The 56,118-nt window shown below is 57.9% G+C and carries 59 protein-coding genes (2 of these 59 running past the window's edge); 29 read left to right on the top strand and 30 right to left on the bottom strand.

From position 1 onward, the window contains the following. Window positions 1-542, top strand: partial view of an ornithine cyclodeaminase family protein gene (locus tag B2A78_RS00530; RefSeq protein WP_077727943.1) — the 3' portion only. The gene continues 412 nt to the left of window position 1, outside the view; 542 of the gene's 954 nt are visible here — the last part of the coding sequence; the start codon falls outside the window, past its left edge; its stop codon occupies window positions 540-542. A 228-nt stretch (window positions 543-770) separates the two neighbouring features. Here B2A78_RS00530 and B2A78_RS00525 read toward each other — a convergent pair whose 3' ends face one another. Together B2A78_RS00525 and B2A78_RS00520 are read right to left on the bottom strand one after the other, a co-directional pair. After that, a complete protein-coding gene (locus B2A78_RS00525) occupies window positions 771-1,169 on the bottom strand; it encodes a Dabb family protein (protein ID WP_240502354.1) in 399 nt (132 codons plus the stop codon). 17 nt (window positions 1,170-1,186) lie between these two features. Next, window positions 1,187-1,381, bottom strand: coding sequence for a hypothetical protein (locus tag B2A78_RS00520; RefSeq protein WP_077727942.1), 195 nt, complete (start codon window positions 1,379-1,381; stop codon window positions 1,187-1,189). A 32-nt stretch (window positions 1,382-1,413) separates the two neighbouring features. On the opposite strand from B2A78_RS00520, the gene B2A78_RS00515 reads away from it, so the two are divergent. Then, window positions 1,414-1,950, top strand: coding sequence for a CPBP family glutamic-type intramembrane protease (locus B2A78_RS00515; protein ID WP_077727941.1), 537 nt, complete (start codon window positions 1,414-1,416; stop codon window positions 1,948-1,950). Between the two features lie 109 nt (window positions 1,951-2,059). Here the strand turns inward: B2A78_RS00515 and B2A78_RS00510 are convergent, their stop codons facing one another. Next, a complete protein-coding gene (locus tag B2A78_RS00510) occupies window positions 2,060-3,202 on the bottom strand; it encodes a Rieske 2Fe-2S domain-containing protein (protein WP_077727940.1) in 1,143 nt (380 codons plus the stop codon). Window positions 3,203-3,254: 52 nt separating this feature from the next. Next, window positions 3,255-4,313 (bottom strand): NAD-dependent epimerase/dehydratase family protein, encoded by a 1,059-nt coding sequence (locus tag B2A78_RS00505; protein WP_168175310.1) that lies wholly within the window; start codon window positions 4,311-4,313, stop codon window positions 3,255-3,257. 464 nt (window positions 4,314-4,777) lie between these two features. Between B2A78_RS00505 and B2A78_RS00500 the strand changes: the two genes are divergently transcribed. After that, complete coding sequence (locus B2A78_RS00500) at window positions 4,778-6,016, top strand: hypothetical protein (RefSeq protein WP_077727938.1); 1,239 nt, start codon at window positions 4,778-4,780, stop codon at window positions 6,014-6,016. 208 nt (window positions 6,017-6,224) lie between these two features. Here the strand turns inward: B2A78_RS00500 and B2A78_RS00495 are convergent, their stop codons facing one another. The 4 genes from B2A78_RS00495 to B2A78_RS00480 form a co-directional block, all read right to left on the bottom strand. Continuing rightward, a complete protein-coding gene (locus B2A78_RS00495; protein ID WP_077727937.1) occupies window positions 6,225-6,731 on the bottom strand; it encodes a cupredoxin family protein in 507 nt (168 codons plus the stop codon). Between the two features lie 338 nt (window positions 6,732-7,069). Further along, complete coding sequence (locus B2A78_RS00490) at window positions 7,070-7,585, bottom strand: WbuC family cupin fold metalloprotein (RefSeq protein ID WP_205780630.1); 516 nt, start codon at window positions 7,583-7,585, stop codon at window positions 7,070-7,072. Next, a complete protein-coding gene (locus B2A78_RS00485) occupies window positions 7,563-8,477 on the bottom strand; it encodes a M90 family metallopeptidase (protein ID WP_077727936.1) in 915 nt (304 codons plus the stop codon). The genes B2A78_RS00490 and B2A78_RS00485 overlap by 23 nt, the downstream gene beginning before the upstream one ends. Then, window positions 8,474-9,373 (bottom strand): isoaspartyl peptidase/L-asparaginase, encoded by a 900-nt coding sequence (locus B2A78_RS00480; RefSeq protein ID WP_077727935.1) that lies wholly within the window; start codon window positions 9,371-9,373, stop codon window positions 8,474-8,476. Before B2A78_RS00480 ends, B2A78_RS00485 begins: the two co-directional genes overlap by 4 nt. Before the next feature lie 270 nt (window positions 9,374-9,643). Between B2A78_RS00480 and B2A78_RS00475 the strand changes: the two genes are divergently transcribed. Further along, a complete protein-coding gene (locus tag B2A78_RS00475) occupies window positions 9,644-9,823 on the top strand; it encodes a hypothetical protein (protein ID WP_077727934.1) in 180 nt (59 codons plus the stop codon). A gap of 40 nt (window positions 9,824-9,863) precedes the next feature. On the opposite strand, the gene B2A78_RS00470 is transcribed toward B2A78_RS00475, so the two are convergent. From B2A78_RS00470 to B2A78_RS00460, 3 genes are all read right to left on the bottom strand, one after another. Beyond that, window positions 9,864-10,418 carry a DUF488 domain-containing protein gene (locus B2A78_RS00470; protein WP_168175309.1) on the bottom strand — a complete coding sequence of 185 codons (555 nt, stop codon included), beginning with the start codon at window positions 10,416-10,418 and terminating at the stop codon, window positions 9,864-9,866. Window positions 10,419-10,657: 239 nt separating this feature from the next. Then, window positions 10,658-12,082, bottom strand: coding sequence for a hypothetical protein (locus B2A78_RS00465; RefSeq protein ID WP_077727932.1), 1,425 nt, complete (start codon window positions 12,080-12,082; stop codon window positions 10,658-10,660). Window positions 12,083-12,139: 57 nt separating this feature from the next. Continuing rightward, window positions 12,140-13,300: a lipocalin-like domain-containing protein gene (locus tag B2A78_RS00460; RefSeq protein ID WP_077727931.1), complete on the bottom strand. Its 1,161-nt coding sequence runs from the start codon at window positions 13,298-13,300 to the stop codon at window positions 12,140-12,142. 56 nt (window positions 13,301-13,356) lie between these two features. Here B2A78_RS00460 and B2A78_RS00455 point away from each other — a divergent pair, with 56 nt between their 5' ends. Further along, window positions 13,357-14,721: a YihY/virulence factor BrkB family protein gene (locus B2A78_RS00455; protein WP_077727930.1), complete on the top strand. Its 1,365-nt coding sequence runs from the start codon at window positions 13,357-13,359 to the stop codon at window positions 14,719-14,721. A gap of 259 nt (window positions 14,722-14,980) precedes the next feature. Further along, window positions 14,981-15,523: a CAP domain-containing protein gene (locus B2A78_RS00450; protein WP_168175308.1), complete on the top strand. Its 543-nt coding sequence runs from the start codon at window positions 14,981-14,983 to the stop codon at window positions 15,521-15,523. Between the two features lie 290 nt (window positions 15,524-15,813). Here the strand turns inward: B2A78_RS00450 and gnd are convergent, their stop codons facing one another. The 6 genes from gnd to B2A78_RS00420 form a co-directional block, all read right to left on the bottom strand. Then, window positions 15,814-16,827: a phosphogluconate dehydrogenase (NAD(+)-dependent, decarboxylating) gene (gnd, locus tag B2A78_RS00445; protein ID WP_077727928.1), complete on the bottom strand. Its 1,014-nt coding sequence runs from the start codon at window positions 16,825-16,827 to the stop codon at window positions 15,814-15,816. Between the two features lie 103 nt (window positions 16,828-16,930). Then, window positions 16,931-17,746 (bottom strand): bifunctional DNA-formamidopyrimidine glycosylase/DNA-(apurinic or apyrimidinic site) lyase, encoded by an 816-nt coding sequence (gene mutM / locus B2A78_RS00440; protein ID WP_077727927.1) that lies wholly within the window; start codon window positions 17,744-17,746, stop codon window positions 16,931-16,933. A gap of 40 nt (window positions 17,747-17,786) precedes the next feature. Next, window positions 17,787-18,752, bottom strand: coding sequence for a DUF4340 domain-containing protein (locus B2A78_RS00435; protein ID WP_077727926.1), 966 nt, complete (start codon window positions 18,750-18,752; stop codon window positions 17,787-17,789). Continuing rightward, complete coding sequence (locus tag B2A78_RS00430; RefSeq protein ID WP_077727925.1) at window positions 18,752-20,236, bottom strand: DUF4350 domain-containing protein; 1,485 nt, start codon at window positions 20,234-20,236, stop codon at window positions 18,752-18,754. The genes B2A78_RS00435 and B2A78_RS00430 overlap by 1 nt, the downstream gene beginning before the upstream one ends. Continuing rightward, window positions 20,233-20,979: an ABC transporter permease subunit gene (locus B2A78_RS00425; RefSeq protein ID WP_077727924.1), complete on the bottom strand. Its 747-nt coding sequence runs from the start codon at window positions 20,977-20,979 to the stop codon at window positions 20,233-20,235. The genes B2A78_RS00430 and B2A78_RS00425 overlap by 4 nt, the downstream gene beginning before the upstream one ends. Next, window positions 20,976-21,920, bottom strand: a complete 945-nt coding sequence (locus tag B2A78_RS00420) for an ATP-binding cassette domain-containing protein (protein WP_077727923.1) — start codon at window positions 21,918-21,920, stop codon at window positions 20,976-20,978. Before B2A78_RS00420 ends, B2A78_RS00425 begins: the two co-directional genes overlap by 4 nt. A gap of 425 nt (window positions 21,921-22,345) precedes the next feature. Between B2A78_RS00420 and B2A78_RS00415 the strand changes: the two genes are divergently transcribed. The 8 genes from B2A78_RS00415 (at window position 22,346) to B2A78_RS00380 (ending at window position 31,146) form a co-directional block, all read left to right on the top strand. After that, window positions 22,346-23,485, top strand: coding sequence for a histidine kinase (locus tag B2A78_RS00415; RefSeq protein WP_168175307.1), 1,140 nt, complete (start codon window positions 22,346-22,348; stop codon window positions 23,483-23,485). Next, window positions 23,460-24,221: a LytTR family DNA-binding domain-containing protein gene (locus B2A78_RS00410; RefSeq protein WP_077727921.1), complete on the top strand. Its 762-nt coding sequence runs from the start codon at window positions 23,460-23,462 to the stop codon at window positions 24,219-24,221. Before B2A78_RS00415 ends, B2A78_RS00410 begins: the two co-directional genes overlap by 26 nt. A gap of 38 nt (window positions 24,222-24,259) precedes the next feature. Beyond that, window positions 24,260-25,183 carry a hydroxymethylbilane synthase gene (gene hemC / locus B2A78_RS00405; protein WP_077727920.1) on the top strand — a complete coding sequence of 308 codons (924 nt, stop codon included), beginning with the start codon at window positions 24,260-24,262 and terminating at the stop codon, window positions 25,181-25,183. Continuing rightward, window positions 25,176-26,000, top strand: coding sequence for a uroporphyrinogen-III synthase (locus B2A78_RS00400; RefSeq protein WP_205780629.1), 825 nt, complete (start codon window positions 25,176-25,178; stop codon window positions 25,998-26,000). Before hemC ends, B2A78_RS00400 begins: the two co-directional genes overlap by 8 nt. A gap of 69 nt (window positions 26,001-26,069) precedes the next feature. Further along, window positions 26,070-27,299: a uroporphyrinogen-III C-methyltransferase gene (locus B2A78_RS00395; RefSeq protein WP_133717001.1), complete on the top strand. Its 1,230-nt coding sequence runs from the start codon at window positions 26,070-26,072 to the stop codon at window positions 27,297-27,299. Further along, entirely contained in the window at window positions 27,296-28,579 is a 1,284-nt protein-coding gene (locus tag B2A78_RS00390) for a heme biosynthesis HemY N-terminal domain-containing protein (protein WP_077727917.1), read from the top strand. The genes B2A78_RS00395 and B2A78_RS00390 overlap by 4 nt, the downstream gene beginning before the upstream one ends. A gap of 446 nt (window positions 28,580-29,025) precedes the next feature. Next, a complete protein-coding gene (locus B2A78_RS00385) occupies window positions 29,026-29,820 on the top strand; it encodes an FRG domain-containing protein (RefSeq protein ID WP_077727916.1) in 795 nt (264 codons plus the stop codon). A 90-nt stretch (window positions 29,821-29,910) separates the two neighbouring features. Beyond that, the gene (locus B2A78_RS00380) at window positions 29,911-31,146 is read left to right on the top strand and encodes an ABC transporter ATP-binding protein (RefSeq protein WP_077727915.1); all 1,236 of its coding nucleotides are present in this window, start codon (window positions 29,911-29,913) and stop codon (window positions 31,144-31,146) included. Between the two features lie 180 nt (window positions 31,147-31,326). Here the strand turns inward: B2A78_RS00380 and B2A78_RS00375 are convergent, their stop codons facing one another. The 3 genes from B2A78_RS00375 to B2A78_RS00365 form a co-directional block, all read right to left on the bottom strand. Next, entirely contained in the window at window positions 31,327-32,154 is an 828-nt protein-coding gene (locus B2A78_RS00375; protein ID WP_240502353.1) for an endonuclease/exonuclease/phosphatase family protein, read from the bottom strand. A 65-nt stretch (window positions 32,155-32,219) separates the two neighbouring features. Next, window positions 32,220-32,867 (bottom strand): thiol:disulfide interchange protein DsbA/DsbL, encoded by a 648-nt coding sequence (locus B2A78_RS00370; RefSeq protein ID WP_077727913.1) that lies wholly within the window; start codon window positions 32,865-32,867, stop codon window positions 32,220-32,222. Window positions 32,868-33,024: 157 nt separating this feature from the next. Continuing rightward, window positions 33,025-33,627: a c-type cytochrome gene (locus tag B2A78_RS00365; RefSeq protein WP_077728115.1), complete on the bottom strand. Its 603-nt coding sequence runs from the start codon at window positions 33,625-33,627 to the stop codon at window positions 33,025-33,027. A 124-nt stretch (window positions 33,628-33,751) separates the two neighbouring features. Between B2A78_RS00365 and yihA the strand changes: the two genes are divergently transcribed. Continuing rightward, a complete protein-coding gene (yihA, locus tag B2A78_RS00360) occupies window positions 33,752-34,378 on the top strand; it encodes a ribosome biogenesis GTP-binding protein YihA/YsxC (RefSeq protein WP_077727912.1) in 627 nt (208 codons plus the stop codon). Window positions 34,379-34,593: 215 nt separating this feature from the next. Here the strand turns inward: yihA and polX are convergent, their stop codons facing one another. Together polX and rtcA are read right to left on the bottom strand one after the other, a co-directional pair. After that, window positions 34,594-36,318, bottom strand: coding sequence for a DNA polymerase/3'-5' exonuclease PolX (gene polX / locus B2A78_RS00355; RefSeq protein ID WP_077727911.1), 1,725 nt, complete (start codon window positions 36,316-36,318; stop codon window positions 34,594-34,596). Between the two features lie 9 nt (window positions 36,319-36,327). Beyond that, entirely contained in the window at window positions 36,328-37,401 is a 1,074-nt protein-coding gene (rtcA, locus tag B2A78_RS00350) for an RNA 3'-terminal phosphate cyclase (protein ID WP_077727910.1), read from the bottom strand. A 385-nt stretch (window positions 37,402-37,786) separates the two neighbouring features. Between rtcA and B2A78_RS00345 the strand changes: the two genes are divergently transcribed. The 3 genes from B2A78_RS00345 (at window position 37,787) to B2A78_RS00335 (ending at window position 39,592) form a co-directional block, all read left to right on the top strand. Further along, window positions 37,787-38,134: a hypothetical protein gene (locus B2A78_RS00345; RefSeq protein ID WP_240502352.1), complete on the top strand. Its 348-nt coding sequence runs from the start codon at window positions 37,787-37,789 to the stop codon at window positions 38,132-38,134. A gap of 215 nt (window positions 38,135-38,349) precedes the next feature. Then, window positions 38,350-39,051 carry a TVP38/TMEM64 family protein gene (locus B2A78_RS00340; RefSeq protein WP_077727909.1) on the top strand — a complete coding sequence of 234 codons (702 nt, stop codon included), beginning with the start codon at window positions 38,350-38,352 and terminating at the stop codon, window positions 39,049-39,051. 118 nt (window positions 39,052-39,169) lie between these two features. Then, on the top strand, window positions 39,170-39,592 hold the full coding sequence (locus B2A78_RS00335; RefSeq protein ID WP_077727908.1) for a hypothetical protein: 423 nt from the start codon (window positions 39,170-39,172) through the stop codon (window positions 39,590-39,592). Window positions 39,593-39,597: 5 nt separating this feature from the next. On the opposite strand, the gene B2A78_RS00330 is transcribed toward B2A78_RS00335, so the two are convergent. From B2A78_RS00330 to B2A78_RS00315, 4 genes are all read right to left on the bottom strand, one after another. Then, window positions 39,598-40,611 (bottom strand): FAD:protein FMN transferase, encoded by a 1,014-nt coding sequence (locus B2A78_RS00330; protein ID WP_077728113.1) that lies wholly within the window; start codon window positions 40,609-40,611, stop codon window positions 39,598-39,600. A 32-nt stretch (window positions 40,612-40,643) separates the two neighbouring features. Continuing rightward, window positions 40,644-42,419 carry an SLC13 family permease gene (locus B2A78_RS00325; protein WP_077727907.1) on the bottom strand — a complete coding sequence of 592 codons (1,776 nt, stop codon included), beginning with the start codon at window positions 42,417-42,419 and terminating at the stop codon, window positions 40,644-40,646. Window positions 42,420-42,527: 108 nt separating this feature from the next. Further along, a complete protein-coding gene (locus B2A78_RS00320; RefSeq protein WP_168175306.1) occupies window positions 42,528-45,335 on the bottom strand; it encodes a class I adenylate cyclase in 2,808 nt (935 codons plus the stop codon). After that, window positions 45,332-46,102, bottom strand: a complete 771-nt coding sequence (locus B2A78_RS00315) for a GGDEF domain-containing protein (protein ID WP_077727905.1) — start codon at window positions 46,100-46,102, stop codon at window positions 45,332-45,334. Before B2A78_RS00315 ends, B2A78_RS00320 begins: the two co-directional genes overlap by 4 nt. 131 nt (window positions 46,103-46,233) lie before the next feature. On the opposite strand from B2A78_RS00315, the gene B2A78_RS00310 reads away from it, so the two are divergent. Together B2A78_RS00310 and B2A78_RS00305 are read left to right on the top strand one after the other, a co-directional pair. Next, window positions 46,234-46,620, top strand: coding sequence for a DUF504 domain-containing protein (locus B2A78_RS00310; RefSeq protein ID WP_240502351.1), 387 nt, complete (start codon window positions 46,234-46,236; stop codon window positions 46,618-46,620). Window positions 46,621-46,635: 15 nt separating this feature from the next. Then, window positions 46,636-47,028, top strand: coding sequence for a DoxX family protein (locus tag B2A78_RS00305; protein WP_346425827.1), 393 nt, complete (start codon window positions 46,636-46,638; stop codon window positions 47,026-47,028). 21 nt (window positions 47,029-47,049) lie between these two features. Here the strand turns inward: B2A78_RS00305 and B2A78_RS00300 are convergent, their stop codons facing one another. The 4 genes from B2A78_RS00300 to B2A78_RS00285 form a co-directional block, all read right to left on the bottom strand. Next, window positions 47,050-47,523 carry a DUF2231 domain-containing protein gene (locus B2A78_RS00300; RefSeq protein ID WP_077727902.1) on the bottom strand — a complete coding sequence of 158 codons (474 nt, stop codon included), beginning with the start codon at window positions 47,521-47,523 and terminating at the stop codon, window positions 47,050-47,052. Window positions 47,524-47,637: 114 nt separating this feature from the next. Next, window positions 47,638-47,904 carry a hypothetical protein gene (locus B2A78_RS00295; RefSeq protein ID WP_205780628.1) on the bottom strand — a complete coding sequence of 89 codons (267 nt, stop codon included), beginning with the start codon at window positions 47,902-47,904 and terminating at the stop codon, window positions 47,638-47,640. 22 nt (window positions 47,905-47,926) lie between these two features. Then, window positions 47,927-48,538: an NAD(P)H:quinone oxidoreductase gene (wrbA, locus tag B2A78_RS00290; protein ID WP_077727900.1), complete on the bottom strand. Its 612-nt coding sequence runs from the start codon at window positions 48,536-48,538 to the stop codon at window positions 47,927-47,929. 87 nt (window positions 48,539-48,625) lie between these two features. Then, window positions 48,626-49,624, bottom strand: a complete 999-nt coding sequence (locus tag B2A78_RS00285; RefSeq protein ID WP_077727899.1) for an MBL fold metallo-hydrolase — start codon at window positions 49,622-49,624, stop codon at window positions 48,626-48,628. 90 nt (window positions 49,625-49,714) lie between these two features. On the opposite strand from B2A78_RS00285, the gene B2A78_RS00280 reads away from it, so the two are divergent. The 9 genes from B2A78_RS00280 to B2A78_RS00240 all read left to right on the top strand — a co-directional run. Then, entirely contained in the window at window positions 49,715-50,281 is a 567-nt protein-coding gene (locus B2A78_RS00280; protein WP_077727898.1) for a YigZ family protein, read from the top strand. A 20-nt stretch (window positions 50,282-50,301) separates the two neighbouring features. Beyond that, window positions 50,302-50,703, top strand: a complete 402-nt coding sequence (locus tag B2A78_RS00275; protein WP_168175305.1) for a CoA-binding protein — start codon at window positions 50,302-50,304, stop codon at window positions 50,701-50,703. A gap of 166 nt (window positions 50,704-50,869) precedes the next feature. Then, on the top strand, window positions 50,870-51,295 hold the full coding sequence (locus B2A78_RS00270; RefSeq protein WP_077727896.1) for a hypothetical protein: 426 nt from the start codon (window positions 50,870-50,872) through the stop codon (window positions 51,293-51,295). 156 nt (window positions 51,296-51,451) lie between these two features. Then, a complete protein-coding gene (gene smbP / locus B2A78_RS00265; protein ID WP_077727895.1) occupies window positions 51,452-51,961 on the top strand; it encodes a small metal-binding protein SmbP in 510 nt (169 codons plus the stop codon). Between the two features lie 159 nt (window positions 51,962-52,120). Then, complete coding sequence (gene smbP / locus B2A78_RS00260) at window positions 52,121-52,459, top strand: small metal-binding protein SmbP (protein ID WP_205780627.1); 339 nt, start codon at window positions 52,121-52,123, stop codon at window positions 52,457-52,459. A gap of 736 nt (window positions 52,460-53,195) precedes the next feature. Next, entirely contained in the window at window positions 53,196-53,537 is a 342-nt protein-coding gene (locus B2A78_RS00255; RefSeq protein ID WP_240502350.1) for a hypothetical protein, read from the top strand. Beyond that, entirely contained in the window at window positions 53,537-55,192 is a 1,656-nt protein-coding gene (locus tag B2A78_RS00250) for a GAF domain-containing protein (RefSeq protein WP_077727893.1), read from the top strand. The genes B2A78_RS00255 and B2A78_RS00250 overlap by 1 nt, the downstream gene beginning before the upstream one ends. Beyond that, window positions 55,189-55,809 (top strand): response regulator transcription factor, encoded by a 621-nt coding sequence (locus tag B2A78_RS00245; protein ID WP_077727892.1) that lies wholly within the window; start codon window positions 55,189-55,191, stop codon window positions 55,807-55,809. The genes B2A78_RS00250 and B2A78_RS00245 overlap by 4 nt, the downstream gene beginning before the upstream one ends. Before the next feature lie 87 nt (window positions 55,810-55,896). Then, window positions 55,897-56,118, top strand: partial view of a PAS domain S-box protein gene (locus B2A78_RS00240; RefSeq protein WP_077728111.1) — the start only. The gene runs 1,263 nt beyond the window's last position; the window shows 222 of its 1,485 coding nt (coding positions 1-222); it begins with the start codon at window positions 55,897-55,899; the stop codon falls past the right edge of the window.

Below are 56,118 nucleotides of genomic sequence, written 5' to 3'. Positions count from 1 at the left end.
CTCATCTGATTCAAGCGCATCTGGCCGTCCGCCCGTCGATCGAGTCGGTATGGATCTGGAACCGCACGCCGCGCCGTGCGGTAAGATTAGCGGATTCCCTGGCTGGCCTACGGACTTCGATACACCCCACGACGGACCTGGAACAAGCGGTACGCGACGCCGATATCGTCTCCTGCGCGACCATGGCCACCGCTCCGCTCATCCTGGGCGAATGGCTCAAGCCCGGAACCCACCTGGACTTGGTCGGCGCGTTTACTCCGGATATGCGGGAGGCGGACGACACTGCCATCCGGCGAGCCAAGATATTCGTCGACTCCCGCGAGACCACTGTCGCCCATATCGGCGAACTCTGCATCCCCATCCGGAACGGCGTGATATCCGTGACGGATATCTTGGCCGATCACTTCGAGCTATGCCGCGGCATCCATCCCGGCAGACTGTCTCCCGCCGACATCACCCTATTCAAAAACGGCGGCGGCGGCCATCTGGATTTAATGACGGCGCGATTCATCCTGGATCGCGCTGATCGCAAGAATCCCTGACGCACTTGAGTCCTGCCTCCATCTTTAATGGAGAATCAACAGCCTCGGAGCCCTGTCTGGTTGCACAACTTGATAGGCATCCTCAGGCAGCACACCGCAATCCGGCCGTACCCGAAGTCGATGTCCTGCACTTCCCGTCACTAACAACTCTTCGAAGACGCTCGCTGCCCGTTCGCCAGGCCAGCCGGTCATGCGCGAGCGGGAATCGTGCTCGATGCTTAGGAAGCCTCATGGGGCCTCGATGAAATCATACACGATGACCTTGTCCACCAAGGGTTTCATTCTTTCGTTAATCACCTTATCGTGGTCCGGATGTCGCGAGTATTCGTCGAGCGCCTGTGCATTCTCGAACGTGGCCACGATAGCCACATCGTACGAGCTGTCGACAACATCCCGCTTGCCGGGCAGAGCGGCTCCCACATGGTAGCTCGACACCATCGGCAGCTTCGAAAGCGATTTGGTCGCCTCGATGTACTGCTGGCGCGCCGCTGAGCTCCCATGATCCTTGAGCCAGACGATCACGACATGATGTATGCGTCCTGCGGTCGACGGCACGACCTCGGCCGAACCGGAAGCCGCAAATGTCAGAACACACACTAAGAGGGCGAAGACTGTCATTCGTTTCATGCGATTCCCCATCTTTTTCAGTTGAGGTCGAGCAGGACCGGCTGCTCAACGCAGAGTCCTGCAGATTTGCACGGCAAGAGTATCAAGACCGATGTTCCGAAGGGCGTGTTGCCGAACATCGCAGCGATAGTAGCATGGTCCCTGATCGGCATCACGATCGCCACGGCGTCGATGATGAGCGCGGCAACCGTCGCCGCTAAGCAGGCCCGCACAGGGTATCATCGAGGAATAAGGCCCGAGAGCGATGTTGAACGTGCGTTTGCGAAGCATAAGACTGGCATTCAAGACCTTCCCCGAGCGCCGGACTTGGCGCGGATGCCTTGGGTTATTCGGCGTATACGCGCTGTGCGCTCTGCTGATCGGATGGGCGACGGGATTTTGTCGTTTGGAGTTGATGAAGGCATCCGCCTGGGTAATCGCCTCAACGCCCGTCGTTTTGCTCGTGACGCCGAGTCTTGTAGAGGAAGTCTTATATCGTGCCGTCTTACTGCCGCATCCGGTTGAAGCGGCTTCTCCGAGAACAAAACTCGTTTGGTCCTCGGTCAGTCTCGTTGCCTTTGTGGCCTCCCATCCAGTCAATGGTTTGGTGTCACGAAGAGCGGTGTTTCTCGACCCGGTTTTTTTGGTGCTGGCGACACTGCTCGGCATCGTATGCACCCTCACCTACCTGAGATCGGGATCGATTTGGGTACCGATGCTGTTTCATTGGCTTACGGGGGTCGTGTGGATCATGTTTCTGGGCGGTTGGCAGAAGCTGATGATCCCCGGAGTTTGGGAGTAACGGAACCGTTATGGAACGCGCTCTGACCGATCTCAGATTCCCCGAATATTGCACGAGAACCGAGCGATGAAGCCACCGGCCATACAAAGGCCCAAGCGCGATTTCGGCGTCAATCGCCGGATATCGGAATCTCTCGATGGCCCGGTTTGCCGCCTCGGGCCGAGACCGCCGCTCGGGCGAGATAATCCTCCCACTTCCGCGCCGTCAACTGCTGAAACATCGGCACGACGGGGTTGAGCTCGATGGGAGGTGCGTCCCAATGCTGCTCATAGCCCTGTTGCTCCGCTTCCAGGGCAATTCCGTCCTCCAGCAGTATGGGCTTGAACACCAGAGGTTTGGCGACGTTCAGCACCATCTGGGTCAGCCACTTCGGCGTTTTCACGGAAAGCAGCGGAATCTTGACGCTGTCGAAATAGAACAGGAAAAACACGCGAGTGGTCCGTTCGTCGATAGGCAGCAGGAACGACCAGTTCTTGATGCTGTCGCCGGTGTTAGTCCATTGGTAGGGATACTCGTAGCACAGTTCGATGGACCGGGTGTTGACCCGGTTACGATCGACGAAAATCCCCGAAAACCGCCCAGCGGCCATGTGGGCGTCGTAGGTCAGGTAAACCCGGTCCTCGTCGGCTTCGTGATGGGTGAGCTTGGCGTCGACGAAGGGACGGTATTTCCGATGCAGGAACGCGTGGGCGAAGTCGCAGATATTGTCGATCACCATGGAATGGTGGGTACGCCAGATGAAATCCACGGCAAAATTGGCCCATGGACGGTCTCCGGTAAGTTCCGGAATTTCGGGGATCTTTCGCTCTCCGGCCAGGGCCGGATCGCCCGGAAACAGCCAGATCAGGCCGTAGCGGACGCTTACCGGGTAGGTGCGCAACCGGTTCTTGATGAGCGGTCTGCCGAAGCTGTCATGGGAATAATCGATCAGCCAGCCGTCCCGGTTGAACGTCCAGCCGTGATAGGCGCAGCGCAGATGGCAGCCATCCACAACTCCGTGAGTGAGCTTGAGCTGGCGGTGCGGACAGCGGTTCTGAACGGCCGCGAGCCCGCCGTCCTTGCCGCGGAACAGGGCAATGGACCTCTTCCAGAACACGACTTCCTTCACCTCCCCTTTCTTGACCGCGCTGTCGTATTCCACCGCGTACCAGCGGTCCGGATCGAGGCCGGCGGCACGGGCCTTTTGCCGGGAGTTTTTGGCTTCCGCGAAATCAGGCGGCGATTGCCGGGATGTGTCTTGCGCATTCCTCATCGTCAGTACTCTCCATATGACCAAGGGTGGATAACGGGGACCAATAGCCGTTTCACTTAGGTGGGGTGATGACACCGCGGCGCACGAAATCCTCGTAGGCTTCCCGAATCGCTTCGGCCAGGCTGGTGGGCCGATAGCCCAATTCCTGTCCGGCCTTCTCGTGATCCGCCCGGCGCCGCATCGAGAGCAGGCGCACCGCGGCAGGCGTGAATCGCCGAGGCGAGTTGGGAAAGATCCGGAACCAGGTCTTGTCGGCCACTTCCGCCAGCGCGGCCATGACGGGTGCGGGCAAGCGCAGTCCAGGGGACGGTCGCCCGGTCACCTGCCCGTAGAGAGCCATCAGGTCGTCCACACTGGCGTAAGCGGTGCTGATGATGTACTTCTGCCCGGAACGGCCTTTCCGCATGGCGAGCACATGGCCCTCGGCGATATCGCGGGTGGAGACGAATTCGAAGCCGCCGGGGATATAGGCCTTGAGCCGGCCATGGGCGTAGTCGATGAGCACGCGTCCCATGCGCGACGGCTTGTAATCATGCGGACCGACGATGGCGCAGGAGGTGGCGACGACCACGTTGAGGCCGTCCGCGTGGGCGCGCAAGGCCTCGTGTTCCGCCAGATGCTTGGTGAAACCGTAGGGCAGATGGCGATCGAAGGGATAGAACGGCATGCCTTCGTGGCTGGGGCGGTCCGGTTCGTACCCGGTGGCGCTGAGCGATCCGGAGACCACGACCTTGTCGACGCTGTGGCGGACGGCGGCTTGCAGAATGTGCCGCGTGCCCAGGACGTTGGTATCGAAGACTTCCCGCTTATGGGCACCATTCCCGGCTATGGTCGAGACCAGCGCCGCGCAGTGATAGACGCGGGAACAGCCGCGCACAGCCGCGTCGACCGCCTCGGAATCCCGCAAATCGCCATAGGCTCGGTCGACGTCGAGTCCCGCCAAGGCCCCGTTGTCGCGGCCCTGCCGAATCAGGACACGGACTTCGTCTCCGTCGGCCAGCAGGCGGCGTACGAGATTGGCGCCGAGATGGCCGGTCGCTCCGGTGACTAGCACTTTTCCCGAGTTCACGTTGGTTCCCTTCTCTGTGGTGTCGAGACCGGATGGTAACACGCTTCTATCCAAGGAAGCGTCTTGCATCTATACGGGGACATGGAGTTCCGATTTACCTCGGTCCGGAGTCCGTCGATGGCCCCCATAGCGGAAATTTGCTGATTTTGCCCTTCACGAAGTGGCTCGTCGGTTCCGTTACCGTAACCGGGGCGAGCGTCTCGTCCGCGATACGCCACGGACAGATATTTCAGGATTCGAAACACCCAAACCCGGAACGTCCCAGATTCGGGTGAACCCGTGCGACGGCAAGTTGTCGTTAGAAATTAGATCGGGTCGAAAATTCACCTCCGCTCAAGATGAGTAACCTCGGTTCTCAAAAGGAAAAATGACCAGCCTCCGTTCAGGAGAACGCCATGCGCCATAGATTTCCCCCCACCACGTTCGGTGTCGCCTTGTTTCTAACGTTATCTGCCTTTTCTCCCACTGGAGTCTCTGCACCCGACAAATCGAATCACGAGGTTTGGATGATCGACCAATCGGGTTTCCCGCCTAGCACCATTCCCGATGACGACATCGGCGGCAAGCTGTACATATTCGATGGCAGAAAGTTGTCCCGGAATGCGGCGTCCAAGGCAAAACCGGAGGTCTTCGAACTAGCGAAATTGGCACAGCGGCTGGACGACACGGCAACACCGCGTCGACCGCACTACATCACCTTCAATGCGTCCCACACGCATGCCATCATCTCGTTTGTGGCCACCGGACATGTTCTCATCATCGAGGCGGCAACACGAAAGCCGGTTTTCCTGGTCGATGTAGGCAAGCAAGCTCACGCAGCCGTCCCTTCGCCGGATGAGACCTATATTCTGGTCGCTAACCAGAACGGCAAACTCGTACAGAGAATCAACACCGATTACGCAGCCAACACCTTTACCCTCGACCATAGCGCCACTCTGAATCTTGCCGATGGGACGACGCCGAGCGGAGCCCTCAAACAGTTCGGCTCCGCCGATGAGGACGGTGTTCGGCCGGACAACGCCCCCATCCTGGCACTGCCGGACTCCACCAGTAACTTGGCGTTTGTCACGCTTCGCGGTGGCGGTCTGTTTGTCATCGATCCGCGCGCCACGCCGATGGCTATCGCCGGTGAGTATACGACCTCGACCATCGAACCCGCCGGTCTCCTGGCGGCCCAGACGGGGAACAAGATGTACTTCAATTCGGGCGGCGGCGGTGGAGCCGAACTAGGGTTCCAATCCGTACTTTATGCTCTGCCGGTGAGCGCGTTCTCGCCTTCGCCAAATCCGTATCCGAAGCCAGACACCCCTGCGCCGACGGTGGTCTTCGATCACGGACAACAAGACGTGGATTCGCATGGGCTGCTTGTCACCCGGCAGGAACGTTACCTTTGGGTAGCCGACCGCGCCGCCAACAAGATCATCGTGGTCGATACCGAAACTGACGACGTAGTGAACGAGATAAAACTGGCTGGCGTCGTATCGCGGGACCCGGCACCGGACATTCTCGGAATATCGCCGAGCGGCGATCGGGTGTACGCGACGCTGCGCGGACCGTTCCCGCTCACCGGCAACAATCCGGAGCTCAATAACGCTCTGGGACAGACGCCCGGCATAGGGGTGATCGAGGTCAAACGAGGCGGCAAAAGCGGAATGCTGAAGCTAGTCGCCCCCGTCTCGAACGTCGACGATACTGACGATGAGGAGCGCGCCGACCCGCACGGAATTGCCGTGCGGAGTCGCTGAGGACCGAATGCGTAGCGAGTACGCCGGCTGGACTAAAGCGTCACAAGAGCGCGGGGGGAACGCACCCGCCGGTCGATTCAGCACCGCACCAAAACCCCGTCGCGCCGCCGACAGCGGTCGGCTTATCGTAGGCTCGCGCACGGGCAGATAGAGCGCGTTGCGTTGTGATAACTGGTTGCGTGGTCATTGCTGGCGCTCTCCCGAGGCTCTAGCGGACGGTAACTTCGGCGATCATCCCTGCCTGGTAGTGTCCCGGAACATGGCAGCCGATCTCGAATCGGCCGGGTCGATCGAACCGCCAAACCAACTCTTTCGTTTGGCCCGGCTCTACGGTCACGGAATTCGGGCTGTCATGGGGCGTGTCGGGAGCGGCATGCATCTCCCCGGCGTGCGATTCCTGCTCCGCAACCGTACCGATGGTTGCCTCGTGCGTCAGTCGGCCGATGTTATTAACGATCAGGCGCAATGTTTCTCCGCGATTTATCGTAAGCGACGAGGGATCGTATTTCATGCTGTCCAGGGTTTTGATTTCGATCGTGCGCGTGACTTCGTCGGGTTTGCCGGGTTGACCGGCGGCCGATTGTTCAGAACCGGAGTGCTCTTCCGGCAGATGTTGATCTTTCGATACCGGCGATTCGAGGTCCTGCGCCTGCACTACGAGGGCAGACATGACTAAAGTAGCAAGAATGGCGGCGCGGTAGATCGAACGTGACATCACGATATTCTCCTTATCGAAATTCGAAGACGTTTTGTGGCGTGCCCTCAAACTACGACATAGATCTTGAGTGGCGCAAAAAAGTCCGGAGACCGCTTCTATTTCTTATCGGTGCCGAGCTACTAGAGCATTTTCTGATTCGGTGTAAGGGAGCCCCATATGTAGGTCGGCAATCCTTTGCCGACGTACCGGCTCGGCAAAGGGCTTTGTCGGAAGGGCAGCTCTGGCGCTCCCAGAGATGCCGTTTGCGATTGGGAAGGGATTGCCGACCTACGTTCTTCCCGCCCTACACGAATCCGTACACCGGGATGAAAAACGCTCTAATCCTCTCCGTATCTTCATTGCGCTTTCGCCGATTCCTGGAACCCCAGGCGCTCGCCAGGCTTGGCGACTTCATACCAGGCCACGACCCGCTCCGCGTCCGGATCGCCTTCCTCCGGAGCCCAAGCAGCGAAATCTTTGTCCTCGACGGGGCGGTAAGGGCCCGGTTTGACCTCGAACATGACCGTCTCGGGTGCCAGAACGACCACGGCATGCCAGGTGTACGGCGGAATTTCCACCGCCATATCGCCTCCCGCGGCGCTCAGGTCGATGCGCTCCAGGACGGTTCCTTTTTCGTCGAAGGTAATGATGGAAAATGCGCCGCGCACCGCCAGCATCAGTTCCCATCCGTCCGGGCGCGCGTGGCGGTGAGGGCGGACGTAGGTTCCGGGCTCCATGGCGTTGAACAGGCGCTGGATCGGGTCCTCCAGATCGCGGTGAATGTTCAGATTTTTCCGGAGCCTGGGAGAGGCTGCGGCCTCGCCCATCAGCCGGAGGAGCTGTTTGTCGCTAATCGTTTTCAAAACGTCCATGGTCGTCTCCTGATACGGCGTCGGCAAGCGCTTCGCGCAGCGGGTTATGGCCGGTTTGCCGGCTTTCGCGCGGCGCTTGTGCATCGCGAGTCTGAAATGGGTCTGCCGGTAATGATGAACGAAATCGCGCGGCCGGGTCTTGTCTGTAGAATTGCGCAAGGAGGTCGTAGATTTCCGGATATTCCATGCGCACCAAGTCTGGCGCTTCGAAAAAGTATTCGCTGAGCACCGCAAAAAATTCTCCGGGCGCCTCGGCCGCGTAAGGATCTATGGGAGTCTTCTCCTCCTGGTCCACGCGATCGTTGAAATCTTCGAACGCGGCCGTGAACGCGTCAGTCCAAACCCGCCGCGCCATCCCGCGATGCAAGTTCGGGAAACCGTCGGCTGCGCCATTGAGCATGTCCAGCTTATGAGCCATTTCGTGGATGACGACGTTATAGCCTTCGCAATGTCCGGAACCCTGCACGTCCGCCCACGACAATATGACCGGCCCGCGCTCCCAGGATTCACCGGTCAACACATCTTCCCATTCGTGCATGACGCCGATAGCGTCGAATTCCGAGCGAGGGCGTATGAATCCGCCGGGATAAACCACCACCGTACGCCATCCGTCGTAGCAGTCGAAGTCCAGGTTGAGAATAGGGAGACAGGCCAGCGCGGCGATTCGGGTGCGCACCCGGTCGTCCAGAATCATCCCGCCCGCCGGTTCGAAAATCTTTTCGTGAACGAAAAGGGTGGACAGTTGACGCAGACGCTCCCGTTCTTCGTTATTCAAGAGATCGAAAATTCGAAGCCCCGCGAGCGACCAAAGCCAGGTCGATTCGGATATCAGCCCCCGCTGAAGCAACTTGCGGCGCCGCCGCCGGCGGAGTAGACGAAAGGGCGAGATCATGGCCGACCCAGGACAGCACTCGGACGGTCCGCGCTCATCGCGGCGCAGAGCATGGTTTCGGTCGTCCAGCACATGCTCCACGCCCCGCTGTGGTCCACGGCGATCCAACCGTATTCGCGCTTCCGCTCGACGGCTTCGCGATAGGTCGCTTCCGAGGCTTGCACGATGTTGCGGCCATCCCGAACACGCGTTTCGAGACGCACCGCAACGCCGTCATCGACGATTTGTTCTCCGATGCCGGTGCAACTGACGGCGGCGTAGCCGGAGGCATAATTGCCCGCCACCGTCGCCGAATCGGATATTCGTTCCGGAAAATTGAACCGGCCGCCGCCGGTGGACGTGGCGGCCGCCAGACGGCCCCGCTGGTCCAGGACCACCGCGCCCACCGTTCCGGCGCCGACCGAGGGCCCGGTCTGCCGCTCCAGATACTCCGCCCAGCGCCGCGCCCGCTCCGGGGGAACCGGGTTTTGCGGCGGCATGCCGAGTTCCCGGGCCAGAAGCTGGGCTCCCAAGGGACCGAGCACCGATTCCGCCCGGTTCTGGAGCGCCCGGGCAAGTTTGATGGGATGGACCAAGTGAGTCGCAAGCATGACGCCCGAGAATTTCAGGCGCTCGCCGTCCATGAGCGAGGCCGAGAGACGCGCAAGTCCGTCGCTTTGCAAGGCCGAGCCGTAGCCGGCGTTGAACAGAGCCGATTCCTCCAAGCGCTTGACGGTTTCCGTCACGGCATCGACGGCGGATTGGCCTCGGCAAATCTCGGCCCATGCCGACGCTGCCAAATCGCCGATAAAAGTCCAGCGTTTCTCGCTTAGTCGGGGATCGGATTCCGGGGAGCCGGCGCCGCCGTGGATCAGGAGAACCGGCGGGCGGGCAATCTCAGCAAAGCGTTTTTCCATGCGGCTTACTGCATATTGATGTTCGATTCGGCGCGATGACGTTTGTCGGTATCATCCCGTGCAGGAATAACCCTGCGGGCAATTTGTCTAAGATGCGAACTTCGACATATCTTGTCAAAAAAGGGCTTTTCCGGTTCGCGGTCAAAGGATGGGGCAAGGCCGTTTCAACACGATAAAGATCGGCTTCGGGTTCTATGGAGACTCCCCTTCCCCAGATGTCCTGCTTACCGAAAACGACTTGCGTTTCATACATTCTGTGAGGAACCTCCTATGTACAACTATTTTGCCCTTTCTTTGGTCGCCCTGGTCGGCATCGTCGTGTTCGACGACGATCCGACCGGCGTCTCGCTACAGGAGTGGATACTCTACGCGGTGCTGCTCTATGCGGCGTTTTCGTTCTTTCGGCGCTATCTGGCGCAGATCCGGCAGCAGATTCGACGGGGCGGATAAGCGCTCTTGCCCATTTATGCGCCTCGGCCGCCAGGTGTACTCACGTAACATCCGGCGCGAACAACTCCAGGTTTTGCTGAATTCGATCATAGATCAGTCGCGAGCCGACGATTCGTGCGGCGGAATGCAGGTCGTGCCTACAGCTTTCGTTCGGCACGATAAGATGTTCGACAATATGTCCGCGCACCGTCAGGTAATCGGAAATCAGAGAGCGGTGGCAGCACGACGGATCTTTCTCGGCACACATGAACGCCGTCCGGCAGATTCGTGCCAGCCTTAGTATTTGTTCCACGGCTTCGCGGAAATCCGGCGTCTCCATATAGGCGGCATACGACCGGAATCCCGGATTCAAGACCCTGTGTTTTACATCGTCCGGTGTCGCCGATCGCCATCCGCCCAGATTGTCGCCTTCCCATTGATACTGAATGCCGGCCTGCGTTAAAGCCCGTTCCAGCGTAGGACGGTTGAATTGTCTAAAACGCGCGGAACCGGGCCTGCTGCGTACGTCGACCAGACACCCGATGCCATGCCTCTTGAGCATATCGATCAGTTCGTCAGAGCTTCTGTTGCTGTGGCCGATGGAATAGAGTTTCATGGCTTCACTTCCTTCTTGCTGATTGTTTTTTCCCATTTCCCGAACCGGCACACCCCGCCGGCAGTCCGCCGATGATTCGGGCGGACGTTCGAGTTCGTATGTAATGCACTTTTTGGACTCGAAAAACAATCAGAAGCATCCCGACATTCTGACCTATATCTCGAAATAAGCCGTTGCAGGCGGGCAATCCTTTGCCGACGAGACTTCGGCAGTTTCAGCCATAAGCAAGTTTCGGGCTTCTATAGTGTCTTCAAGTATTCGAGCACGGCCTTGCGTTCTTCCGGGCTCAAGCCGTCGCCGAAAACATGGCCGGCATTGGAGTGGCCGGGCAAGGTCGTATCGTAGATTTTTTTCCGTTCCCGCAGGTCGTCCGTACCGGCTTTCCCCTGCCCCAGCGCCGTGTAGCGCCAGCCTAGGCCGACCGGATCGTAATCGGCCGCGGACGACTCGTACGACCGCGTCCAATACTTCGGCCGTTTCGAACTGTCGAGCAAGGCTTCGATGGTCGGCACCGATCCGTTGTGGAGGTAAGGAGCGGTAATCCAGATTCCGTCCAAAGGCGGAGCGAAATAACCCGGCGCCGGGGCGGCGCGAGCCGTTTCGCCGTAATAGGAGCCGTTGAACCATGCGATGAACCGGTCCGATGCGCCGCCGACAGCGTGTTGCGCCAACACTGGATCGGTGCCGATTTCGTCGAGTCTCAGCACCAGATTGGGATAAATCGGCTGTTCGCCATAGGTACCGTGGCAGCCGGAGCATGTTCGCTCGAATACGGCGCGCCCCTGTTCGGCCAGCTTGCCGTCGAGACCGAAAGGCCACGGCGGCGGTTTGAGCGATGCGAAATAAGCCAGAATATCCGGCGCGTAGGCATCGATATTTCGCACGGTATCGACGTCATCGGCGCAGAATATGGCGCCCACCATCATGGCCCGTGCGAGATCACCGCGGCCCTCGGCGTTGTAGAACAAGGCGTTCTTCTTTGCCATGCGCCACCAGGGCGGAATGCTGACCGGCGCGACCGATTTCGGCGGCGGCTCGATCAGCGGTTCCGGCGACCATGCCAGCGTTTCCGGATTCCGGTGAGCGATCAGCGCGAACGTCATATTGATGGCCGGATTCGCGCCCATCGTGTCGGTGATCATGTAAGGGGCAATGGCACGGATTCGGTCCGCCCAGCGCCGCCATTCCGCCGCTTCGGCCTCGTCCTCCACGTATGCGCCGACGCCTTCTGCGGCAGCCGTACGGTCCTCGGTGAAATCGAGATTTTCGTTGCCTAGGCCGATGACCAGCTTTCCGGCGAAGAAACCGGCATGACAGGACAGGCAATTGTTCACCACGAGCTCCACGCCGCGAGGCGTCGTATACCCAGTCTGATAATAGGGCAACTCGGCATTCCGGCCGGGTCTTCCCGGAATCAAGGTCATCGGGTCGGGCGGGGAGGCCGTCTGCTTGTAAGCCGAATAAGGCATGCCGCAGGTGATGTACGGCGCGTTGAGCAATGCCTCGTAACCTTTGTTCGGATCGCCTGGGCGCTGCTGTTCGGCGGGAACGGGGCCGGCGGGCGAATAGCTGACGGCGTTCGTCCGTTCCCTCGATTCGCAGGCCGCCAGCAAGAAAGCCGTAAAGACGATCGAAGCGACGGACGATGTTTTGGCATTCGGCATATTCGACTCACAAGCTGGTTTTTTTAGCGGAACAATTCTTATTTTGGAATCGAGCCGTCAATAGCCGGCCAATTCGACGAAACCCCGCCCCGAAAGCGCTTTACCGCGAGGGCCGGCTCCGGACACCGAGACCGCGCCGGACCAGGCGCGAACGGACCGGACGATTTCCTGATCTTCGACTAAGGGAGAAAGGCGCAGTTCGACTTCGAGCTTCGGCAGCCTCACGATCCAGCCTACCGGATAAAGAACTCCCGAGGGATTAGACCAGTAAGTGGCCGGTTCGAGCCGAACGTCGTTTCCGGAAATCGGAACAGCGCGGCCATCGGATTCGATCAAGAGCCCGCTCGACACTGGCGGCGCGCTGCCGTCCTTGCGCCTCAGCTGGAAAAGCAGGAGCTCACGGCCATTGTCGAGCTGCAATTGATAGCGGTTCAGGACCAGTTGTCCGCCCGGCGGGGCTAGTTTTCCCCAACTGCGGCTGAGCCAGGCCTCGCCGGTTACCTTATGTCGATGCTCGCCCAACCGAATCGTTCCGGATATCGCCATACGGCTAAGCAAATATGCGCGAAGACGGCCTCCGGCAGCAGCCGGGAAGCTTTGCCCAGCCGGCACGACAGCGGGCTTTCGGGCCTCCAATCGGAGGTTGAGTTGCGTCCCGTCGGTGTCGGCCTGCAAGGCGAAAGACGTGGTTTCTCCCAGCGGCACCCTTAGCTTCCAGTCGTCCAGCCAGACCAGCCCGGAGACGGGATCATACCCGCTCATGCCCAGTGCCGCTCTTGCAAAACGCTCGGATGCCCGATAATGGCCGTTGCTCGCGTCGAGAAATGCAAACAGCCCCCGATACACGTCGCGGGTGGCCCAGGCCGATGGCCTTTCTGGCTGTTCCGGTTGAAGACCGAGCCGCGTAAAGCTCAGTAGAAAACCGTAACGGTGACCGTCCGGCGTGTTCATTTGGCCGGTGAACTCCCAGATTTCCGTGGGGACATCCGGATGAATCCCGTGATCGAACGGAAAAGACAAGGACCGGTCGGAACGGTCCCCCGGAAACCTGTCCGCAATTTTTCGCAGCGTTTTCGAGAAAGACGAAAAAGGCATCGCGTCGCCGGACGAATCTCGCTCCGGGGGCTGCCGGAGTGTCGACGACGGTACGAGCGACAGCATGACTGCGAGCAGAACGGCGGCTATCCGCACGATAATATTGCCGCGGCCAGTTGCCATATCACTGTTTCCGGCTGCTCCAAACTGTCTAATGCCTAATAAAGATCGTGGTCAGCATGCAAATCAAGCTTTTCAACCCCATCAAGCAGTCGCGCCAAAAACTCGACTCTTTCCACCGGCTCCGCGGCTTGGCGGCTTTGGTGTCCGCCTGGATCAAAGCGCTAGTCGGAGCCGTTCGTAGCGAAGGCTTGGATTATCGCGCCACGAGTCTCGCCTACACCACGCTTTTGGCCATCGTGCCGGGTCTCGCCCTGTGCTTTTCGCTCCTGAAGGCCTTTGGCATCAACAATCAGCTCGAACCGTTCTTGCTGCAAATGCTCGCTCCTTTGGGCGATAAGGCGGGCGATTTGACGAAAGCTATTCTCGGCTTCGTGACCAAGGTCAACGTGGGCGTGCTCGGCTTCGTCGGTTTGGCGGTGCTCATCTACACCATTATTTCGGTGCTGGAAAAAATAGAAGCCGCATTCAATCACATCTGGCGAGTCACACAGGCCCGCAGCTTCGCCCGCCGGGCCAGCGACTACCTCAGCGTGATTCTGCTCGGTCCGGTGCTGATTTTTTCGGCCATCGGTCTCACGGCCTCGATGCCCCATGCCAGCGCCGTCCGACGACTGATCGCCCAAGAACCTTTCGGCACCCTGTTCTATCTGGGCGGCAAGCTCCTCCCTTATTTGATGATCATCGTGGCGTTCGCGTTCGTCTACATTTACATTCCGAACACGCGGGTACCTTGGCGAGCCGCGTTATTCGGCGGTACCGTGGGCGGCGTGGTATGGAAGCTGGCGGGCCTGCTGTTCGCCAAGTTCGTGGTCGGCTCGACCAGTTACCACGCAATTTATTCGAGCCTGGTCATCGTCATTTTGTTCATGATCTGGCTCGATCTCAGCTGGCTGATCCTCTTGCTGGGCGGGCAAGCCGCCTTTTATTTCCAGCATCCCCATTACGTGCTGGGAAAAAGCCGTTTCTTTCAGCTCAGCAACCGCTTGAAAGAGAGGGTCGGACTCGCCGTCATGTACTTGGTCGGCGAACGTTTCGTTCATGCGGATAAGCCCTGGACCATCGACGAGTTGGCGGAGCGTCTGTCGCTGCCGTGGGAAACGGTGAAAGACAGCCTGGACATACTGCAGGCCGGCGGGTTGGTCGTGGAAGCGGGAAAAGGCGATGAAAGCTTCATTCCGGCCCGCGATATCGCCGGAATTACCGTCTGGGACATTCTGACGGCCATGCGCACGAAACGCGAGGATACCGCCCTTTCGTCCCATGCTGCTTTCACGTTGCCGGAACTCGCGAAAATCGCAGAGGATTTGGAAAATGCCTCGGCGACGACCGCTTCGGCCCGCCGTTCGCTGCGGGATCTCATCCTGGCTCAATCGCCGTCGACGCAGGGAGATTCAGAGCAGCTTCGTTCTTCGTGCTCTTAGCAATGCTGTGATGTAGAGCATTTTCTCGTTTGATGTAACGCTCAGAGCGTCACGCCCTCCCGCACCGAATCGGCGCTCGGATAGCAGCCGACGGTCGTGACGCAAGGCATCACGGGGAGTAAGACGCGATAATTCCGTCACTGATCGGAACATCCGTGATTGCCCTCTGTCACAAGCCAGATATCACCGATGAATCGTGCCCAGCAACGACCAAGTCGCGGTACGGTTGGTAATCATCCTTCACGTAATGGAGTACGTCATGTGCCGTTTTCGCAACCCGCCTTTCATCATTTCCGCCTTAATCCTGTGGAGCGGCGCAGGCCTCGCTGCTCAGCCCGCCGATGCCGTGGCCACGATCACCGCCCACAATCAGGTGCGCTCCGCCGACGGGGTGCCGCCGCTCGTCTGGTCGGACGAGCTCGCCACCATCGCCACCGACTACGCCGCCACGCTGGAGCAGCAGGGCTGTCCGCGCGAACTGCCCCACAGCCCTGCCAGTGATCAGGGAGAACTGGGTGAAAACCTCTACTGGGCCGGCCCGGTGATGTGGTCCGATGGCCGCACCGAACCGCAGCAGCTTACCCCGGCTCAGGTTGTCAATTCGTGGGCAGCCGAAAAGGCCAATTACAACTACGAGACCAACAGCTGCGCCCCCGGCAGGATGTGCGGCCACTATACCCAGTTGGTGTGGGCCGCAACCACCGAAGTCGGCTGCGGCTATGCAGTCTGCACCAACAACGCCCAAGTGTGGGTCTGCAACTACCGCCCCGCCGGCAATGTTACCGGCCAGAGTCCTTACTGATCTCCCAGGCGCACACGCACCGCGCGATTGAACGTATTTCTCGCCTCCTACTTTGCGAAGGAGGCGAGACATGGTTGCGGCGTGCCGCCCGGATCGCCTGCGGTCCCACCCGCCACACTACATTGAGCCGTCGAGCGGCTCACCAAGGAGCCAGAGCATCTTCAGGATCGGTTTAGCGGTCCAGGGGATAGTAGGTCGGGAATCCTGTCCCAATCGCAAACGGACCTTTAGTCGGTCCCTTCCAATCGCAAACGGCCTGGCCAATCCGCCAAGTCGCGCTGTCGCTCGCATCACGATTTTTCCTGATGTCCTCCGAATTGCCAGCGCAAGGCGGACAGGAACTTGTCGGCAAACTCGCTGCGTCCGCGGGACGAGAACCGCTGAAACAGCGCGGCGCTCAACACGGGAGCGGGGACGCCTTCGTCGATGGCGGCGAACGCCGTCCACCGCCCCTCGCCGGAATCGGACACATGTCCCGAGAATCTCTCCAAATCCGGTGATTGCAGCAAGGCCGATGCCGCCAGATCGAGCATCCAGGACCGAACCACGCTGCCTCTCCGCCACAATTCGGCGATCTCGGGCAGATCGAAATCGAAACGGTAATACTCGGGATTGCGCAAGGGCGCGGTTTCGGCATCATGGGATTGGCGTTCGAAGCCGATTCCGGCGTTCTTCAGAATATTGAAGCCTTCGGCATAAGCGGCCATGAGACCGTATTCGATGCCGTTGTGAACCATTTTGACGAAGTGGCCGGCTCCATTGGGACCGCAATGCAGATACCCCTGCTCGGCGCTGGCCAACCCGGTGTTTTCGCGTTCCGGAATACGCGGGGCCGCATCCTGGGGCGGTGCCAAAGCCCGAAAAATCGGATGCAGTTTTCGAACGGGCTCCTCGTCGCCGCCGATCATCAGACAGTAACCCCGCTCCAGGCCCCATACGCCGCCGCTGACGCCAACATCGAGGTAATGGACGCCGCGCGGCTTCAAGCGTAGCGCTCTATTCATGCTGTCGCGATAGTGAGAATTGCCGCCGTCGACCAGGATGTCTCCGCTTTCGAGCAAGGGCGAAAGCTTGTCTATCAAATCGTCGACGAAGCCCGCCGGAATCATTAGCCAGACGACGCGCGGCTTGAGCAGTTTGTCCGCCAAATCCCGCAGGCTGTCGGCGGCTATGGCACCCTCCGAAGCCAACATCTCAACGGGTTTTCGCGAGTTGTCCCAAACCACGCAGGAATGATTGCCCCGCATCAGCCGGCGCACCATGTTGGCACCCATTCGCCCCAGACCGATCATACCGATTTGCATGGGCTGTCTCCTTTCCATTCGAGAGATATCGGTACGTATGCGCTACGAAATCTTCCTTGCGCGGAAGAACGAGCGCACGGTTCTCAATGCACGATCGCGTATCTCAATGTTGACAGTTCGGACACCAATAAGTTGAGCGCTGCCCTAGCCGCTGCGTTCGGATAAGCTCGCCGCATCGGCGGCATAGTTCGCCGGTCCGTCCGTAAATTTGCAGGGTTTGCTGGAAATACCCCGGACTTCCGGTTTCGTTGACGAAATCGCGTAGCGTGGTTCCGCCTTGTTCTATCGCTTCGGAAAGGACCTCCCGTATCGATACGACCAGTTTTTCGTAGCGAGGCAGAGCTATGCGGCCGGCCGGTCGGCGCGGATCGATGCCGGCCCGGAACAAGGCTTCGTTGGCGTAGATGTTGCCCACACCCACCACGATGCGGCTGTCCATGATGAAGGATTTGACGGACACGCTGCGGCCCCGTGCTTTTCCATGAAGATAGGGCGCATCGAAGTATTCACTTAAGGGTTCCGGCCCGAGTTCGGCCAGGAGGGGATGAGTCGAAGGATCGTCTTCCGTCCAGACGACGCAGCCGAAACGGCGCGGATCGTGGAAGCGGAGACAGGTTCCGTTGGCGAGGATGAAGTCGAGATGGTCGTGCTTTCTGGGCGGGCTGTCCGGGGCGAGGATGCGGAGGCTTCCGGACATGCCCAAATGAACGATCAGCGTTCCGCGGTTTGTGCCGATCAGGATGTATTTGCCTCGGCGCTCGACCGTCCGAATGGTCTGACAATCGAGCTTTTCCGGCAGATCCGGCGGAACCGGCCAGCGTAGCCGAGGCTGGCGAACGACTATCGCCTGAACGGTCTGCCCGGTTAGATGAGGCGAAATGCCGCGCCGCGTGGTTTCGACTTCCGGCAGTTCGGGCATGGCGGCGTTATCGGGCAGCGTCCGACAGCTTGAAGAAGCGTCAGTCCGCCGCCTCTTCCCCTTCTTCGCCCGGCTCTGCCGATTCTGCCGGTTCTTGCTGTTCTTCCGCGTCCGCTGGAGATTCTTCCTCGGTCTCCTCGTCTTCGGCTGGGGACAGTTTCGGCTCCTCGGGCTTGAGTTCCGGTTTTTGCAGGCTGAGCAGCTGTTTTGCGGCGTTTCCGGTCACTTCGTACTGAAGCCCCAGATCCGGTCGGACAAGAAGGAGATCCGGCTCCCGCTGCATGATGAAGAACTCGACCGGATTGCCCTCGGCCAGGGTAATTCGGATTACATCGCCTTGAGCGGGCTGTTCCACCCGCTTCACATCGATGGCTCTCGCCGTATTCCAGGCGTTGAGGAGATCCGAAATGCTTTGATTGGGTTCGGCCGACGGCTCCAGAATCCATTTGCCGTCCTGCCCCAAGGTAGCTTTCAAGCCCGGTATGAAAATCTCTTTGATTTTCGCGTCTTCGGGCAGGAGCTTCTTGTCCACGTAATCCGTGGCGGATGCGGTGAGGTGATGAAAGAAATCGTCGTTGACCAGGTGCAGGGTATCCCCGATTTGCACGTAACGCCGCATGTTGATGGGATCCGAGCCGCCGAACTTCATCGTGGTCGCATCCAGAATCAACGTGGCTTTCGGCTTGTCGAGCTCGAATTTGGGGAGGTCCTCGGCACTTACCGGGTACTGCGCTTCGCTGTTGGCCTCGGCGATGCCGATCAGCTGCCGGACGCGAATGTCGTTGGCCGGGGCATAAAACGGCTTGGTCAAGCGCCAGTGCCCGTTTTGCTTTTCGAAGGTGATGGCGTCCTTATTCTGCAAGGTGATGGCGGTAAGCGCATTTTCGTCGATAGCCGCGAGAGGCGTAGTCTCGGGCTTTTCCTTGCCGGGCTCGAAAAATGCAACGGCGGCAAGGACGGCTATGACGATCAATAGCGCTAGATTCAGGATCAGTCTCGATTTCATTAACGTCTCCGGCGTTTAAACCAAATGGCAGCTCCCGTGCCGATCAGCCCGGCGGGCAAGGCGATCAGGAAACCGATGGCGATCACGCCGGAAGCGACGGGCGACAGTTCCAGCTTCCGGTCCGGCGCCGTCTTGGCTGGAATATTGATCAAAGCCTCGTTTTGGCTCAGCCAATGAACGATGTTGAGGCCGAGATCCAGATTGCCGCCGTTGCCGAGAAAGGCATTCGACAGGAAGTCGCCGTCGCCGATCACGACGATTCGCTGTTCGGACGGCTTTTCACCAGCATCCTTGGCCGCCCCGGCTTCCGGTTGTCCGGCTTGTTCCGCCTTCGATCCTTCGTTCGGCTTAGCTTCAGACGGCTTTGCTTCGGACTTGCTTGCCGAAGCGGCCGGCTCCGTCTTATCCGTCGGTTTTATCTCGCGGGTCAAGGTGTAACCGATCTGGAGCGGGCCTTTGCGCTCGCCTTTGTCCGCGTCGAACTGGATTTTTCCTTCGATCGCTCCGGTCTCGGTCCAGGAGCGAGCCAGAGTGCTGAGCAGAGGTTCCCGCTGGAAATCTCCGTCTGCGCTTTTGTCCAGCGCCGCCGTGGCCGGGAATAGCGTCATCGTCTGAAAATTGAACGTGATCGGATGCGCCGGATATTCCGCGACAAGGGCGAAAGTGGGGTCGTCTATGCCGAAGAGCTGGGTGGATGCATCCACCACGGTTCCGGGCAGGAACTTGATTCCCAGCTGCTGGGCGAGCGGATCCAAACCATGCAGTTCGCCGGGGTCGGTCAGCCACAACAGATTTCCGCCGTTTTTCACATAGTTCTGGACCAGCGTAATTTCACCGGGAAGGAAGTTCGCTCGCGGCCCCGCCAGGACAAGCACGTTGGTGTTGTCCGGAATGTCGGGCGTCACCGCCAGATTCACCATCGACACCGTGATGCCTTTCCGCTCCAGTTCTTCGCCGAACTGGCCCAGATCATGGTTGGCCTGGCCTTGCGGCGACCGTTCCCCATGACCCTCGAGGAAGACCACGTGCCGTTCCTTGGCCACGGCCAAGCGCTGCAAGGCATTGGTCAAGGTGGCCTCTTCGGCGTTTTGAATTTTTTCGGTGCGGCCCTGGTAATCCACCATCATTTCGCCGTCCATGGTGATACCCAGTTCCCTGACTTTATCGGGCTGAGTATCCGGATTGACGAAATTCAGCGTCAGATCGTTCTTGTAACGGCTGTAGCGTCCGACCTGATCGCGAATCTGGTTTCGCAGCTGGGCGTTTTCCCGAGCGTACGCGGTAATCGTTACCGGTTCTTTCATCAGGTCCAAGACCTTGCGGCTGGCCTCGGAGAGAGTGTGGCGGCCGCCCGCGGTCCAGTCGAACTGGGCCGTGTAGCGCGTGCTCAGCCAGGCCACAAGGCCGACGACGGCCAGAAACAGCAAGGTGAAGAGAAGGTTTTGCAGGCGTAGTTCGAGGTGCGTCTTGCGGTTGATCTTCATTTTTGCAGGCGATCGTTATCCAGACGATGGACGCTCAGAACGAGAAACGTGAGCGTAAAGAGCAGGAAGTAAATCAGATCGGTCGTCGATACCAGACCTTTCAGCAAACTCTCGTAATGGCGCAGGATCGAGAGATATTCGAGCACGCCGCCCGCCGAGTTGCCGGTCCAGTCGATGATCCACAGCAGCAGCAATGCCCCGAACGTGCTGACGGCGGCGATGGTCGGCTGGCTGGCGAGCGCCGACATGTATAGCCCCACGGCGGCAAACCCGGCCAGCAGCAACACGAGGGCGATGATGCAGGCCGCCAGCTTGCCCATGTCCAGTCCGCCCCCGACCAGCAGCGACAGCGGCATCAGACCGATCATCGCGACCATGATGAGCAGGAAGGCGAACACGCCGAGATACTTCCCGAGAATGATCTCGGTCATCGACACCGGAGCGGTAAACAGAAGGCTCAGCGTGCGGTTGCGGCGCTCCTCGCTGATCAGCCGCATCGTCAGGAGCGGCGTCACCAATAGGAGAATGACGCCGGCATTGCCGAACAGCGGGACGGCGATCAGGTCGGTGACTCCGGGCGCATCCTCCATGCCGGCGATGCGGGCTTGCAGCATCACGTAGTAGTCGAGCTGCGCCAGAAACATGTAGCCCAGAATGATCTGGATCACGCCCAGGATCGACCAGGCCAAAGGCGAAAGAAACAGCGTGCGGAGCTCTCGCCCCGCGATGACTAAGGCCATCATGCGGCTTGCTCCTCCATAACGGGAGTGTGTTGGGTGATGTCTATGAAGATTTCTTCCATGCTGCGCCGTTCGGGGGTCAGTTCCAGCAGTCCCCAACCCAGCGATACCGCAGCTTCGGAGATCCGTTCGGCCGGGTTTTTGTCCTTGTCGTGAAAGATTCGATAGCGCCGCTCGCCGAGGTCGTCGATCTTTTGAACGCCGTCGATGGCATAAAGCTTCATGAGATCGGCCCCTAAACGGGTTTCCAGCACCACGCTGGACGCGCGCATCTGCTGTTCCAGGCCCTCGATGCTGTCGCTGAGCACCAGCTTGCCCTTGTGAATGATTTGCACGCGGGTGCAGGATTCCTGGACTTCGGGAAGGATGTGCGTCGAGAGAATAATCCCGTGCTGCTTGCCGAGCTCGCCGATCAGTTCGCGAATCTCCCGGATCTGGATCGGGTCCAGCCCCACGGTCGGCTCATCGAGAATGATGACCGACGGGGAATGGAGAATGGCTTGGGCGATACCGACCCGCTGCTGATAACCCTTCGACAGATTCCCGATCAATCGCTCGCCGACGTCAGTCAAGCCGCAGCGTTCTTTGGCGCTATCGACCGCTGTCGGGATTTTTTCCCGGGGAATCTGATGCAGTTTCCCGCAGTAGTCCAGGTATTCGTCCACCGTCAGCTCCCGATAAACCGGTGGTATTTCGGGCAAATAGCCCAGTTCCCGCTTGGCCTCCTTGGGATTGTCCAGTATGTCGATCCCGTTGATGAGGATCTGCCCGGAGGTAGGCGCGAGATTGCCGCAGATCATCTGCATGGTGGACGACTTGCCCGCCCCGTTGGGGCCGAGAAATCCCAGAATTTCGCCCTTTTCCAGGCTGAACGTAACGTTGTTGACGGCGCAGTGATCGCCGTAATAGCGATAAAGTTGTTCGACTTGAATGAGTTGAGTCATAGCGCGCGTAAGATACAAAAATTTTTCCGAAAGGCAAGATACGGGCCACTTGGGCACCAGGTGCCGCACGCCCGTAAAAAATAGCGGAACCCAATAACGGTACCACAGAGCAGTCCTCGCCGTCCTGATCGTGTTATTTGGAAGCGGCGAGTGCGCCGACTGGACTGAGTGTATCCAAAAGCAAGGCGAGCCTGTGCGCCATCGTTTCGGACGCAGCACGCAAGCCTATCGCAAATGCCGTTCAGGACGCTTGCGACCGCCCCTCTCGACCGCTTCGAGCCACTTATCCAGCAAATTCCGATGTTTTCCTCCAGCAAGCTTTTCCCGGACCTCTACACTCTTATGGAGCAACGAACTCCACAGCCTGACTTTTTGAACATTCGTCGGACAATTGATCATTGATGCAGCGGCGGAAAACCGAGCAAGTGAAGTCTATACGGCCTAAGGACAGTTCCGGCCGACGGGAAGCATCGCCGACCATCCGCGGTACCGGGGCCGCAACCAGCCGGGCGGCCGAGTCCTTTCTTCCCGATTTTTGCAGCCTCTCGACCGCCCTGATGCTAGTCGTTTCGGCCGAATTACTGGCTTTCGTTCTGACGCTCGCCGATTCGTCGTCCGATTACGGCTTCTGGTCCGACCTGGGGCTGCGCTCGCTATTCATCGTCTGGATCGCGCTGACCAGCGGAGTCGTCCTTTGCAGTATTCGCTCGCGGCTCGCCCGACTAGACGCCCTCTGGTGCGGAGTGGCGACCTTCTCCGTCATCCAGACCGCGACATTTCTGATTGCCTGGCTAGGCCATGACGGCCCGTTGAATCCGGGACATGCCATTTCCTTTGAAAACCTCGACGGTGTCTATTATTTGAAAATTCTCGGGGCCAGCAGTCTCATTACGGCGGCCTGGCTGCGCTACCTCTATATCCAATCGCGCTGGCGTCTGCAAATCCGGGCCGAAGGTGAAGCCCGGCTCGATGCACTACAGGCGCGGATGCGCCCCCACTTTCTGTTCAATAGTCTCAACACCATCGCCAGCCTCACTCGGAACGATCCGAAAATGGCGGAAGAACTTCTGCTGGATTTGGCCGAGTTGTTCCGCGCGGTACTCAAGAAAGAGACCAAATGGGTGGCGCTGAAAGACGAAGTGGGCCTGACTTGCCAATATCTCAACATCGAGCGGCAGCGTCTCGGCGAACGTCTGCGCATCGACTGGCGTCTGAAGGACGCTCCGGAGGACGCACTGATCCCTCCCCTGAGCATTCAGCCGCTGGTGGAAAATGCGATTTATCACGGCGTCGAGCCGTCTCAGAGTGGCGGCAAAGTGGAGATCGGCGGTCAACTCACGAAACGGCATCTCGTTCTGACGGTAAAAAACACTCTGCCGGAAGCGGATGCGCGCCGCTCGCGCCAAGGTGCAAGGATAGCTCTGGCCAATCTCCGCGCTCGTCTCGAAGCCTGTTTTCCGGGCGAGGCGCGTCTCCTCACCAGCGTGGTCGACAATTGCTACCAAGTTCGAATCGTCTTTCCTTATCTTCCGAAGAATCATGAAAATCCTGATCGCCGACGATGAGGCGCCGGCTCGAAGCCGTTTGCGGGATTTGCTCGGCGAGATCGACTCGTCATTGATCGTCGTCGGAGAAGCGGCCGACGGCGAACAGGCCTTGAGGCTCGCCGCTCAGATCCAGCCGGATGCGGTTCTGCTGGATATCCGAATGCCGTGGATCGACGGCATCGGAACCGCACGCGAACTCGCCCGATTGCCTCAGCCGCCGGCCGTGGTCTTTACGACGGCTTACGACGAACATGCATTGGAGGCATTCGAGGTCAGCGCGGTCGATTATCTCCTCAAGCCGGTGCGAAAGGACCGTCTGGCCGCCGCCTTGCGAAGGGCGGAACGATTTACCGAAACCGCGTGGAATAAACTCGAGACCGCCCTACCTGCCGGACAATCGACCCGTAGCCATTTATGCATCCACAGCCATGGCGACATACGATTGATTCCGGTCGACACGGTGCTTTATTTCCGCGCCGAGCAAAAATATACGACGGTGAGGACCCCCGACGGAGAAACCTTGATCGACGATTCGTTGAAGTCTTTGGAAGAAGAATTCGGAAAGAGCTTCATTCGGATTCACCGCAACGCCTTGGTGGCAATCGACCATATCGTCGCACTGGAAAAATCGTCCTCCGGCGGCACGGCGCTTCGTCTGCGCGGCATCCCCGAGACCTTGGAAATAAGCCGTCGGCACCAGCCTTCCGTAAGAAGCCAGCTAAAACAACTCGCTACGATTGGTGAGGACGGCTGATTTGATACAATGGCTTAATTTACGCACGGTCGATACTGATGCCACAACGTATACGCATCGCCACCCGCAAAAGCGCCCTGGCCGTATGGCAGGCGGAACACGTCGCGGCGCGCCTGAGGGCCGCATGCCCCGATATCGAAGTCGAATTGGTGAAAATGGTCACGCGCGGCGACAAATTGCTCGACGCCCCGCTGGCCAAGGTGGGCGGCAAAGGTTTGTTCGTGAAGGAACTGGAGGAGGGGCTGCTGGCAGAAACGGCCGATCTGGCCGTCCACTCCATGAAAGACGTGCCGGCGGAACTGCCCGACGGCCTGCATCTCGCCGCCATTCTGCCGCGCGAGGATCCCCGCGACGCTTTTGTTTCCCTGCGTTACCCGTCCTTCGATGTGCTGCCTCCGCACGCGAAGATCGGTACCTCCAGCCTTCGCCGGCAATGCCAGATCAAGGTCCGTCTCCCCGAATGCGAAACGCTCAATCTTCGGGGCAATGTCGACACCCGCCTAAATAAGCTCGAGACCGAGCAGTACGACGCCATCATCCTTGCTGCAGCGGGATTGAAACGGCTCGGCCTGAGCCATCGGATTACGGAAATACTTTCGACTGAGACCAGCCTCCCCGCGGTCGGCCAAGGCGCCATCGGCATCGAATGCCGCCGGGATGACATTTGGCTGAACGAGTGTCTAAAAGCATTGCACCACGAGGAAACGGCTATCTGCGTCACGGCAGAGCGAGCGCTCAACGAGCGCCTGAACGGTGGCTGCCAGGTGCCCATTGCCGGATACGCGGAATTGTCCGGGGAACATCTGAGACTGCGTGGGCTGGTCGGCACGCCTGACGGAAGATCACTGATTCAAGGCGAAATCGAAGGTTCTTACGCCGATCCGCAGGACTTAGGGATAGCCTTGGCCGAAGATTTATTATCGCGCGGGGCCGATCGCATCCTGAACGCACTCTATGCCTGACATGGCAAGCTCGACGAATGCCCCTCTAGCCGGCATAGGCATATTGGTCACCCGACCGCGGGAACAAGCCGATGGCCTGTGCGCTCTAATTGAAGCCGCCGGCGGCCATGCAATGAGGCTGCCGTTGCTGGAAATCGTCGCTGTCGGCGATCCTACCGCAGCGGCGGAACTTTTATCGCGGCAAGACCGGTGGGATTGGTTGATATTCGCGAGCCCCAACGCCGTCCGCTTCACTCTGGCGATTCACGGCGGGTCGTTCAATCCGCCGCGGCCGGCGCGAATCGCGGCTATCGGCCAGACTACTGCGGAAGCGCTGACCAAGGCCGGAATTCGGGTAGACCTGATACCTAAACCGCAGTTTAATAGCGAGTCGCTCTTGGCGTCGCCGGAAATGACTGATGTATCCGGCAAATCGATATTGATCGTCCGGGGCGAAGGCGGACGGGAGCATCTTGCGCAAACACTCAGGGCTCGTGGTGCGGAAGTTGCTTACGCGGAAGTTTATCGCAGAATTCTTCCCGCGACGGATATCGGTTATTGGATTGACCTGAGGCGCCAAGGCGGTATCGACATTGTAACCATCACCAGCGGAGAGGCTTTGAATAATCTTACGCAGCTCTTGGGCGAGGCCATACACGAGTTCGCCGAGCATACCCCGCTCGTGGTGATCGGCTCGCGCGTCGAAAAACTGGCTCGCGATCAAGGCTGGCGTCATGTGATCAGTGCGGAGCCGGCCTGCGATCAAGCCATAGCGGAGACGATAATTCGTCATGTCGAAACGAAGAGAACCGCTCAAGACCGCCCGGCCAGCCGATAATCGGCCCGCTGATTTCGAGTCCTTTCTCCAATAAAAGCTATTAAGGTTCAATACTACGGGGATACAGCATTGGTTGACGTAAATAACGAATTGATGTCGGCCACCGGCCAGCCCGCCAATGGAGCGGAAACCGAGGCCGTAAAGACATCTGCCGCCCCCCCCAAGAAATCCCGCAGCTTCGCGTGGATCGGTTATCTCATCTTGCTCGGCATACTGGGTCTTACCGCCGGGGGCTGGTACTTTCTTCAAGAGCTACGCTCCAAGCAGGAAGGTCTGGGCGGCCAATTGACCAGCAAGGACCAGCAAATCATGGAGTTCACGCGGCAGTTGAGCGCGATGCAATCCGAGATGGCCACACTGCACTCCCAGCTCGCCACCCTTCAATCCCAGGTGACGACGGAGGATTCAAAATTCGAGCGGCTGATCGGCGATCAGTCCGCCCAGCTCAACGAGAGATTGAACCTGACGCGGAACGAACTGAATGAATCGGTTCAGCGCATCCAACGACAGCTCAACAAGACCCGTGGCGATTTGTTGGTAGCGGACGCCGAGTACCTTCTGAGCATCGCCAACCAAAAACTTCACCTGATCGGCGACGTGAAAGCCGTAATTGCTGCCATGGAGGCCGCGGACCAGCGCCTGCACGACAGCGGCGATCCGGCGGTGTTCAAAGTCCGGGAAGCGTTGGCCGAGGAAATCGAAACTCTCCGGCGGCTCAACGCTCCGGATATCGTAGGACTTTCCTCCAGACTGCTGGCTCTTGAAAGCAAGGCCAAGGATATTCCCCTGTTCTTACCCCATGCGGGCAAAGTCAGCGAACACGACGACACCCCCGAAACGGCCGAACCCGCCGCGGGGGCTGAAGGTGAAGGGCCGCTCGGTTCCGCGCTGGACAATATCAAGGACCTGGTAACGATACGCCGCACCGATCGGCCGGTAAATGCCGTTCTCCATCCGGAACAGGCGGAGGCGCTACGTCAAGTTCTGCTGCTCAAGCTGGAAACGGGCCGAGCGGCGCTCCTCCGAGGCGACGAAGAGATGTACAAAGCCAATCTGGCCTCCGCGCGCGAGTGGCTGAACGAGCACTTCGATCCCGACGCGAAAAAAACCCAGGAGGTCGCCGCGGAAATCAGCGCACTGGCGGACCAGCCGATTCGCATGCCATTCCCGGATATCAGCAAGTCGTTAACTCTCTTGCGGAACATCGAAAAGCTACGTCTGGAAGCCGAGCAGGCCGAGACGAAGGCCACTGGGGAAAGGCAATCCGGCGAGGCACAACCTGCGGGAGCACAGCCGTGAAAAAAGCCTTCATCTATGTGCTGATCGCCGTCTCGATCGCCGTCGGAGTGGGCTTTTTCGTTCACCGCCGATTGATCGCCGGCGACGCGGGCTATGTCATCATCGGCTACGATCGCTGGGTGCTGGAATCCTCGCTACTCGTGATCCTGGTCACTTTGATCGTCGCTTTCGTTCTGTTCTACTTTTTGGTCCGCGTCGTCTTGCAGGCGATGAGCATTCCCAAAGTCCTCAAAAAGCGCGGTGGCGAACTTCGAAACAAGCGTTCCCAGGAAGCCTTGATCACAGGGCTCATCGAAACGGCCGAGGGCAATTGGGAGAAGGCGGAGCGGAATCTGATCCGCCATGCCGCAGACAGCGGCGCGCCGCTCATCAACTATCTGACCGCCGCACGGGCCGCACATGCACGAGGCGCCGTCGAACAGCGGGACGAATATTTGAAGCTGGCCCGTGAAATCGCGCCCGAGTCGGAGCTAGCGGTCGGCCTGACCCGCGCGGAATTGCAGTTGTCCAACAAGCAATTCGAGGAAGCGTTGGAGTCTCTGACTCATCTGAACAAGATCGCCCCGAGCCACGCCGCTGTCTTGAGGCTGACTCACCAAGCCTATGCCCAAATGGAAGATTGGGAAAGTTTGCGCAGCCTGCTTCCCGCCTTGCACAAGAACAAGGTTTTGATGGAAGCGGAGGTCAAACTGCTCGAAACGGAAACCTACAGCGCTCTGATCAGACAAAAATCCGAATCTCGCGACGTTACCGCCTTGCGGGAGGTTTGGGCGACCGTTCCCGAGCACATTCGCGCATCCACGGGAATTCAGTCCCTCTATTTCGCCGCCATGATCGAAGCCGGTGCCGGCGAGGAAATCGAGGACGAGCTGCGCCGCGCTCTCGGCGACGAGTGGGACGAGACCCTTCTAGTTCTCTACGGTTGCATCCAGCTATCCGACCGGGAAAAGCAGCTCAAGCATGCGGAAACCTGGCTGGGACCGCATCCGAAAGATGCCGTTCTGTTCAGGGTACTGGGCAAACTCGCCATCCACTGCAAGCTTTGGAATAAGGCCAAAGACTACCTGGAAAAAAGCCTCAACGTGGAACCCAGCGTCGAAGCCTACCAGCTCTTGGGTGACGTGCTGCATCAGCAAAACGACTTCGCCGCCGCCTGCCATTACTATCGCAACGGATTGATGTTCGCTTCCAGCGAAGTGGTCGCTCAGATCGAGCAGAATCCGTCCGGGGAGGCTATGGAGCCGGTGGAGGAAGAGCTTGTTTCGAGCGCGGCTCAGTAAAAGAGATGTGTTTTGCGACCAACAGAGCAGCCATCCGGATTCCCCCCGTTGAGACACACGCATCTTGCTGCTTCGTAGAGTATACACAAGCGCGGCATGCTATTGTTCCGGCCGTTTAGTGGAATCCTGTTTTGTGCGGCTTTCCGCTTTCCAATGATGGCCGGTATAGGATGGGCTGGGCCTGCGAAGAACGATGCGTGTCCTGAGCCCTGTCGAAGCTGGTATAGGGCGGAGTAGCGTACTCGCGTATTCCGCCGCATGGGGAGCCGTCCCATTCGGCGCATTACGCTAAAGCTAATGCGCCCTACACCAAGGTGCCCTAAGCGATCTGCAAGATGGGCGTAAGGAAGTGTACCCCATAGTCGGTACATCGAACTAGAATGTGCTCTACGATACGAATCGATATCTCTTGACCATCGCCTGCTCCCCCCGACATGGAAAACGTCATGAACGACATTCGAGTTGCGAATTGGTCCGAGCTGATGCGGGCTCTGTACGACATCCCGAAAAATGCTCTTCAACGTTATCGATCGGATCTCGTCTACCGAGGCTTGGCCGACGCCTCTTGGGGACTCGAAAACAGCCTGTTGCGGCTCGGGGGTGATTACATCAACGTCGAGAAGCCGATGTTGCGGGGCTTCCGGAAATATGCGGAGCCCGGATCCATACCGGCGGAAACGCTCTGGGTGCAGTTGGCCGTTGCTCAGCACTACGGCTTACCGACCCGCCTTCTGGATTGGACCATTTCGCCTAAGGTCGCGGTGCATTTTGCCACTGCCGAGGAGCAATATTACGACCGGGATGCTGCGATCTGGTGCATCAATGTCGTCGAGGCCCGATCCCTGTTGCCGGAAAAGCTTCGCGAAGTGCTCAACCGCGAATCCGCATTTTTGTTCTCGGTCGAAATGCTGGAATTCATCCAGTCTCTAGACGAATTCGACCGCTTGGCCGAGAATGGCCGCTTCGTGCTGTTCTTCGAGCCGCCGTCGCTGGACGCCCGCATCGTCAACCAAGGCGCGATCATGTCGGCAATGCCCGGCGCAACCTTGGTCCTCAGCGAATTTCTTTTGAATCATCCAGCCCTTTATTACCGCATCATCATCCCGAAAGAAATTAAATGGGAAGTACGGGACAAACTCGATCAGGACAACGTCACCGAACGGATGCTCTTCCCCGGCCTCGACGGGTTGAGTCGATGGTTGAAACGCTATTACGGACCGGGTCCCTGCCGTACGCACTAAACGGACAGCCGGCTTAAGCATCGCGTTTACAGCCTTACATCAAGCCTTTAATCGCTGACGCCTTACTTGTTTTCACAATCCAGACCAACCGTGTCTCAGCCAGCAATTCTGTTCGATGGCGTCGGAAAAAAATTTCGCCGGTCACTGAAAGCCGATCTGCTCTATGGCTTCCAAGACGCATCCCGGAGCATGCTCCGCCTGAAACCGTTGGAGCGTTTGCGAAGCGAAGAGTTTTGGGCGTTACGCGATGTCTCCTTTGCCGGACGGGTCGGCGAATGCATCGGAATCATCGGCCCCAATGGAGCCGGAAAGAGCACGCTGCTGAAACTGGTGAATCGGGATTACCGGCCCGATCGAGGCCGCATAGCCATGCGCGGTAAGATCAAGTCCTTGATCCGCCTAGGCACGGGGCTTCAGCCCATGCTGACCGGCCGGGAAAACATTTATATCCAGTGTGCGCAACTGGGACTCGACAAACGGGAAACCGACGCCAAACTGGACGACATCGTAGCCTTTGCCGGACTGGAAAAGTCGATCGACGCGCCGGTCAAGCATTATTCCGACGGCATGTACGCACGACTCGAATTCTCGATCGCCACCTGCGTCCCGACCGATGTCCTGCTCGTCGATGAAGTCCTGGCCGTTGGCGACGTCGCCTTCCAGTTGCGTTGCCTGGAGCGGCTCAACAGCCTTAAATACAACGGGACGACGATTCTGTTCGTATCCCACTCGGAAATGAATATTCGGCATGTAGCCGACCGCTGCCTGCTCCTCTTCGATGGCGAGGCGCTGGCGTTCGGGGAAACCGACCAGCTGTTTCTCAAGTATTACGAATCGATAGGCTATCTCAATCGGCAACTCAAGCCGTTGGAAAACGCTCCCGAGATGCCGGCGGATTTTACCGGAGCGGCTTCGATACGAACGTTAGCAGTCAAAGGACAGGAAAACACGGACAGCGTGAAGGTTTTCACCGGGCAATCCGTGGATTTTGAACTGAGCTATGCTGCCGCGGTACCGGTGGAATCCGCCGGCTTAGTGCTCCAATTTTGGACCCAGACCGGCATATTGCTCGCTTCCATCTATTCCGAAATGGAGGGCAACCGGGGTTCACTTAAACCGGCTGGCGGACAGTTACGGCTAACGTTGCCGTTCCTGTCGCTGACGCCCGGAATTTACCGCGTCGCGGGCGGCTTCGCCTCGGCCGGAGGCTGGCTCGGCTATTGCGGGAGTCTGCTGACGCTGACCGTCACCCAGAAAGACGAGCGAGCTTACGAAGGACTATTTGTGATGAATGCGACAGTCTCGGGTGCGGATGGGATGGGCTAGTACAATTTTCGCCGCAGCGGTGCGAATTGAGAACTCGGCACGCCCCCCAGAAGTCAGGCCAAAATAAGTCGTAGGTCGGCAATCCTGTGCCGACAAACCTGCTGTCGACCTGCGGCTTACATCCAAAATGCACACATAGCCCGCAACAAGGGATTGCCGACCTACCTCCGGTGCGGCCTCTCAGGCAGCGACCGCCAACTGATCGGGCAATTCGACTTCCATCGCGATGGGCAGGTGATCCGAGCAGGCAAAATTGATCACCTGGACATTCGTCACTTGAAGACTCGGCGTTACCAAAATGTGATCGAGCATTTTATGCGGGCGCCAGCTCGGAAATGTCTTCAACTCACACATCGGGTCGCAGAGCTCGGTTGCGGAAGTTAAAAGATTGAGCTCCGGCGAATTCGGCTCGCAGTTCAGGTCTCCCATCAAAACGACATACGACAGATCGCGGATCAATTCGCTGATAAACGCGATCTGCTTGAGCCGGGCACGCCTGCTCAACGCCAGATGCAGAATACACAGATATAACGCATCGTCGCCCACCGCCCCGAAGCGGGCCAGCAAGGCGCCCCGACCGGGCAGGCCAGGGAGCTTATAGTCATGAATGAAGTCGGGCTTGATGCGGCTCAACAGCCCATTGCTGTGCAGGGCCAGATTGCCGATGCGTCGGTTGACCTGGTTGTGCCAATAGGCAAAACCGGCGGTTTCCGCGAGATATTGGGTTTGAACGATGTGATGGCTGCGTGCGCCGCCGCCGTCGACTTCCTGAAGACCAACGATATCGAAAGGCTTGAGAAGATGAGCGATTCGAATCAGATTCGGAAGTCTCTTCTGAGAGGGCCAGATGTGCCGCCAGCTTCCGGTGATATAGTCCCTATAACTGGACGTTGTGATGCCCGTTTGAATATTGAAACTTGCGAATCTGACACGCCGCTTGTTAATCGGCGCGGTAGCCTCCAAAGAACTCGCAACAGCCCGAGATGTCATGACAGTACTAAGTGACACGATACCCCCAACCTGCTCGCCGGTAACCCCGGCTGCATAATGTTGATTCTTTCATGTAAACACAATTATTGGGCACCCTTTGCCCCACTGGATTCCTTTTCGATTAAATCGTTCATAATAGCGATCATCCGAGGAAACGATTTGGCCTGCTGAGGAGCGATTCGGTATTTCCCGTTGACAATGACGTTGGGCGTTCCCGTCACACCGTAGCGCGCCGCCATGGTTTCGGCCTGCCTCATCTTCGTATCCACGGCAAACGATTTATAGGCCTTGCGAAAATCGCCGTCGGCGACGCCATGGTCGGCGAAGAACTTGGCCAACTCCGTCTCGCTCTCCAGAGCTTGCTTCTTGTTTTGGATGGCGTCGTACAAATCGGCATGGACCTTATCGAGTACCCCGAGCGCTTCGGCCGTATAGTATGCCTTGGCGTGAGCCGCCCAGCGTGCATTGAAAACGGCAGGTTGTCGAATAAAAACCACGTTATCCGGCTTCTTCTTCAGCCAGGCATTTAAATCCGGTTCGAAGTGATAGCAGTGGGGGCAGCCATACCAGAAGAACTCCATGACCTCGACCTTGGAGGGATCGACAGTTGTTTGCGGCGGATTCACCAACTCGTAATCGACGCCTTGTTTGAACTCCTCCGCCTTAGCCGCTCCAAAAGCCGTAGCCGAAAACAACACCAAGCAAGCCAGCAAACTCAACGCCGATTTCATTAAACAAGCTCCGCTCTGAAATGATCCGAACCGCAAAAATGATCGAGAATCGAGCCGAACTTTCGCCCGGACTCGCCCAATGGTAGGGATTTTAAACCGAAAACCATAAAAAATGTGCCGACAATACCGAAAAATGAGCGATTTCGACTGGCGGATCTCATCGTAATCCCGACGTATAACTGGACACAGCGGTAATTTCTTCGTCGCTCAACTTAGCCGCGATCGCGCGCATGATAGAATTTGCATCGTTGGCTCGAGCACCTGCCTTGAAATCACTCAAAGTCTTTTCGAGATAAGCGGCGTACTGGGCGCGCAGAGCAGGAAATTTCGCGGACGGATTGCCGGCGCCGTCCGGGCCATGGCAACCGGCGCAAGCCGGAACGCCGGACGAGGCATTGCCGGTGCGGTAAATCGTCTCTCCTAGCGGATTAGGCGCCTCTGCCTTTTCCAGCGTGGTCTTTTGCTGGGCATAGTAAGCGCTGATGTCGTCTATATCCGCGTCGGACAGAGGCTCAGCCATCGCGGTCATGGTCGGATTGGCTCTTTTCTCGCTTTTGAATTCGTGCAACTGCTTCGCAAGATATGAAGCATGCTGACCGGCCAACTTGGGAAATATAGGCGCATTGCTGTTTCCGTCGTCACCATGGCAACCGGCACAGGGCTCCGATTTTTCCTTTCCTGCCGCCGCATTTCCTTGAGCATAAGCGAGGGAATGACCACTCAACAAAATGAAACAAACCCATAATGCACACTTCCCCATCATTGACTCCTCGCTCTGGCAAACCAAATAAAGTTCTCTCACGCCGACCTGCGGCTCGTTTTTTAGAGCGCCAATCAAATACAGGTAGACTACAAAAGTCAACAGCTTTCCCGATTCGATTCTCATGAAAACCGCTTATCAAAATACCCGGTACCTGACGAGTGCGCCGAGCGTAAAAAATGCGCCGCCGGACGAAGGCTTCGAAATCGCCTTCGCGGGCCGCTCCAACGCCGGAAAATCGAGCGCGATCAATGTCATCACGCAGCAGAAATCGCTGGCGCGGGTCAGCAAAACGCCGGGGCGGACCCAGATGCTCAATTTTTTCCAAGTGGACGGTCAGAGACGATTGGTCGATCTCCCCGGCTACGGCTATGCCCAGGTACCCGAGGCGATCCAGAAGAACTGGCGCCAGGCTCTGGAGTCTTATTTCAGCGAGCGCCGATCATTACGCGGGGTATTTCTGGTGATGGACATCCGCCATCCTCTGACGCCTTTCGATCACCGCATGATCGAGTGGTGCCATCACTGGAAGCTTCCGCTGCACATCGCCTTGACCAAGGCGGACAAACTCAGCCGGGGGGCTGCGCTCCAAACCTTGCGCAAGGTTGAAGCCGAATTGAACGCGCAAGAGGGATTAACGGTCAGCCTTCAGCTCTTTTCGGCACTCAAGCGGTTTGGATTGGAGGAAGCCTGGTCCGTGTTGGACCGCTGGCTGGAGATACCTCAATCGCAAGAGGCCAAAGCCCCATAAAAAGAAAAAGCTCCGAGGCAAATGGGGGGACATACCTCGGAGCGAAGTCCCGGCTTGGGGGGGATGCCGGGCGAATGACACTACTCAAAGGGAGGAGATGAGTAGTTCGCGTCGTTCCTGACACTTAATCGTTGTGACCGCCCCTATGGATAAAAGTTCAACCGCTTTGTCATGAGCTCTCACTTTTCGGGAGACGATGCGCCTCGTTTCGGACGCTAAAAGGTCTGGCGAAGCAGCAGACGCAGTTCCTTCAAGCTGCGGGAATTCAGCACGTCACGGGACTCCAGCCAGCCGCGTCGGGCCTGTCCGACGGCGTAGCGCAGATTCCTGAAGTCCAGGGTGCTGTGCGCGTCGGAGTTGAGACTGATCAGCACACCCTCGTCCTTGGCTAATTTGCAATGAGTATCGGCAAGATCGAGGCGCTCCGGATTAGCGTTGAGCTCGAGAAAACACCTTCGCTCTCTGGCCTTGCGGATGATGCGAAGCATGTCGACATCATAGGGCTCTCGGCGACCGATCAATCGCCCGGAGGGATGCGCCAGAATGGTGAAATAGGGATGATCCATCGCGCGAAGAATCCGCTCGGTCTGTTTGTTCCGGGGCAGATCGAATCGGCTGTGTACCGCACCGACGACGATATCGAGCCGGCTGAGCACATCGTCCGGCAAATCCAGATCGCCATCCTCCAATATGTCTACTTCGATGCCCTTGAGGAGAACGATGCCGTCCAGGGTTTCGTTCAGCCGATCGACCTCGTCCATATGCTTGAGCAAGCGGATCGGATCCAGCCCATGGGCTACCGTCAGCCGGCGGGAATGCTCGGTGATGGCGAGATATTCCAGGCCATGGCTTCTCGCGGCTTCAGCCATCTCCGGGATAGTATTGTGACCGTCCGATGCTTTGGTATGGGCGTGAAGATCGCCCTTGAGATCGGACAGTTCGACCAGCTTCGGCAAACGACCCGCTCGGGCCGCTTCGATTTCGCCCCGATCTTCCCGCAATTCCGCCGGGATAAAGGGCAATCCCACAGCGGCAAAGACCGATTCTTCGGTATCGCCCGCAACCCGCTCGTCGCCTCGAAACACCCCGTATTCGTTGATTTTTAGGCCCCTCTCCTGCCCCAAATGCCGAATGGCGATGTTATGCGCTTTGCCGCCGGTGAAATAATGCAGAGCCGCGCCGTAGCTTTCCGCCGGAACCACTCTGAAATCCACTTGCAGTCCGCCGCGCAGCAACACACTGGCGCGCGTGGGACCTTGTGACAAAACCTCCGCAACGTCCTCGTACTCGACGAAACGCTGCATTACGGGGCTTCCCGATTCCGCCGCCGCCAAGATGTCGAGATCGCCCACCGTCTCCTTGGCACGGCGATAGCTGCCGGCAATCACAACCCGCTCGACGCCGGGAACCCCGTTCAAATAATCGAGCAAAGGCGCCGCGTATTGCTCGGCGGCGACGCGCGTGTAACGCCCGGCTCCGCCACCATGAGCCTCCAGCGCGTCGGCGATGTGCATCTCGGTTTTTTCACCAAAGCCGGGAAGTGCCTGTATTCGATGATCGCGTACCGCACGCCGAAGCTGAGCCAGAGTTTGAATACCGAGTTCGCGGTAGAGCGCTCTGACTCGCTTTGGACCCAATCCGGGGATTTTCAAAAGTTCCGCGATGGCCGGCGGCAGCCGTTTGTGAAGCTCGTCCAGCGTCTTGCAGTGGCCAGTGTCGACGATTTCTTTGATCTTGCCGGCCAAGTCGGCGCCGATGCCCGGCAATTCGGTCAGGTCCTCGCCCTTTTGCACCATCGCGCGAACGTCCTTGCCCAGTTCCTGGAGTATGCGGGCCGCGTTGTGATAGGCGCGGACCCGAAACACGTTCGCACCGTCGATTTCCAGAAGATCGGCGATTTCCCCGAAGATCGCGGCAATGTCGGCGTTACGGACGGGCATAGCGGGTACTCACGGATTCGGAAAGACGCGCACCAAACCGGCGGTGGCCGAGGTCGATATCAATTCGACTTCGGCGATACCGAAACGCTCCACCACCCACGCATTGGTCGAAAGATGCCGGGTCATCGGATCTACCGAAAAAACGGACTCGCCGTCGGCCAGAGCGCAAGGCAACACCAATTGATCCGCCAGATGCTCGTCCACCGAGGCATTCGTATGATGGTGCTCCAACAGTTTTGCGCAGGCATCTTCGGCGACTTGCTCCGCCGGCTTCCCCCGCTCGCCCAAGGCGCTGAAACCGGCCAGAGAACGCTCGTAGCGCGCGACGAGGAAAATCCCCGCCCCCGGACAGGCCGCCTGAACGGAAACTGCGTCGATCTCGCAAGACATGTTTTTTCGTCGCAGTATGGTCTCTGCTCGGTCCGCCATGCGTTTGACCACATGCTCGGGAAGATTGGCGGCAAGCGCCCGGCCGGAAATCTCGACGAGTTCGCCTCGATCCGGCACATTAAGAGAGTGCAGCCTCTTTCTCGTTCCTACTCCGGTTCCTCTCGTCTCCAGCAGCACTTCACCCTTTCCGACCGGGTACCAGCCGGATCGTTCCAGACTGAGTTCGGCGCGTACGCCCATGAGCTTCAAATAAGGGAGCCACACGTCATGAAGATAATCGAACGGCGGGCTCAGGGGCACGTGCGTTCCGCCCCGCAACTCGACCCGTGAGCCGCCTTCGGTCAACGCCAAAGGCAGCAGCACCGTTTGTAGTACCAGCGACACTGCTCCCGCGCTGCCGCCTTGCCTCGCTTTCGCGACATCGAAGAGATAGTCGCCGGCCTTTGGCTTTGTCCGCGGCGTGAACGTCAGAGTCCTGGAACCCAATTCGGTCCCGCTCAGCTCGGCATCGCAAAGCTTAGCCGCCGCAAACACCGCCGTCAGATGCTGGGCAGCCAATCCCGGCTTTTTCCGCCTCGCACGGATGTTTTCGATACGTACCGGACGGCCGGTAATGGTGGACAGGCAGAGCGTGGTCCTAAGAATTTGCCCGCCGCCTTCGCCGTAGGAACCGTCAATAACGATGCGATCCATGGTCTCAGTCATCTATTCCTCAAGAATTTTGATCAATAGAACGAGCGTTCATCATTGCAATGAAATACTCCTCGGTGGCTTAATTAAGATGCTAGGCAAGGCGCCGCATACTTCCCGAGACTGCCGAGCGAATGCTGCCCAGGATAGAAACCGCCGGGGCGGTGGTGGTTTATTAATCAGGCCCGTAAATACCCTCCTGGTATTTCGGGCCGCCGCCCAGGCCGGTACACGCCCGGCCTGGGCTCACGCGGCTTGTCGCCGCGCCGGGGCATCCCTGCCCCGGATTAACCCGGCCTATATTTATAGGCCGGGTTAATAAGTCTCTAGGAATGAGGGTCACCGACCGATTCGGCCCTCACCGGACAGAACCAAGGAGGATTTTCCCATGTCCACAAGAAACTTCGTTATTCCCTTCTTCGCCTGCTTGTTGATGAGCAGCCTGCCCTTCAACGCCTCCGCAGCAGCACCCAGCATGTGGTGGGATCACCTGGACGGAGGAACCATGAGTCAAGCCGATTGCGTCAACAAGGGCGAATCGATATTAAACGCCGAGAAAGCAGGCAGAATCAGCAAGGACGAGGACTCGGTCCGCTCATGGAGCGAACATATCACCGGAGTGGTTGAATGTTTGAAGACGGACGGCGGTTTGATGATCATGGTTTTGGTAGGCAGCGATAACACGGTTGCAGGCAATGCCCTGTTCAACGCGCTGAAAAACGGAATGAAGCGGTAATTTCACTTGCCGGCCTGCCCGACCGCCGGGCGGGCCGGCGGAAACACGGATACCATTCTTTTCGGCCATCGCGCCTGAAAAAAATGGTTCGCGAATGCCCGTCGAGTTCAGTAGCGCTTCCTTGAAAACGGACTCGGCGAAGCAGTCTGTCGCCCAATTTTCGCGTTACTCCGACCGCCTGTATACTGACCTCGGCTTCCCCCGGAGAACGCGTCATGCCCGACCAACTAAAGCGCTTCTACGGCAGAATCGGACTGGTCCTGCTGTTCGTCGCCGTGCTGTCCGCCTTCTTCGCTCTCGGAGGAAATCAATGGTTTAGCCTCGAATTCATCAAGGAAAATCGTGATCGGCTCATAGAATTTACCGAGCGGCATTACCTACTCATGCTGCTCGCCTCGGCATCCCTCTACGTCGCTTCGACGGCATTCAGCATTCCGGTTGGAGCGATACTGTCGCTGACGATGGGTTTGCTGTTCGGACGTTGGCTGGGCACCTTGGTGACGGTGATCGCGTCGACCCTGGGCGCTTTGCTGGTGTTTTTGGCGGCACGCTTCGTTTTTGCCGACCTTGCCCGCGCCAAATTGTCGAAGTCTCCGATGGCTACGAAAATCGTGAAAGGATTCGAGGGCGACGCTTTCCGCTATCTGCTTTTCCTGAGACTGGTTCCGCTTTTTCCGTTCTGGCTGGTCAATCTGGCGCCGGCCGTAACCAACATTACTGCCCGCACCTATTTCCTCGCCACGCTGATCGGCGTCATTCCCGGCAGTTTCGTTTACGTCAACTTGGGACAGGCTTTGGGCGAAATCAGCGACATCAAAGATATCTGGTCGCCGGAAGTGATTCTCAGCTTTACGCTCCTCGGCCTCCTGATCGTGCTTCCCGCTCTATTACGAAAAAACCACACTGAACCCGAGTAAACGACGCGGCCGCAACGATACAGCAAACGTGGTTCCACCGTCTTGACAGGGTCGGGAACTCATCGCCTTCCCGCTCTCTCGAAGGAACGAGCCATTCAACAAGCGATCGGAAAAATCCATGAACCGCGCGATCACCCTCAATTTCCATTTTGCCGTCTGGTTGTCGATCCTGGGCGGTATCGCTGTCCTCGGCAATCTCAACCTCGTCATTCCGGAAGCGGAGGGATTCTACGGCCCTATGCGGAACAACCTATTCATCGTCGTCGGCTATCTATTGATCAGCCAGATAGTGCTGTGGTACTTCCGTTATCGCCGGGGGAGCCGCATCGAAGCGCTGCTCATGGGACTCATCTTTCTTCTGACCGCAGGCGGCGTCGAGCTGTACGCCATGCTCAACGACCTGCCCATCAGCCAGATTTTCGTCTTCGCCTTGGTTTACCTGGGCGCCTCGCACATCCTGTATTATTTCGGCGAGCACATGATGGCCGAACCGCGCACGGAACGTACTTCCGAACCGAAGCGGCGGGGCTCAGGGATCTAAAAAAACTAAGGCGCGGGAGCACTCATGAATTGGCTGCTCATATGCTCCTTGAGTTCCTGACCGTCCCGGTAAATGAACAGGGCTTTAAGTCCCTCCGTTTCGGCAATCCGGGCTCCCTCGATTTCACCCACGCATAACAGAGCCGTCGACCAGGCATCCGCCAAAGTCGGATCGTCATGCAGAACGGTGACGGACAGCAGATTGTGGGTCACGGGACGACCGGTCTTCGGATCGATGATATGGGAGTAAGCTTGCCCGCCCGACTCGAAAAAGTTTCGGTACGTACCGGACGTCATCACGGCCGCGCCGTTTTCCTGATGGATGTCCAGAATGCGCTGGACCTCCCGCACCAGCGGCGTGGGCTTTTCGATAGCCACCCGCCAAGCCGCCCCGTTGGCTTTGCGCCCCTTGACCTTCATCTCGCCGCCGATTTCCGCGAGATAATTGTGAATCCCCCGGCTTTCGAGCTGATCGGCCACGGCGGCCACGGTATAGCCCTGCGCGATGGACGACAAATCGATGGTGAGTTCGGGATCCGATTTGCGGATACGCCCGTTTTCCGCATCGATTTCCAATTTGCTCATGCCCACATGAGCCAAGGTCCGGTCGATTTCGCCCTGTTCCGGCACCCGGTTTTCGTGCTTGGAAAAACCCCACAGATCGAATAAGGGCTTTACCGTAAGATCGTAGCAGCCTGCCGAGCGCTGGTTGATCTCCTTCGCGATCGCCGCCAGCCGGATGATTTCCGGAGAGACCGAAATCCAGTCGGTCGTTTTCTGCTGGTTCACTCGGGAAATTTCCGAGTCCTCGCGCCAATTCGACAGTTTTTCGTCGACCAGCTTGAACACGGCTTCGACGTCGGTCTTGACCTGTTCCGGCGCCGCCTCGACCTTATCCATCACCATCTTGATGTGGTAGGTCGTACCCTGAATCGCCCCGGAAAGCTCGGTTTCGGCCGCTCGTTCGCAGCCGGTAAAGCTTAAGATGATCAGCAGACAAGAGATGTATCGAAACGTCATGAGAAAAAACCGAATGAAACGTGCGGCCGGTGCTATGGATGAAACGGCCACACCCAGGGAATGATACTCAGCGCCACGATCCCCATCAGAATGTTCAAAGGAACGCCGAAGCGAACGAAATCGCTGAAATGATAACCGCCGGGACCGTAAACCATTAAGTTGGTCTGATAGCCGATCGGGGTAGAAAAGCCCATGGACGCCGCGACCATTACGGCAACGATGAACGGCCAAAAACTGACATCCAGTTTGTCGGCAATGGCCAAAGCCAGGGGAAACATCAATACCGCTACCGAATTATTGCTGAGCAGTTCGGTCAGCACGACGGTCAAGAAATAAAACAGCACCAGCACCAAAAGCGGATTGTCTCCGGCGAGATTCAGAAAACCCTGCGCGATTCCCGATGCCGCACCGGATACCTCCAGGGCTTTGCCGAGACCGAACGAAGCCGCTATGGCAAGCAACACCTGACCGTCCAGGCTTTTCCTGGCGGTCGGCACGGAGCAGCACCCCGTCAGCAGCATGGCGGCCGCACCGAGCAGGGCCGCTTTCAGCATGCTCAACCATTCGAAAGAAGCGCTCAGCACCACGGCGGCCAAAATCAACCAGGCCATGCCTGCACGCTCGTGACGAACCGGCAAATACTCGGATACCTGACTTATCAGAAGAAAATCGTTGGAATTCCGATGCCGCTCCAGGAAAGGCGGGCGGACATCGAGCAACAGCGTGTCCGCCGGCTCCAAGCGAATTTCGCCGATTTTACCGGAGATACGCTGACCGTTGCGCGCCACGGCGATCACCGAGCCGCCGTAGACCATGCGGAAACGGCCTTCCTTGATGGTTTTGCCTACCAGCGCGCATTGCGGCGAAACGACTACCTCCACCAATACGCGCTCGCGGTGCTTTCTGTCCTCCAGGGTAAACGACTTATCGGCCGACGGGAGCAGACCCTTGATCCGCTGCAATTCCACCACCGAATCGCTCACGCCCGCGAAAACCAGTTGATCGCCGGGCTGGAGGCGCTCGTAAGGTCCGACCGCCGCCAACACTTCATCGCCACGTTCGATTTCGACCAGATAGAGCCCTTGTAAATGGCGAAGACCGGCCTCTTCGATGGTTTTACCCACCAAGGCTCCATTGTCCTCGACCGACATTTCGACCGTATATTCCTTGGGATTTTCGAACACGGCGCTGGCGGGTTTGCGCTCGGGCAACTGCTTGGGCGCCAACAACAAAATGTAGATCATCGTGAGAATCGAACACGGAATACCAACCCAGGCGATGTCGAACAATCCTAGCCCCGGCCTATTGCTGTGCAGTAGAAGCCCGTTGACGATCAGGTTGGTGCTGGTGCCGATCAAAGTGATCGTTCCGCCGACGACCGCCGCGTAACTCAGCGGAATCAGCAGTTTCGAAGGCGAAATTTGCAGGCGCTTGGCCCAGGTGAGAACGGCAGGCAGAAAAACAGCCACCAAGGGCGTATTGTTCATGAAGGCGCTAACCGACGTGACCGGCACGATCAGCCTCAGCAACGCCCCCCGCAGGGACTTCGGACGCCCGAGCACATGCTGGACCAGCATATCGACGCCACCGGTCTCCCGGATACCGGCCACCACCACGTACATCAGCGCGACGGTAATCATGCCTTCGTTGGAAAAACCGCTCAAGGCTTGATCCGGCGTCAGTACACCGGATACGAGTAGCATCACGACTCCGCCCAGCAGTATCAGCTCAGGCGCGGCGGACGTGAAAAGCATCAAGCTTAAGCACCCCAAAACCACGCCGACCGCGAGCCAAGCTTGTCCACCCATAACCGTTTTTTTGCCTCGGGAAAGATCGTTGCCGTTGAAAAACGGCCCATTTTAGACGGGATTCAAATTACAAAAAAGAATAGAAACACTTTTTTTTATAACAGATAATCAGGCATTCAAGCGTTCCTCGACCTTCTCTTTGAATTTGAGAAAGTGAACGGTTTGCAGCTCTTCCGGTGTGTCCACGCCCAGAATGGAAAGCGGCAGGTCGATGTCGGTGATATAGATGGGATAGCGTTCCCCGCTCTGGCGAAGCCGCATGATATCGGCCGCCGCCATGGAAAATACGTCCTGTCCCGCATCCATGGAAGAAAATTCCGAGTCGTTGCAGAAAATGGTGTAGGCCACGCGGCCAGGCGCGGTCTCTTGAGCGAATACTCGAATTTCCAGCATGCGACTGGCCGGGTTGGGCTGGAAACCGGCGGATTTCACGCTGTAGCCTCCGGACGCCTGATGTTCCACCACGTAATATTCGATCCCGCCGGCAGCCAGTACATAGCGCTGCAAGATGTCGCTGAGAAACGAGGCATAAGGCCCTAGCAAGAGTTGGGGTCCGACCGCCTCGTGGCTACGGTAGAACAATGAACCCCGCTCGTCCAGAATGTAAACCTTTACCTGCGCGGATTCCGGTTGGCAAAAGATTTGAATAACTCCCGGCCGATTATGGACGTATATCAAAGGCAAAGGGTCATTTTCGAGGGCGGCGCGGTCGAAAATGACCGGCGAAAACATAGATCGGGGAGCGGACAGCTCGCTATACAAGCGATCCACATCGGGTACACCCCAAAAACGGACGCTCGTTCCCTGATTATCGAATAGGTAGAATTCCGAACCGCCCCGCAGGATATAGCGTAGCGATCGGTCCGGACTCGAAAACGCCGCCCTCAAATCCCGATAAAGCTCCTGAACTCTCAGGGCGATGGTTCGGGCCCGCCCGGCAACGAAACAGAAGCACTCGACGTGCGATTCATTGGAAAGCGATTCGTTGATGAGATCCGCCAGACAATCGAGGAATCCGACCAAACCCTGGTAACGCTTGACCAGGGTTTCCCGCCACGACGTCAAAATGACGGCATCGACTTGATGAATCAGGTTCGTCCGCTCGTAGCCATAACTCAGCGCATCATGACGATCGCTGGCCAGTCTGATTCCGTCGCGGCGCTCGGCATCGACGTCGATCCCCAGGTTGACGAACAACGCTGCGGCAATCACGCGCGGGGCTCGGCCGTAGTCGTCCAGATGTTCCGGCTCGCTCTGGTGCGACGCGAGAAAACGGTTCAACGCACGCAAATTGTTCTTGAGTTCCAAAAGCGTCAATGCGCTTTCGACGGTTTCCAGAAAGAGGTTGGCGCTCCGATCGTAAAGTCCGTTGAACGACAGCCAGGCCAAAAGCTCGACCAGGCTGCGCGCCTTTTTCAGATATGGCGCCTTGCCCGCATCCGCAGATGCCACCCGTCCGGAGTATAAGATCCATCCCATTTCGCCGTCCGCCAGGCGGACTTCGTGCACTGAGAAATCTTTAGGTTCGATGCAGTCGCCGCTATCGAGGCTCAGCCTTTCCACTTTACCGGGTTTAAGCTCCAAAGCGGCGGAAAGTCTGCGCCCCAAAAGCTTGATTTCCTCTCCGGCCGGACCTCCGATCTCGGAATGCTCCGCCGCGAACTGCCTCACGGTTCGATAACTCCGGGTCAATTCGTAGCCGATGACTTTTTGCTCCTGCAAAGCCTTGACCACGGTCCAGTGACGCCGCTCGTCCAGATCCCGGATGCGTTGACGCGGCCATCCCCAGGCGTGGACCATGGCGGTCAAAATCTCTTGCCGACGGCGTTTCTCCGCTTCCGTGCCCCCGCCAAACCTCACCAATTCGTTGAGCTTGAGATAAAAGCATTGCCGCGCCAACTCCAGCCGCTCGCGCTCCCCCCCCGCCAACAAATAACGCTCGACGTCCCGATACATGAGGATATATGAGTCGAGCTCGCGGTCATCCAGACTCCCCTCGTACACCGCCGCCTTCAACCGGGCGCAGAGCCATCGGGTGTGGGGATACTGGCTGGCGTAACTCTCCATCAGAAATAGCTTGAGCAATGACTTGTGCGGTGCATCGATCGCCTTGTGCAAATGCCACAGCGTGCCGCCGAGAAATTCGTCGGGCGGGATATATTCAAGCCCTCCGAAATCGATGAAATCGTTTTCGTTGACGAAGCGTTTTTCTCTCAAGTGGTTCAGATATTCTCCGTACCGCGCCTCCTGGTCGGGCGGCACCAGCCACCAGGCGGTGGCGCGACCGGCCAGCCAGACGCTGGTGCGGTAGAACTCTTCGAGCAACAGATGATGCTGCACGCTGCCGCAGCTTTCGGAAGAAATCGGGGTGCCGATGCCGAGACGGAACCGTTCGCTATCGATGAAGAAGATATGGGCCTCCAATCCAAGGGATTGGGCCCATTTTTCCACGCCGGCCGCTTTGCGACGCAATTCGTCCAGTTGACTTTCGTCCAACGAGCGCGAATGACACAGCCAGATATCGAGGTCGCTTTTCCTGGAATAGGCAACACTGCTGACACTGCCCATCAGGTATATGCCATGGATCGGATATTCGGTCAGCGCGCGCCGCTTGTATTCGAAACTCTTGGTTAGCCGCCTGACGGCGAGCAGCGTCCGGCGGGCGGGAACATAGTCCTGGATGCCGGCCGGCGTCTCGGACGAGACGTAACCGGGCAGCATCGGGTGATTGCAGTGAAACAAGAGCGGCAACAAATCGAGAAAATCCCGCTGACGCGGCGTCTGATATTCCTGAATGCGCTGCAACTGAAGCCGATGCAGGTTTTGGAAGCGCCGAACGATGGCGGCCAAATTCTTCCGATCGATTTCCTCGCCGGGTCCGCCGAGCCTTATCGCTCGCAAAGTGGTCGCTGTCACGATAATTTCGGTCCGTATGGCTCGGAATGAAGACGCTGCATGAGTTTTCGCGCGTCGTCTCCTTTTTGCCAGGAGGCGACCGCGCAATCGATCCGCCACATTTCCGCGCCGGCCAAGGCCACGCGTTCTGCGCCGAACTTGGTGGCAAGCGCTTCCGCATCGGTGCGGACGGTTTCGGGAAGAATCAAAAGGAAAGCCGTCTCATCGAGGCGGCCGATTTGGTCGGCCCATCGCAGCTGCGCATTGAATTCCTGAGCGATTTCGCGCAGCGTGGTTTCCGGCAGCGATGCGCCACGGGGCGGCTGCAGGGTGACGCGAATCACCGACAAGGCGTTGCCATAGCGCCGGCTGCGGCTCACGTGACCTTCCAAAGCCTGAAGAATCGCGTTCCGGTTCAGAAGCCCCGTTTCCGAGTCCTTGGTGTGCAGGGTGTTGACCAATTCTTGAAGACGGCCGCGAGCCGTTTCGATCCGCACGTTTTCGGTCACATCCTGGAAAAAATAAGCCTCGCTGCCGTCGGCGAGAGCGGCGCACTCGCGCTGCAGCCAAAACTGCTCGCCACCGCGCGTGACGCAAAGCCTATCGTCGCCAGCGAACAGAACGGCCAGCCCGATATCCTCCGCAGTCTTCGGGGCCCATCCGTCCAAATGATGCGCCAATTCGAACCACTGGGCCAAACGTTCGTTCACCCATAAAATTCGCCGATCCCGCATAATCGCAACGCCCATCGGCGCCCGATCCAGCGCCTCGACCAAGGCTTTCTGCATGGGGTTACTCACTAAATTCGATTCAACAGGTTTAATTTTAATCGGCCGCGAAAGTTCTGCCCGCCACACGACCCGAGTAACGGTCTATTAACCCGGCCTATAAATATAGGCCGGGTTAATCCGGGGCAGGGATGCCCCGGCGCGGCGACAAGCCGCGTGAGCCCAGGCCGGGCGTGTACCGGGCCTGGGCGGCGGCCCGAAATACCAGGAGGGTATTTACGGGTCTGATTAATAAAGAGCGATCGAAACGACAGATTACGGCGATGCTTCCCATCCGAGATCTACTCAACCGCATCCGCTGGGATGAAGACTTCGCGCGGGCCGAATTCGCTATCGGCTACTACGACCGCATCGAAAAGACGATTGTGGTGACACCGTTAAAACGGATCGACTTTCCTGGGGATCGCCCCGGCGTATTCGAACTCACCGATTCCGAAGGTGAAACGCACACTATTCCACTCCACCGCATTAAAGTGGTATATCGAAACGGAGAGCTTATCTGGCAACGTACGCACTAATTCAAAGGGGGCCGCATGTCCGCGAATATGTCTCGTTACGCAGAACTTATCGGACGAATTTTCATGTCCATCATCTTTCTGTTGTCGGGCTTCAACAAGATCGGCGGTTTTGCCGGAACCCAAACCTACATGGAATCGATGGGGGTACCGGGCATGCTGCTGCCGCTGGTTATCGCATTGGAAATCGGAGGCGCGATAGCCATCATGATCGGCTGGTACACGCGGTGGTTTGCCCTAGCCCTCGCCGGTTTCTCCATCGCGGCGGCCTTGCTCTTCCACCTTAATTTCGGCGACAAGGTGCAAACCATCATGTTCTTGAAGAACATAGCGATCGCCGGAGGCTTCATGGTCATTTTTGCCCATGGCCCCGGCGATCTGAGTTTGGACAAGCGACAGGGCCGGTATTGAGATTTACCCGGTCCCATCTGATCAGTGCGTTTTGTGCAGAGAGCTCGGCGCGTTCAGATCGGCGTCGTCGTCGACACCGACGCCCAGCCGGTCTACCAATTCGCCGCCCAGCCATCCGGTGATCAAGACCAATGCGAAACCGGCAAACGACAGAACGAAGGCCCAAGCTCCGGGGAAATCGATATTCCGCCGGAGCCACCAACTGGCGATGAAAAGCAGCAGTACCACCACATTGCCGACACCGTGCATCAGTCCGATATACTTGGCGCGGGTATTAGGCGGTATGGCCAGCCAGTCGATCAAGCCGAACGGCGCAGCAATCAGCCCGCCTATGATTCCTGCCGCGATCATCCAGAAGGCGACCGTCACAAAACTCGGCGAACCCGTCATCAGATAAATGATGTCGAAGACAACACCTGTGGACAGCAACCCGAGCGGAAATACGATCAGTATCGGATGGGCCGGGTGGCCGAGAATCTTAGCTTTGCTTTGCATACTGCCTCCTTGGAACTGGAACACCAGTCGCACGATTTGATGAGTTGAAAAGTCACCGCGGCAATCGCAGCCGTATCGAAGGCGGCTTGCGATACGCCCAAGCGACCCCTCGATTCATGATTTCCCCCAAACGATCTCCATGCCTTCCCTGTTACCCAAAGCCGTCCGCAGCAGACCGATCAACGCTCTATCGAGTCCCTGTTCCTCCAAAAACTCCAGCTGGGCTCGATTGACGAAATAGTCCCTGTCGATCGAGCTTTCTTCCTCCAATACATCCATCAACTGTTGAAGCTGTTGGTCGCTGATTTCTCCGACGAACGCGCCGGTTTCCTTGTCGTGAAGCTTCACCATGGCTGTTTCTCCAACCGCTCGCTGAGCCATTTAGCCGGCTCCGGTCGGCTTACTACTGTTTTTGACCAGCAAGGAACTGCGCCGTTACCGCGACCACGCGCCTGCCCTGAAATTTTGCCGCGGCCATGGCCACATCGTCCGGCTTGAGCTGCCCGTTGTTGCTCGTGAACGATACACCGTAAGGATTCCCGGCTTGGAACTGTATGGGATCGATGTAGCCCGGCGCGACGATGATGGCGCCCCAGTGATAGAAGGTATTGTTGAGGGCGACGATCGTCGTTTCCTGCCCGCCGTGAGGCGTCGCGGTACTGGTAAACGAGGAGACGATCTTGTTCACCAATTGTCCTTGAGTCCACAAAGGTCCCGTCCTGTCGATGAACTGCTTGAGTTGAGCGGTAGGCAGTCCGTAGCGGGTCGGTGTCCCGAAAACAATGGCATCGGCCCACACCAGATCGTCCAGGCTCGCCTCCTCCACATCCCGAGCTTCCTGCCGGTGCTCGGCCCAAAGAGGGTTGGACGCAATGGCATCCTCGGGAGCGAGCTCCTGCACCCTCCTAAAACGCACTTCGGCGCCCGATTGCTCAGCCCCTTCCTCGATACCGCGCGCCAATCGGTAAGTGGTTCCGGTGGCGCTGTAGTAAATGACCGCGAGCTTGACAGCCATGTTTCCTCCTTGAATTTGGGGTATATCCCTTAGAAACGAGGCGGGCCGGAGAGTTTAAGGAACTTGTTTCAAAAAGGGTGAATAGGTCTAGCCACGAAACGCCCGCTCGAACTCCTCCCTGAGTTCGTACTCGCGGTCGTGGTAGATCGGCGAGAAATGGAACGGCACGGGAAACTTGACCCCGGCGCGCTGAGCCAGGCTGCCTGCTTGGCGGGCGGTCAGGTGGTATTTCTGCGCGGCGCGCTCGACGAGTTCTTCGCCGAAGACCGCTTCGATGAAGAACTGGTCGGCGCCCTTGGCCAGTTGAACGATGCGCTCGGCATTGGCGTCGTGATAGACGGCATCGGTCACGTAAGCAATTTTCTGTCCGGTCGAGATGTGGGCGATGGTTCCGGCCAGATAGTCCAGGCGGAACGTAATTTCGCCCCGTCCGCGCCGCCGGGCGGTGATCGGCGTATCGCCGGGCAATCCGTCGAGCACCGAGCGCTTGAAACTTTGAAGCCAGGGCCCTGGCTCGAGATCCAGATCGTCGAGGCGGTTCTTCCAGATATTGACGTGCAGCTTTTCCTGGAGCGCAAAAGCGAGACACGGGATCTTATGATCCAACAGGCCAAACCGGACGGTGTGGTTCTCCTCGTCGAGCAAAACGCCGTCCCTGATAGTCCATTCGTGCTCATTTTCGCGGCGAAATTCGGCCCGACAGCGGAAACGGGCGCTTCGCGCCTCGGTTTCGCTCAAGACCTCGGTCGCATCCAAGGTAAAATCGGTGTCGTAGTTTTCCACCAGATTCCAGGTATAACCCGCGAGCTTGGCTTCCACCTGGCCGAGAAAACCGGCCGGCCCGAACAACCGGATGCGGATTTCCCGCCCTAGGCACAGGCGCAGCAACCAATCGAAACCGAAGAAGTGATCCATGTGAGCATGGGAAACGAACACATCCCGAACCCTGAGGATTTTTCGCGTCGCCAGATTTCGCAAATCGCCCAGATCGAACAGCAGAGCACGCTTCTCGAACAGAAAATCGACATAAACCGCCGGATCGCCGAACACGTCGTTCACCAGCGCGGGATGAAACACCGGTTTCATGGAAGTCTCTCTGTTAAAGCTTTAAAGCCGGCTACGGTATGATGGGTTTGGGGCACGATATTAGACTCACCGGTTCGATCTTTCTCATCCATGTATCTCATCGAAAAAGGTTCGGAAGCCAGCTTCACCGTCAACCATTCGCGCTTCATCGGCTACGCCCTGCCCTGCGCCGACGAGTCGCAGCTGCGGTCGCGGCTGTACGAAATCGCATCGGCTCATCCGATGGCGCACCATCTCGCCTTCGCCTATCGGATCAAGACCGAGAACGGCATCATCGCCCATTTCAACGACGCCGGAGAGCCGAGCGGAACGGCCGGAAAGCCGATACTCGCGCATATGTCCGGCTTCGATCTCGTCAATGCGCTGGTCGCCGTCGTTCGTTATTTCGGCGGCATCAAGCTGGGAGCCGGCGGGTTGGTCCGCGCCTATGGCGGCACGGCCAAACTTGCCCTGGAGAAAGCCTCCCTCGTGCCCTATGTTGAATATGCCGAACTCAAATTGAGGATCGATTATCCAAAACTTCAGCCGCTCGCTTATCATGTCGAGAAAGCCGGAGGAAAGATCGTCTCGCGCACATTCGGCGAAAAGATCGACGTGGTCGTGCGTTTGCCGGCTTCCGAAGCGCCTGCCATTGATCGGCAGTTTAATGATTCGTAATTTTCAGTGAGACAACGGCATTGTCACCCGACGCTCTGCTCGACCTTTTGGATGCACCGGACACCGTCGTCGCCGTAGTGGGCGCGACGGACGACGAACGAAAATTCGGCCATGCCATCTATCGCGATCTGAAAGGCAAAGGATACAAAGTTTATGCGGTCAACCCGAATCGCGCGTCGGTGGATGGCGATCCCGCATATCCGGATCTTGCGCAACTTCCCGGCACACCGACCCTGGTCAATTTCGTCATACCGCCCGAGGCTACCTTGTCCGTCCTGAAGCAATGTCTCGATCTCGGTCTAAGGAACGTGTGGCTGCAACCCGGAGCGGAGAATGCCGAGGTCCTGAATTTCCTGGCCTCCAACGACTTCAGCTATCTGGCCAACACTTGCATCATGATCAAGAGCCACATCAAGCGTTAACGCCGGAAGGCTCTTACTTCATCTCGACGAGTTTTCCGGAGTTACAGGATTAGCCCACGGTTCTTAGTAAATTTCCCTAGAGACTGGGAAACTACCGTGTGTTAACAATGACTTTCCCGGTCGCGCCGGGAACATGGAACGAACTTTGGTGCAAAGGAGGCACGCCATGCGCTCGAAATTTCTAATCGGCTTACTTTTAGGCGCATTTATCTCATTGCTCGGCCTGAATCCGGCCCTTGCCGCGGATCGACCCATAGGGATCGCCGCTTACGTTAAGGCAGAATTCCAAAACGGCACCATGAAAGGCGATGTCATAGAGATCGTCAGAGAGGCGGCCGGACGGGAAGGGAACGATAACGGCCAGTCGGGCGCCGGCAAGCGCCGGAATAACGAAAAAGGAATGTCCGGCACGGGCAAACGCAAGAATGGCGAACGCGGCACGCCGGAATCGGGCCAACGCCGAGGCACCGAGAGCGGAACCTCTGAACCGAGCCAACGCAAAACTCCCCAACGTCCGACACCGGGTTCCGAGGAACCATCGATGCCCGAAGAAATGCCCGAACCCGAAACCGGGAGCGGCGATTTCGAGTAAGCGCATCAGCCCTTGATTCCTGCCGCATTCCGTTCTCGTCCGAGAAAAGCGGCAACCAAGGGCTCCCCAATGATCGTGGAGCATAGGTATGGCCTGTGCCACGCCCGCTGATACGGCGATTTAGCCGTCCGAACATTTTTCACGGAGGAAAAAGCAATGTATTCCAAAATTTTACTTTGTCTGCTTGCCGGCATAACTACGCAAACACTGAGTCCGGCTGCGGCCGCAGAACGATCCGGAGACAGCGCCGCATATTATGCGCAGTCGCAAACCGAAACCGGCCAAAGCGGAACAGGCGTTCGCGGGACGACCGGCGAAAGTAGCGGAGGCGGTCAACCCTATCCCGGCGGTACCGGGATGACCGGAACCGAAGGAAAAGGCAAGGCCGAAACGGAGGGTATGGAAAGCCATGTCAAGGAAGCGATGAAGCACGCAAAAGCCGCTGCCGACAGCGGCAAGAAGGGCGATGCCGCAGGCGTCGGCAAACATGCCGAAGCCGCAAAACCCCATGTCGAGGCCGCCATGCAGCAAAATCCCAATGAGCATCTGACCGCTGCGATGAAAAGTCTGGACAGCGCGATTCAGCACAGCCAAATGGGCCACGCCGATATGGCAGGGCAGGCCGCTGAGGAAGCGGTTACCCATCTCAAACAGGCCAAAAAATAGTTTTCATGCTGTCGCGACAAAACGGCAGACCGGATGGCGTTCCATTCGTGGCTGCCGTTTTTCGTATTAACGATGGACTTGAAATTGACGTCGTGATATTTGTAACCCGCCCCATATTGGGGCATTCAAGAAGAACAACCCTTTAACGGAGAAATGGTTATGCGTGGAAAAATCTTGTCCGGATTACTCGCCGGCCTGTTCACAATGTCGCTAGGTTTCACCGCCGTTGCCGCCGAAGATCACAAAGGGGAAGCGATGAAACATGCCCAAGCCGCCGTCGATAGCGGCAAAAAGGGCGATGCCAAAGGTGTGGCCGAGCACGCGGAAGCCGCGAAAACTCACGCCACGGCGGCAAATCAAGCAAACCCCAATCCACACTTGGATGCGGCAATCAAAAGCCTGGACGGCGCGATCGAACACGGCAAGATGGGGCATGCCGATATAGCCGGAAAAGCGGCCGAAGAAGCGATGACCCATCTCAATGCCGTAAAACAGTAACAGCCACGCTTTCGTACTTTAAAGGAGCGGCAGCTATTTTCACTGCCGCTCCTTTTTTGCCCGATTGCTCCCGCCAACAACGCGGATTTTCTTCGATGATTCGACCTCTGATTCCAAGGTCGCTTTCGATAAAAAATTGGTTTTTGTAGGTTATTCGGCGGGTTACGCGGAGCCTGTCCTGAGCTTGTCGAAGGGCCTGTCCCGAGCGGAGCCGAGGGGCTAACCCGCCATCGATGGGTTTCGCTTCGCTCTACCCATCCTACGATGAATGTTCACTCGAATGTCGAATGGAATAAGCTCGACGTCTATTCATTCAGGCCGCTCAAAACCTCGTCGGATGTCAGTCGCCATTGGTCGCACTAAACTAAATTGCGAGAGCTCGATCCAAGCAAGATAGAAGACTCCGAGGCGGACACCGAACGATTATGAGTATTAACATCTGCCGTCACAGAACTGTTGATTGCCTCTCGTTAGCGATATTGTGGGTATTTAATATCGAAAAATCCTTCTTAGGCTCAAGGGATTCCTGAACGCTTCATCGGATGTTCATCCCGAAAATAGAAACCGAACCCCTTGCTTATTTTCACCCTATTCGGCCCTGGAATGATGAAAGTTATCGATCCCGAAGATTTACGTTCTGGAGTCGCTGACTTAATCTAAGTCTCTTTAGACGGAAGGGGTGACTTTTCCGCGCTAGGAGTCTTATAACAGTTGACTAGCAAACAGAAGACCAGCAGTGCAAGACAATAAATTGACGACCAAATATACCCTGCGTGCTCGCATCAGAGAATTCAAGATTCCGCCCGTTCACGAAGGCTTGGTGTTGGGGCGCCGCGCTACCATAGGCTGCAAAGCCATCCGAAAATCCCTGGAGCTTTTAATGACTTATCCGTTCGCTCACCTCGAATTGGAGGACGAGGTCATCAGCGACATTCTGGTACGCGAAGCGGTTCTGCGGCGTGTCCCCAAGGAACAACTCATCGAATTCGTGCTCCAGCGAATCAAGCCCTTCATGGACGACACCGAAATTCTTCACCTCGATGTCGAAACGGAATTGCACCTAGAGGAAACGTTTTAGTGCAACCGACCATCCTGGACGCTTTGGCGGACGGGCTGATCAAAGTCACTGACGAAGAACGCCCCAGACTCGGCCCAACTTCTACGCCGGCCCTCTTCGCCGTCTTTTCCTCCGGAAACGACCGTTTTCTGGGCTTTGTAACCAGTGAAGAAATCGCCCAATCGCCTCACCGAATCTTTGCCGATCTACTCCCGAGAACGATACCGCCGGCCATCGGACGGGATACATCCATCGTCGCGGCGCTCGCTCTCATGGAACGGGAGAACCACTGGATCTTGCCGGTTACGGACGATAGCGGCGCCTTCGTCGGAGCGGTTACCCGTCCGCGTTTGCTCGAGTTGCTGCTCGATCACTATCAAAAGCTGTCGGCCGAACTCGAAGAGGAGCAGCGGCAGCTTCGCCTGTGGTCGACGCGACTCGGCGAACTGAATCAGGCGTCCCGCACGCTGATGGCTTTGATGGCCCATGTCGAAGGAGAGGAAAACATGGCGCAAAGCGGCATCAACGTGCTGGCGACTCTGCTGCGCGCACGGTACGGCGCCGTCGGGATTATTGACGAAAACGGAAAGCTGGACGGCTTTTTCGTCACCGGCGTCAGCCAGGAACAGATCGAACGAATCGGCCGCTGGCCGGAAGGGAAAGGACTGCTCGGCGTAGTGGTTCAAACAAACCAGTCGTTGCGGCTCGACGACCTGACCCGTGATCCGCGATCGGCGGGATTTCCGCCCGGCCATCCGCCGATGAAGAGCCTTCTCGCGGTGCCGATCGCCGACGATGGCAAGGTGTACGGCCGCGTTTATCTCTGTGACAAGCTCAACGGGGAGCCCTTTTCCGAGGAGGACGAGGTTTTGGCCACCACTTTCGCGCATAGCCTGGCACTCGCTCTGATCCAGTCGCGCGAGCAAACGCAAAGGCGTAAAGCCGAGCAGGAAACCCGGCGGTTGCTGAATGAAAACCGCCAGCTGACCCGAAAATTGCTCAAGGCCCAGGAAGAGGAGCGCAAGAGAGTAGCGCGCGAACTGCACGACGAGCTTGGGCAATATTTGACTGCCATGCAGGCGGACCTCGCGATGATGTCCTCGCTCAGCGAACGAAGCCACCCGGAGATCCATCACAGCGCTCAAACCGTCGAAGCCTTGCTGATCCGCTTTCATGACACCGTCCGCAGCCTGATCGAGAATCTGCGTCCGCCCTTGCTCGATCAACTGGGACTGGCCGAAGCCCTCGAAGAATTAGTCAACGAATACCGATCGCATTATCGCGACATCAGTTGGAAACTGACCATCATCGGCGATCTCGGCGTCCTGGATGAAACGCTTAAGATTACGGTGTATCGAATCGTCCAGGAGTGCATGAATAACATCGGCAGGCATGCCCGGGCGACGCAAGCCGAAGTCATGGTCTGCGAGAGTATCGCGTGCCAGGGAGAATCGTGTCAGCGGCATTTCGGACCTGCGCCCGGCGAGTCCTCTTCCGTGCGCCTGTTGATCAAGGACAATGGCGTCGGTTTATCGTCCCGCGAGGCAAAGCGGGGACTCGGATTGATGGGCGTCCGCGAACGGGTCGAGGCGCTTGGAGGACTCTTCAGCCTGGAGAGCCAGAGCGGACAGGGAACCTGCGTAGCGATCGAAATTCCTAGCCAAGCCAGACCATGATCTCCGTACTGCTAGTCGACGATCATCCGGTAGTGCGCAGCGGCTACCGGCGCCTATTGGAGCAAGCGCCCGATATCACCGTCCTGGCCGAAGCGGCAGACGGGGAAGAGGCCTATCAGGCCTATCTGAAACACCAGCCGGACATCGTCGTCATGGACGTGGCCCTTCCCGGCATCAGCGGACTCGAAGCAGCCCGCAAGATTCTGAAACGCGATTCCCGGGCGCGAATTCTGATGTTTTCCGCTTATGAAAGCGAAGTGCTCATCGAGCGCGCGCGGGAAACCGGCGTCCGGGGGTATATCGGCAAGCGGAGCGCGGCCAAATTGATCGTGGAAGCGACACGGATCGTCTTCAGCGGCGACTTTTTCTTCGACAAACATCTGAAACGAGCCGCGTCGACTCAATCGCAAAAGCCCGTAGAGCTCTTGACGCCGCGCGAATTCGAGGTTTTCCGCCATCTGGCCCAGGGTCGTTCCGTGGCGGAAATCGCCGAGCTCTTGCACACCAGCCCCAAGACCATCAGCGTGCATCAAACGCATCTCATGCGAAAACTCCGGCTTGCGAATGTCGTGCAACTCACCCATCTAGCCTTGCGCCACGGACTGATTACCCTTTAAAAAATAAGAATTTTCTTACTGCAACCGGCTTAAAATCACTTGATCGATTCACCGATCAAGGGTTTCTTACCATTTTCCGGGCATTTCATGATGGAATTCCTGCTGAAAAAAAAGAACTTCGGTGTATGGCTGGAGTCCTCTTTGGATGGCATGGCGATTACGGACATCAAGGGAAAAATCCTTTTTTCCAATCCCGCGCTGGAGAAACTTTTCGGCTATGCCCGCGAAGAACTGGCGGAACTCACGGTCGAAGACCTCATGCCGGAACGGTTTCGCGGGCGGCATCGAGAAGAGCGTGCGGGTTACGCC

This window comes from Methylocaldum sp. 14B (assembly GCF_002005105.1).
Lineage (GTDB): Bacteria > Pseudomonadota > Gammaproteobacteria > Methylococcales > Methylococcaceae > Methylocaldum.
Note: the sequence above shows the minus strand (reverse complement) of the source record. Positions and strands in the feature narration are given on the sequence as shown.

Bases quoted from the DNA above. Each gene is read 5' to 3' on its own strand.
- B2A78_RS00525 (WP_240502354.1), bottom strand. From the start codon at position 1,169: ATGAAACGAATGACAGTCTTCGCCCTCTTAGTGTGTGTTCTGACATTT.
- B2A78_RS00515 (WP_077727941.1), top strand. From the start codon at position 1,414: ATGTTGAACGTGCGTTTGCGAAGCATAAGACTGGCATTCAAGACCTTC.
- B2A78_RS00510 (WP_077727940.1), bottom strand. From the start codon at position 3,202: ATGAGGAATGCGCAAGACACATCCCGGCAATCGCCGCCTGATTTCGCG.
- B2A78_RS00500 (WP_077727938.1), top strand. From the start codon at position 4,778: ATGATCGACCAATCGGGTTTCCCGCCTAGCACCATTCCCGATGACGAC.
- B2A78_RS00495 (WP_077727937.1), bottom strand. From the start codon at position 6,731: ATGTCACGTTCGATCTACCGCGCCGCCATTCTTGCTACTTTAGTCATG.
- B2A78_RS00490 (WP_205780630.1), bottom strand. From the start codon at position 7,585: ATGGACGTTTTGAAAACGATTAGCGACAAACAGCTCCTCCGGCTGATG.
- B2A78_RS00485 (WP_077727936.1), bottom strand. From the start codon at position 8,477: ATGATCTCGCCCTTTCGTCTACTCCGCCGGCGGCGGCGCCGCAAGTTG.
- B2A78_RS00480 (WP_077727935.1), bottom strand. From the start codon at position 9,373: ATGGAAAAACGCTTTGCTGAGATTGCCCGCCCGCCGGTTCTCCTGATC.
- B2A78_RS00475 (WP_077727934.1), top strand. From the start codon at position 9,644: ATGTACAACTATTTTGCCCTTTCTTTGGTCGCCCTGGTCGGCATCGTC.
- B2A78_RS00470 (WP_168175309.1), bottom strand. From the start codon at position 10,418: ATGAAACTCTATTCCATCGGCCACAGCAACAGAAGCTCTGACGAACTG.
- B2A78_RS00465 (WP_077727932.1), bottom strand. From the start codon at position 12,082: ATGCCGAATGCCAAAACATCGTCCGTCGCTTCGATCGTCTTTACGGCT.
- B2A78_RS00460 (WP_077727931.1), bottom strand. From the start codon at position 13,300: ATGGCAACTGGCCGCGGCAATATTATCGTGCGGATAGCCGCCGTTCTG.
- B2A78_RS00455 (WP_077727930.1), top strand. From the start codon at position 13,357: ATGCAAATCAAGCTTTTCAACCCCATCAAGCAGTCGCGCCAAAAACTC.
- B2A78_RS00450 (WP_168175308.1), top strand. From the start codon at position 14,981: ATGTGCCGTTTTCGCAACCCGCCTTTCATCATTTCCGCCTTAATCCTG.
- gnd (WP_077727928.1), bottom strand. From the start codon at position 16,827: ATGCAAATCGGTATGATCGGTCTGGGGCGAATGGGTGCCAACATGGTG.
- mutM (WP_077727927.1), bottom strand. From the start codon at position 17,746: ATGCCCGAACTGCCGGAAGTCGAAACCACGCGGCGCGGCATTTCGCCT.
- B2A78_RS00435 (WP_077727926.1), bottom strand. From the start codon at position 18,752: ATGAAATCGAGACTGATCCTGAATCTAGCGCTATTGATCGTCATAGCC.
- B2A78_RS00430 (WP_077727925.1), bottom strand. From the start codon at position 20,236: ATGAAGATCAACCGCAAGACGCACCTCGAACTACGCCTGCAAAACCTT.
- B2A78_RS00425 (WP_077727924.1), bottom strand. From the start codon at position 20,979: ATGATGGCCTTAGTCATCGCGGGGCGAGAGCTCCGCACGCTGTTTCTT.
- B2A78_RS00420 (WP_077727923.1), bottom strand. From the start codon at position 21,920: ATGACTCAACTCATTCAAGTCGAACAACTTTATCGCTATTACGGCGAT.
- B2A78_RS00410 (WP_077727921.1), top strand. From the start codon at position 23,460: ATGAAAATCCTGATCGCCGACGATGAGGCGCCGGCTCGAAGCCGTTTG.
- hemC (WP_077727920.1), top strand. From the start codon at position 24,260: ATGCCACAACGTATACGCATCGCCACCCGCAAAAGCGCCCTGGCCGTA.
- B2A78_RS00400 (WP_205780629.1), top strand. From the start codon at position 25,176: ATGCCTGACATGGCAAGCTCGACGAATGCCCCTCTAGCCGGCATAGGC.
- B2A78_RS00385 (WP_077727916.1), top strand. From the start codon at position 29,026: ATGAACGACATTCGAGTTGCGAATTGGTCCGAGCTGATGCGGGCTCTG.
- B2A78_RS00370 (WP_077727913.1), bottom strand. From the start codon at position 32,867: ATGAAATCGGCGTTGAGTTTGCTGGCTTGCTTGGTGTTGTTTTCGGCT.
- B2A78_RS00365 (WP_077728115.1), bottom strand. From the start codon at position 33,627: ATGGGGAAGTGTGCATTATGGGTTTGTTTCATTTTGTTGAGTGGTCAT.
- yihA (WP_077727912.1), top strand. From the start codon at position 33,752: ATGAAAACCGCTTATCAAAATACCCGGTACCTGACGAGTGCGCCGAGC.
- polX (WP_077727911.1), bottom strand. From the start codon at position 36,318: ATGCCCGTCCGTAACGCCGACATTGCCGCGATCTTCGGGGAAATCGCC.
- rtcA (WP_077727910.1), bottom strand. From the start codon at position 37,401: ATGGATCGCATCGTTATTGACGGTTCCTACGGCGAAGGCGGCGGGCAA.
- B2A78_RS00345 (WP_240502352.1), top strand. From the start codon at position 37,787: ATGTCCACAAGAAACTTCGTTATTCCCTTCTTCGCCTGCTTGTTGATG.
- B2A78_RS00340 (WP_077727909.1), top strand. From the start codon at position 38,350: ATGCCCGACCAACTAAAGCGCTTCTACGGCAGAATCGGACTGGTCCTG.
- B2A78_RS00335 (WP_077727908.1), top strand. From the start codon at position 39,170: ATGAACCGCGCGATCACCCTCAATTTCCATTTTGCCGTCTGGTTGTCG.
- B2A78_RS00330 (WP_077728113.1), bottom strand. From the start codon at position 40,611: ATGACGTTTCGATACATCTCTTGTCTGCTGATCATCTTAAGCTTTACC.
- B2A78_RS00325 (WP_077727907.1), bottom strand. From the start codon at position 42,419: ATGGGTGGACAAGCTTGGCTCGCGGTCGGCGTGGTTTTGGGGTGCTTA.
- B2A78_RS00315 (WP_077727905.1), bottom strand. From the start codon at position 46,102: ATGCAGAAAGCCTTGGTCGAGGCGCTGGATCGGGCGCCGATGGGCGTT.
- B2A78_RS00310 (WP_240502351.1), top strand. From the start codon at position 46,234: ATGCCCCGGCGCGGCGACAAGCCGCGTGAGCCCAGGCCGGGCGTGTAC.
- B2A78_RS00305 (WP_346425827.1), top strand. From the start codon at position 46,636: ATGTCCGCGAATATGTCTCGTTACGCAGAACTTATCGGACGAATTTTC.
- B2A78_RS00300 (WP_077727902.1), bottom strand. From the start codon at position 47,523: ATGCAAAGCAAAGCTAAGATTCTCGGCCACCCGGCCCATCCGATACTG.
- B2A78_RS00295 (WP_205780628.1), bottom strand. From the start codon at position 47,904: ATGGCTCAGCGAGCGGTTGGAGAAACAGCCATGGTGAAGCTTCACGAC.
- wrbA (WP_077727900.1), bottom strand. From the start codon at position 48,538: ATGGCTGTCAAGCTCGCGGTCATTTACTACAGCGCCACCGGAACCACT.
- B2A78_RS00285 (WP_077727899.1), bottom strand. From the start codon at position 49,624: ATGAAACCGGTGTTTCATCCCGCGCTGGTGAACGACGTGTTCGGCGAT.
- B2A78_RS00280 (WP_077727898.1), top strand. From the start codon at position 49,715: ATGTATCTCATCGAAAAAGGTTCGGAAGCCAGCTTCACCGTCAACCAT.
- B2A78_RS00270 (WP_077727896.1), top strand. From the start codon at position 50,870: ATGCGCTCGAAATTTCTAATCGGCTTACTTTTAGGCGCATTTATCTCA.
- smbP (WP_077727895.1), top strand. From the start codon at position 51,452: ATGTATTCCAAAATTTTACTTTGTCTGCTTGCCGGCATAACTACGCAA.
- smbP (WP_205780627.1), top strand. From the start codon at position 52,121: ATGCGTGGAAAAATCTTGTCCGGATTACTCGCCGGCCTGTTCACAATG.
- B2A78_RS00245 (WP_077727892.1), top strand. From the start codon at position 55,189: ATGATCTCCGTACTGCTAGTCGACGATCATCCGGTAGTGCGCAGCGGC.